Origin of the sequence: Alkalimonas collagenimarina (genome assembly GCF_030717845.1) — a bacterium.
Lineage (GTDB): Bacteria > Pseudomonadota > Gammaproteobacteria > Enterobacterales > Alteromonadaceae > Alkalimonas > Alkalimonas collagenimarina.
In genome coordinates, this window is record NZ_JAUZVZ010000028.1 from 1 (window position 1) to 49723 (window position 49723).

The 49723-nt window shown below is 48.1% G+C and carries 48 protein-coding genes and 1 pseudogene; 38 read left to right on the forward strand and 11 right to left on the reverse strand.

Features of this window, described 5'->3' with window-relative positions; genetic code table 11:
* The first annotated feature begins 109 nt into the window (after window positions 1-109).
* Window positions 110-613 (forward strand): hypothetical protein, encoded by a 504-nt coding sequence (locus Q3O60_RS15510; protein ID WP_305894844.1) that lies wholly within the window; start codon window positions 110-112, stop codon window positions 611-613.
* Between the two features lie 122 nt (window positions 614-735).
* On the opposite strand, the gene Q3O60_RS15515 is transcribed toward Q3O60_RS15510, so the two are convergent.
* Both Q3O60_RS15515 and Q3O60_RS15520 read right to left on the reverse strand, forming a co-directional pair.
* On the reverse strand, window positions 736-1035 hold the full coding sequence (locus Q3O60_RS15515; RefSeq protein ID WP_305894845.1) for a type II toxin-antitoxin system RelE/ParE family toxin: 300 nt from the start codon (window positions 1033-1035) through the stop codon (window positions 736-738).
* Entirely contained in the window at window positions 1032-1274 is a 243-nt protein-coding gene (locus Q3O60_RS15520; protein WP_305894846.1) for a type II toxin-antitoxin system ParD family antitoxin, read from the reverse strand. The genes Q3O60_RS15515 and Q3O60_RS15520 overlap by 4 nt, the downstream gene beginning before the upstream one ends.
* 174 nt (window positions 1275-1448) lie before the next feature.
* Here Q3O60_RS15520 and Q3O60_RS15525 point away from each other — a divergent pair, with 174 nt between their 5' ends.
* A complete protein-coding gene (locus Q3O60_RS15525) occupies window positions 1449-1745 on the forward strand; it encodes a hypothetical protein (RefSeq protein ID WP_305894847.1) in 297 nt (98 codons plus the stop codon).
* Window positions 1746-2212: 467 nt separating this feature from the next.
* Here Q3O60_RS15525 and Q3O60_RS15530 read toward each other — a convergent pair whose 3' ends face one another.
* Window positions 2213-3256 carry an IS110 family RNA-guided transposase gene (locus tag Q3O60_RS15530; RefSeq protein ID WP_305894848.1) on the reverse strand — a complete coding sequence of 348 codons (1044 nt, stop codon included), beginning with the start codon at window positions 3254-3256 and terminating at the stop codon, window positions 2213-2215.
* 187 nt (window positions 3257-3443) lie between these two features.
* Between Q3O60_RS15530 and Q3O60_RS15535 the strand changes: the two genes are divergently transcribed.
* The 6 genes and pseudogenes from Q3O60_RS15535 (at window position 3444) to Q3O60_RS15560 (ending at window position 10213) form a co-directional block, all read left to right on the forward strand.
* Window positions 3444-3626: a hypothetical protein gene (locus Q3O60_RS15535; RefSeq protein WP_305894849.1), complete on the forward strand. Its 183-nt coding sequence runs from the start codon at window positions 3444-3446 to the stop codon at window positions 3624-3626.
* A 149-nt stretch (window positions 3627-3775) separates the two neighbouring features.
* Entirely contained in the window at window positions 3776-4183 is a 408-nt protein-coding gene (locus Q3O60_RS15540) for a GFA family protein (RefSeq protein ID WP_305894850.1), read from the forward strand.
* Between the two features lie 51 nt (window positions 4184-4234).
* Window positions 4235-4978, forward strand: a complete 744-nt coding sequence (locus Q3O60_RS15545; RefSeq protein ID WP_305894851.1) for a hypothetical protein — start codon at window positions 4235-4237, stop codon at window positions 4976-4978.
* 18 nt (window positions 4979-4996) lie between these two features.
* Window positions 4997-5296, forward strand: a complete 300-nt coding sequence (locus Q3O60_RS15550) for a hypothetical protein (protein ID WP_305894852.1) — start codon at window positions 4997-4999, stop codon at window positions 5294-5296.
* Window positions 5297-5465: 169 nt separating this feature from the next.
* Window positions 5466-8754: pseudogene (locus tag Q3O60_RS15555) on the forward strand (S41 family peptidase).
* Window positions 8755-8878: 124 nt separating this feature from the next.
* On the forward strand, window positions 8879-10213 hold the full coding sequence (locus tag Q3O60_RS15560) for an MFS transporter (RefSeq protein ID WP_305894853.1): 1335 nt from the start codon (window positions 8879-8881) through the stop codon (window positions 10211-10213).
* Between the two features lie 27 nt (window positions 10214-10240).
* Here the strand turns inward: Q3O60_RS15560 and Q3O60_RS15565 are convergent, their stop codons facing one another.
* Both Q3O60_RS15565 and Q3O60_RS15570 read right to left on the reverse strand, forming a co-directional pair.
* Window positions 10241-11821 (reverse strand): leucyl aminopeptidase family protein, encoded by a 1581-nt coding sequence (locus Q3O60_RS15565; protein WP_305894854.1) that lies wholly within the window; start codon window positions 11819-11821, stop codon window positions 10241-10243.
* A gap of 49 nt (window positions 11822-11870) precedes the next feature.
* On the reverse strand, window positions 11871-12677 hold the full coding sequence (locus Q3O60_RS15570) for a glycerophosphodiester phosphodiesterase (protein WP_305894855.1): 807 nt from the start codon (window positions 12675-12677) through the stop codon (window positions 11871-11873).
* A 103-nt stretch (window positions 12678-12780) separates the two neighbouring features.
* On the opposite strand from Q3O60_RS15570, the gene Q3O60_RS15575 reads away from it, so the two are divergent.
* From Q3O60_RS15575 to rmf, 8 genes are all read left to right on the forward strand, one after another.
* Entirely contained in the window at window positions 12781-14403 is a 1623-nt protein-coding gene (locus tag Q3O60_RS15575; RefSeq protein WP_305894856.1) for a PQQ-dependent sugar dehydrogenase, read from the forward strand.
* 83 nt (window positions 14404-14486) lie between these two features.
* Window positions 14487-14966, forward strand: coding sequence for an ATP-dependent zinc protease family protein (locus tag Q3O60_RS15580; protein ID WP_305894857.1), 480 nt, complete (start codon window positions 14487-14489; stop codon window positions 14964-14966).
* A complete protein-coding gene (gene rimK, locus Q3O60_RS15585) occupies window positions 14963-15868 on the forward strand; it encodes a 30S ribosomal protein S6--L-glutamate ligase (RefSeq protein WP_305894858.1) in 906 nt (301 codons plus the stop codon). Before Q3O60_RS15580 ends, rimK begins: the two co-directional genes overlap by 4 nt.
* Complete coding sequence (locus Q3O60_RS15590; RefSeq protein ID WP_305894859.1) at window positions 15869-16948, forward strand: succinylglutamate desuccinylase/aspartoacylase family protein; 1080 nt, start codon at window positions 15869-15871, stop codon at window positions 16946-16948. It abuts the gene before it with no gap.
* A gap of 85 nt (window positions 16949-17033) precedes the next feature.
* Window positions 17034-17612 carry an NnrU family protein gene (locus Q3O60_RS15595; protein WP_369812680.1) on the forward strand — a complete coding sequence of 193 codons (579 nt, stop codon included), beginning with the start codon at window positions 17034-17036 and terminating at the stop codon, window positions 17610-17612.
* A 57-nt stretch (window positions 17613-17669) separates the two neighbouring features.
* Complete coding sequence (msrB, locus tag Q3O60_RS15600; RefSeq protein WP_305894861.1) at window positions 17670-18053, forward strand: peptide-methionine (R)-S-oxide reductase MsrB; 384 nt, start codon at window positions 17670-17672, stop codon at window positions 18051-18053.
* Between the two features lie 152 nt (window positions 18054-18205).
* Entirely contained in the window at window positions 18206-19657 is a 1452-nt protein-coding gene (locus Q3O60_RS15605) for a glyceraldehyde-3-phosphate dehydrogenase (RefSeq protein ID WP_305894862.1), read from the forward strand.
* Window positions 19658-20010: 353 nt separating this feature from the next.
* Window positions 20011-20193 (forward strand): ribosome modulation factor, encoded by a 183-nt coding sequence (gene rmf, locus Q3O60_RS15610; RefSeq protein WP_305894863.1) that lies wholly within the window; start codon window positions 20011-20013, stop codon window positions 20191-20193.
* A 106-nt stretch (window positions 20194-20299) separates the two neighbouring features.
* Here the strand turns inward: rmf and fabA are convergent, their stop codons facing one another.
* Window positions 20300-20812, reverse strand: a complete 513-nt coding sequence (gene fabA, locus Q3O60_RS15615; protein ID WP_305894864.1) for a bifunctional 3-hydroxydecanoyl-ACP dehydratase/trans-2-decenoyl-ACP isomerase — start codon at window positions 20810-20812, stop codon at window positions 20300-20302.
* Between the two features lie 145 nt (window positions 20813-20957).
* Here fabA and Q3O60_RS15620 point away from each other — a divergent pair, with 145 nt between their 5' ends.
* From Q3O60_RS15620 to Q3O60_RS15630, 3 genes are all read left to right on the forward strand, one after another.
* Window positions 20958-21215, forward strand: coding sequence for a hypothetical protein (locus tag Q3O60_RS15620; protein ID WP_305894865.1), 258 nt, complete (start codon window positions 20958-20960; stop codon window positions 21213-21215).
* 86 nt (window positions 21216-21301) lie between these two features.
* Window positions 21302-22159 carry a 6-carboxytetrahydropterin synthase gene (locus Q3O60_RS15625; RefSeq protein WP_305894866.1) on the forward strand — a complete coding sequence of 286 codons (858 nt, stop codon included), beginning with the start codon at window positions 21302-21304 and terminating at the stop codon, window positions 22157-22159.
* Entirely contained in the window at window positions 22122-22988 is an 867-nt protein-coding gene (locus tag Q3O60_RS15630) for a M23 family metallopeptidase (RefSeq protein WP_369812681.1), read from the forward strand. The genes Q3O60_RS15625 and Q3O60_RS15630 overlap by 38 nt, the downstream gene beginning before the upstream one ends.
* A 1-nt stretch (window position 22989) precedes the next feature.
* Here Q3O60_RS15630 and Q3O60_RS15635 read toward each other — a convergent pair whose 3' ends face one another.
* Window positions 22990-24798 carry a M61 family metallopeptidase gene (locus Q3O60_RS15635; RefSeq protein WP_305894867.1) on the reverse strand — a complete coding sequence of 603 codons (1809 nt, stop codon included), beginning with the start codon at window positions 24796-24798 and terminating at the stop codon, window positions 22990-22992.
* A gap of 59 nt (window positions 24799-24857) precedes the next feature.
* Here Q3O60_RS15635 and hinT point away from each other — a divergent pair, with 59 nt between their 5' ends.
* The 5 genes from hinT (at window position 24858) to Q3O60_RS15660 (ending at window position 28354) form a co-directional block, all read left to right on the forward strand.
* A complete protein-coding gene (hinT, locus tag Q3O60_RS15640) occupies window positions 24858-25205 on the forward strand; it encodes a purine nucleoside phosphoramidase (protein WP_305894868.1) in 348 nt (115 codons plus the stop codon).
* Between the two features lie 148 nt (window positions 25206-25353).
* The gene (locus Q3O60_RS15645) at window positions 25354-25764 is read left to right on the forward strand and encodes an acyl-CoA thioesterase (protein WP_305894869.1); all 411 of its coding nucleotides are present in this window, start codon (window positions 25354-25356) and stop codon (window positions 25762-25764) included.
* A 120-nt stretch (window positions 25765-25884) separates the two neighbouring features.
* Entirely contained in the window at window positions 25885-26367 is a 483-nt protein-coding gene (locus Q3O60_RS15650) for an Mpo1 family 2-hydroxy fatty acid dioxygenase (RefSeq protein ID WP_305894870.1), read from the forward strand.
* Window positions 26368-26452: 85 nt separating this feature from the next.
* The gene (locus Q3O60_RS15655; protein WP_305894871.1) at window positions 26453-27532 is read left to right on the forward strand and encodes a sensor histidine kinase; all 1080 of its coding nucleotides are present in this window, start codon (window positions 26453-26455) and stop codon (window positions 27530-27532) included.
* A 3-nt stretch (window positions 27533-27535) separates the two neighbouring features.
* Window positions 27536-28354: a LytR/AlgR family response regulator transcription factor gene (locus tag Q3O60_RS15660; RefSeq protein WP_305894872.1), complete on the forward strand. Its 819-nt coding sequence runs from the start codon at window positions 27536-27538 to the stop codon at window positions 28352-28354.
* On the opposite strand, the gene Q3O60_RS15665 is transcribed toward Q3O60_RS15660, so the two are convergent.
* Entirely contained in the window at window positions 28344-29339 is a 996-nt protein-coding gene (locus Q3O60_RS15665) for an ATP-dependent 6-phosphofructokinase (RefSeq protein WP_305894873.1), read from the reverse strand. The two genes, Q3O60_RS15660 and Q3O60_RS15665, sit on opposite strands and share 11 nt — an antisense overlap.
* 241 nt (window positions 29340-29580) lie before the next feature.
* Between Q3O60_RS15665 and Q3O60_RS15670 the strand changes: the two genes are divergently transcribed.
* Window positions 29581-30546 (forward strand): DMT family transporter, encoded by a 966-nt coding sequence (locus Q3O60_RS15670; protein WP_305894874.1) that lies wholly within the window; start codon window positions 29581-29583, stop codon window positions 30544-30546.
* Between the two features lie 14 nt (window positions 30547-30560).
* Here Q3O60_RS15670 and pyk read toward each other — a convergent pair whose 3' ends face one another.
* Window positions 30561-31997, reverse strand: a complete 1437-nt coding sequence (gene pyk / locus Q3O60_RS15675) for a pyruvate kinase (RefSeq protein ID WP_305894875.1) — start codon at window positions 31995-31997, stop codon at window positions 30561-30563.
* Window positions 31998-32112: 115 nt separating this feature from the next.
* Window positions 32113-32970, reverse strand: coding sequence for a MurR/RpiR family transcriptional regulator (locus Q3O60_RS15680; RefSeq protein WP_305894876.1), 858 nt, complete (start codon window positions 32968-32970; stop codon window positions 32113-32115).
* A 304-nt stretch (window positions 32971-33274) separates the two neighbouring features.
* On the opposite strand from Q3O60_RS15680, the gene zwf reads away from it, so the two are divergent.
* From zwf to Q3O60_RS15725, 9 genes are all read left to right on the forward strand, one after another.
* On the forward strand, window positions 33275-34741 hold the full coding sequence (gene zwf / locus Q3O60_RS15685; protein ID WP_305894877.1) for a glucose-6-phosphate dehydrogenase: 1467 nt from the start codon (window positions 33275-33277) through the stop codon (window positions 34739-34741).
* A gap of 11 nt (window positions 34742-34752) precedes the next feature.
* Entirely contained in the window at window positions 34753-35439 is a 687-nt protein-coding gene (gene pgl / locus Q3O60_RS15690) for a 6-phosphogluconolactonase (RefSeq protein ID WP_305894878.1), read from the forward strand.
* Window positions 35440-35447: 8 nt separating this feature from the next.
* Entirely contained in the window at window positions 35448-37295 is a 1848-nt protein-coding gene (edd, locus tag Q3O60_RS15695; RefSeq protein WP_305894879.1) for a phosphogluconate dehydratase, read from the forward strand.
* Complete coding sequence (locus Q3O60_RS15700; RefSeq protein WP_305894880.1) at window positions 37288-38280, forward strand: glucokinase; 993 nt, start codon at window positions 37288-37290, stop codon at window positions 38278-38280. Before edd ends, Q3O60_RS15700 begins: the two co-directional genes overlap by 8 nt.
* Before the next feature lie 5 nt (window positions 38281-38285).
* Window positions 38286-38945 carry a bifunctional 4-hydroxy-2-oxoglutarate aldolase/2-dehydro-3-deoxy-phosphogluconate aldolase gene (locus Q3O60_RS15705; RefSeq protein WP_305894881.1) on the forward strand — a complete coding sequence of 220 codons (660 nt, stop codon included), beginning with the start codon at window positions 38286-38288 and terminating at the stop codon, window positions 38943-38945.
* 253 nt (window positions 38946-39198) lie between these two features.
* Complete coding sequence (gene nhaD / locus Q3O60_RS15710) at window positions 39199-40647, forward strand: sodium:proton antiporter NhaD (protein WP_305894882.1); 1449 nt, start codon at window positions 39199-39201, stop codon at window positions 40645-40647.
* Window positions 40648-40795: 148 nt separating this feature from the next.
* Entirely contained in the window at window positions 40796-41641 is an 846-nt protein-coding gene (locus tag Q3O60_RS15715) for an HDOD domain-containing protein (RefSeq protein WP_305894883.1), read from the forward strand.
* Window positions 41642-41704: 63 nt separating this feature from the next.
* Window positions 41705-43567, forward strand: coding sequence for a DUF885 domain-containing protein (locus Q3O60_RS15720; protein WP_305894884.1), 1863 nt, complete (start codon window positions 41705-41707; stop codon window positions 43565-43567).
* A gap of 141 nt (window positions 43568-43708) precedes the next feature.
* Window positions 43709-44647 carry a glutaminase gene (locus Q3O60_RS15725; protein ID WP_305894885.1) on the forward strand — a complete coding sequence of 313 codons (939 nt, stop codon included), beginning with the start codon at window positions 43709-43711 and terminating at the stop codon, window positions 44645-44647.
* Between the two features lie 6 nt (window positions 44648-44653).
* Here the strand turns inward: Q3O60_RS15725 and Q3O60_RS15730 are convergent, their stop codons facing one another.
* Window positions 44654-45259 carry a hypothetical protein gene (locus tag Q3O60_RS15730; protein ID WP_305894886.1) on the reverse strand — a complete coding sequence of 202 codons (606 nt, stop codon included), beginning with the start codon at window positions 45257-45259 and terminating at the stop codon, window positions 44654-44656.
* A 102-nt stretch (window positions 45260-45361) separates the two neighbouring features.
* Between Q3O60_RS15730 and Q3O60_RS15735 the strand changes: the two genes are divergently transcribed.
* The 4 genes from Q3O60_RS15735 (at window position 45362) to Q3O60_RS15750 (ending at window position 49659) form a co-directional block, all read left to right on the forward strand.
* Entirely contained in the window at window positions 45362-46387 is a 1026-nt protein-coding gene (locus Q3O60_RS15735; RefSeq protein WP_305894887.1) for an endonuclease/exonuclease/phosphatase family protein, read from the forward strand.
* Window positions 46388-46484: 97 nt separating this feature from the next.
* Window positions 46485-48362, forward strand: coding sequence for a propionyl-CoA synthetase (locus Q3O60_RS15740; protein ID WP_305894888.1), 1878 nt, complete (start codon window positions 46485-46487; stop codon window positions 48360-48362).
* An 82-nt stretch (window positions 48363-48444) separates the two neighbouring features.
* Entirely contained in the window at window positions 48445-48978 is a 534-nt protein-coding gene (locus Q3O60_RS15745; protein ID WP_305894889.1) for a DUF1543 domain-containing protein, read from the forward strand.
* Between the two features lie 141 nt (window positions 48979-49119).
* Complete coding sequence (locus Q3O60_RS15750; RefSeq protein ID WP_305894890.1) at window positions 49120-49659, forward strand: OmpA family protein; 540 nt, start codon at window positions 49120-49122, stop codon at window positions 49657-49659.
* The last annotated feature ends 64 nt before the right edge of the window (window positions 49660-49723 follow it).

The following is a 49723-nucleotide window of genomic DNA, read 5'->3' on the forward strand; positions in this document are numbered from 1 at the left end:
GGTGGTTTTCTGGTTACGTCATGCACCAAAAATGTTAGTGAGCTTCCACTGAAAAAATTCTGAGGGTGAAATGGGAAAAGTATATCAACGAACCACTCGCTACAAATGCATGAAAGAAATCTACTGTCAAGGAAAGGCGTTTGGGGAAGCAGGTAAGGTTTTGATTGAATCTGAAGATAATAATTTTTTTGTTCCAGGCATGATAAATATTTGTCTATCAGCAGAGATATTTCTTAAGTCAATAAATGCCTCTATGACTAACCTGGAAGATGAGATAGAAGTAAACGGAACTACAGTTTATCAAGGCAGGGATGAAACATTAAAAATTTTACCGAGCGGCAAAGGCCATGCCCTCAGTAAATTATTTGATGGCTTGCCAGAGGATATTCGAAATGAAATAACCCAGTATGCAAGGCAGGAAAAGTATGAAGGATCTGTCTCCGAGGGGCTAAAAAAATATGATGATGTATTTGTTGAGTGGCGTTATATATATGAGAAAAATGACCCAAAAAGCCTAGGAACACACCCTCTATTTAAGATTGTGAATGCAGTCATTAGATACTGCGAGGATAACCTTAATAAAGTTATTGATTGTTCTGCAAATGAAGTTTGATGCTAAGGCGTTCCAGCACCTAACAATCGCAATCAGGCGGAAATATTTTCCGTTCCTTGTTTTGCGGTTTACGCTACGCTACCGTAAAACAATCCACTCCAATATTCCGCTGTTGCGGGGCGTTACGCGCCAAGTATCGGATTAACATCCATACTCTTATGAAGAATTCGGATGATTTTAATTTGTTGACTGCCGATCTGTTGATAAAAGATGACATGGCTACCGTGAGGAAATTTTCGATATTCTTCTCTGATTTCATCGCATGTTTTACCGATGTCGGGGTTTTCAGCTAAAAGCCAAAATGAATCATCAAATTGTTTTAAATAAATATTTCGTTGCTCTTTTCCCCAGCGACGCTGGGTAAATAATGCGATATCTTGTAAATCGGCTTTAGCAGCAACGGTGAGATTAAATGGCTTCATCGAGAGTTTTGATTATCAAGTTCATTGATAAAGCTATCTAGGTCATAATCCGAGTCACCGCTTTGTTCACCTTCGACAAGTAGTTGACGAAGTGTATGTAGTTTAGTTTCTTGGTTTTCGAGTAAGCGTAGTGCTGAGCGAATAACTTCACTCGTTGAGCCGTAACGCCCACTTTGGATCTGGCTTGTAATGAAGCCCTCAAAGTGTTCTCCAAGGGTGATGCTAGTGTTCTTGGCCATGTGCAGTTCTCCGAGTACCAAAATATACCTAATTATGGTATCAAGTAAATTTAAGAGCAAGGCGCACAACAAACAAATTTTATCGCCAGTAAAAAGCGCTGGCTGCGACGTTAACCCGCTGCGCGGCTTTTCGGCCGCTGCTGGCAGCGTTATACATCACTAGAGGAACATCTTATGAACAAGGATGAGGTTGAAGCTCATTTAGTTTTTAATAAAATACAAAAGAAGCAGGCGCTTTCAGAAGAGTTTGAAAGGCTGCGTCCAAATTGGAAAGGTAGCGTAATCAGATTTGCTAGCATGTTTTTAGGCATGGCTTTTTTGATATGGATGTATCCAGAAATCATGCAGCAACCAATATTGTATGTTTTTTTAATTCTTATATTTGGTCTGAGTTCAGAATTGCATGCTGAAAGCAAAAGAATTAACAAGCGCATAGATGTGCTTCATAAGTTGCTAAAAGATGATGCATAACACATATGAGCCCACTCGGAGTCAATAGGTAAAACCGCTCTTCTGGCCGCGCTAGCGGCCAGGTATTTGTCCATCAGCAAGATAGACTGCTTCATCTGTCATCATGGTTGCCAGGCGATAGCCTGCAACAAACACATATCGGGGCTCTCTTACCTCATGCTCAATGAGCGCCTGCTGATTTCAGCATCCTTGCTGACAGCAGGGGCACCAGACATTCATCGGTTAACCTGTTGCTGGCGCTATTCAAGGCGTCGGGCTTAAAGCCAGTTAGTTTCAGGCTCAGCACAGGTGCAAACCATCTTGCTGATGGTAATGCGCGGCGGCAAGGTGTCTAATCAAGGCCATTTGGCTACGGCAGTGTGCCAGAAAGCGGGGGATTCAGCTTTATTGCTAAGGGTTACCCAACCATCATTTGAGCATCAGCCATGGTGTTCCAGTTAGACGTTCAGCTCACCTTGTCCCGCGACTTAACCGGCTAGGAAGCATTTTTCATCGAACACCTTCTGATTTTTCAGCATGTAGTACACGCAGCGGCCTACTTTATGGGCCAGAGCGGACAGAGCTTTCGCTTTGCTCATACGCTTTTGTAATTTGAGTAAGTGGGCTTTGGCTTTGTCGTTACCGCGCAGATAAAGCACGGCAATCTCACCGAAGGCCCACTTCAGATGGGCATTGCCGATTTTATTGCCTTGGGTGCCATAACTTTTACCAGCCGATTCGGCTTTGCATTTAATCAGCCGGCTGTATGAAGCAAAGTCCTGTACCGTGTTAAAGCGGGCGATATCACCAATCTCATACAGAATGGTGAGTGCCAGAATGCGACCAATACCGGGGAAACTGGTGAGAATGTGATAGTCACTACCACTATGATGTTTCGCATGCTTTTCAATGAAACATTCAACGGAGCTGAGTTCGTGTTTGTAAAACGCGATAATATTAAGGTCGAGGTCGATATTGCGTTGTACACAATCATCGTCAAAGCGGTTTCGCATGGCTTTACGTGCAAAGTCATACCGCAAGTTCAGATCCATTGGCGGCAAATTGTATTGGCTGGTCGTGTTTTTGACGTGCGCTTTTAAATCTGCACCGTGACGGACGATACGGGTTCGACGGCGCAATAAGTCACGGGCAGCGCGCATTTCTGGTGGATAAACATAGGCCAGGGGAAAGTTACCGCCACGGATAAGGTGAGCGATTTTATAGGAATCAATGCGATCGTTTTTGGCTTTGCCGCCATGGATGGCCTTCATGTATAAGGCATGGCCAAGAATGAAATCGATACCATGTTCAGCACAAAAGTCGCTCACCCAATACCAGCAGTGCATGCATTCAACACCAACAACAATATTGCCGATGTAAGGTGCTAATAAATCGAGCAAAGGTTCTGGAAATGCTTTGATTTCACGGTGTATGATGGTGTCACCATCAGCATTCAGAATGCAGACGTACAAAGAGCGGGCATGCAAATCAATTCCACAATAGTACGGATGTTGTGTAGTATAAAATTTCATTGGGTCTTCTCCTTTTTGGTTTGGTCGCCTTCCAGCTTAGCCAATCTGGCTGGGCTGGGGGAGAAGGCTCAATGATTATCAAGGCGCTATTGTCGCCAATCTCGCGGCTGGTTCGACTTACGCTGGGCTTCAGCCTCTCCAAAGCTTTGCGTTATAAGCCCATAGTCTTAAGGTTAGGCTCATCTCTATGAAAAATATTATATTCTGTGGTGTTTTTACTGGACTAGGTTCAGCCATTTACCAAATCGTAGCCCACGGATTTAGTGGAATGGATTTGTATCGAGCTATTTTTACTGGCTTATTTGTTATGCTCGTTTATGGTCTTTATGCTGGTTTTAAGTGGATCATGTCAGAAGATAATGAAGCGTGAGCATGCTTTATCTGATACTTGAAACACGGGCAATGAAATCATGAAAGTACCTGGAACCACTATTTGGGTTAATCCATCTAATGATGGTTGTATATATGCTGGCATGAAGTTACATATTCTGAGTGTTTACTTTTTTGCGGGAACCAAGTATGGCCTTACATTTAAAAGAAGTTGACGGCATTGCCATAGAAGCTAAACATAAGGCTTCTTGCCATTGTGGTTCTGTTGAATTTGAGCTTGACCTGCCTGATGGTTTAATTGATTTGCGTCGCTGTGACTGCTCACTTTGCCGAAGAAGAGGTGCAATTGCAGCGTCAATTCCGCTTTCTGGTATCAAAATTTTAAAAGGTGAAAGCCTGCTGAAGCTCTATCAATTTAATACAAAAACAGCCAAGCATTACTTTTGTAGCCACTGTGGTATCTATACGCATCATCAACGCAGGTCAAACCCGACCCAGTATGGTTTTAATGTCGCATGTCTTGAGGGCATTAATCCTTTAAAAATACCTAATGTGCCTACTTATGATGGTGTCAACCATCCTGCAGATCGCAAATGACGCTACATAACAAACCACGGCATTTGGGGCGCTAGCTCTTATGGAGGATCTGTGCGCAAAGCTTTCATCGTAGTATTTATTTTTGCTGTATCGTTGGTGCTTATCGGGGGCATATTTCAGAGACACGCACTTGCCTGCGATTTACTTCCGCTCATGAATTACCAGCGGCTCACTAGCGAGGTATTTCTTGCGGCTGACTTTGCTGAACCGCAAGCTCAAATCATAAGCGAACTTATTGAATCGGCTTCTGAGCGAATGAGTGATGTTTATGGTAAACCGATATCGAAACCGCGATTTGTGATTACTGCTGACACTCAAAATGCTGCCCATTGGGGGGCAAATGAGACGGCTTCGATGCACCGAATGCCTTGGCGAGCTTGTGTCATCATTGGCCCTAAAGGCCTGAACGTTGATGTGATTGCCCATGAGTGGCTCCATGCCGAAATCCAACATCGGGTTGGTTTCTTTCGTTTTCTAAAGGAAGTTCCTGTATGGTTTGATGAAGGGGCTGCACTTACACTCGATTACAGAGAGCCGTTTTTACCTGAAAATATAGACCTCTCCGATGACGTTGTTACTGCGGTAAAAGAGCTGAAAAGCGGCAAAAGCTTTTTTTCAAATAACATTAGGCAAAACTATCAAGCATCACGACTAGCTGTAGAGCCTTTGATACGTTCAGATCAGTTTTTCAATGACCTTGAGAAAATTGCGTCTGGGGAGTCATTTGAAAATGTGTTTTTAAACGCTAACGCGTCGGCTGTACTGAAGCGTAATGTATTAGAGGAAAGGAAATGAGTGCTGTACCAGGCCGCTATGAGTCAGCTTAACACATCAACGATAGCCATTCTTTCGGGGGCGGCGTCTGTCGTGGTCGGTTTAGTCGCTTTTGCGTTAAGCTGGAACTTGTGGGCGTTGTGGGGTGGCCCTATGCCGGGCGCTCAGGTGTTACTTTTTCCCGGCAATTTGTCGTTGGTTTATGTGTGGCATCCACTTTTTACTGAAGAAGTGAACTTCTGGCCTAAGCTTGCGCTACAAATGTTTGGGCAGTTTACTCTGGTCGCATCTGTTGTTGCTGTAGCCACCAAGGCTATTAGACGATGGCGCAGCGCATAAGCCAGACAGGTTCAAGGCTCAATAGCCGCGTGATTGTTGCCAGCCTGACTATGGGTGCTTTACTTAACACTTTAACCCAGCAATTCACAGATTTACCGCATTGAAACTGGTCCTGTACGGTTGGTTCTGGTAGCTTAGTTTTACTCTGTGCTAACAACAAGACCAAGCCATGTTGAAGAAAGCTACCATAAAAAAAACCGCGATAACCAAAACCATACTGGCATTTGCCATCGGCTCTGTATTGAGTGCTCAGGCGCTGGCTTCTGCGCCCTTATCCGATAGTTATTTTCGTTCTCCTTCTTTGCAGCAAAACCAGTTGCTGTTTACCTCGGAAGGCAATATCTGGCAGGCTGATCTAGAACAGCTGCGTGGTCAGCGTTTGACGACACACCCGACCGAAGAGATTCAGGCCCGTTTATCACCCGATGGTGAGTGGTTGGCCTTTGTGGCCAGTTATGAACAAACCCCAGAGTTATACGTAAAGCCAGCCAGCGGTGGTGTGGCTAAACGCGTCACCTTTGAAAACAGCCGGGTGCGTTTACAGGGGTGGACGCAGGATGGCAAGCTGTTGTACGCCACCGACCATGTGGCCGGGCCCGCGAACTTCTGGTTGTTGAAAACGGTCGACCCGCTCAATCTGACCACCAGCACCTTGCCGGTGGCCGATGCCATTGAAGGCACCCTGGATAGCCGTGGCGAATGGTTGTACTTTGTTCAGCATGGTTTGCAGGCGACTGGCGATAATGCTCGTACTTACCGCGGAGGCGCTTTAGGTGAGCTATGGCGGTATCAGGTTGGTAGCGAGAAAGAAGCGGAGCTGTTGAGCGCTGAGCATCAGGGCTCTATTCGTCACCCGATGTACTGGCAGGGCCGGGTGTATTTTGTCAGTGATGACAGTGGCAACCCAAATATCTGGTCGATGCAAAGCGATGGCAGTGATGTCCAGCAACATACCGCCCATCAAGACTGGCAGGTGCGCCAGGCGTATTTGAACCAGGGTCGCATTGTCTATCAGTTAGGCGCAGATATCCATTTGCTGGATCTCAGCAGTGGTGAGGATCGCTTGCTGGAGATTAGCCTGCAATCGGATCGGCCGCACCAACGTGAACGCTGGCTCGATCAACCACTTAATTACCTGAACAGCGCACATTATGCCGGTTTTGGCGATCAGGTGGTGTTGACTGCGCGTGGCCAGGTGGCTATCGCCAGCAAATCTCCCGCCCGTTTGGTCGAAGTGGCAACGCCTGCTCACAGCCGGGTGCGCGAAGCCATTTTAAGTCACGATGGTAAGTGGGTGTATGCCATCAGCGACCAAAGCGGCGAGCTGGAAATTTGGCGCTACGCCGCTGATGGCCGCGATGAAGCCAGGCAGCTGACCAAAGATGGCAGTGACTTTCGCTGGCAATTGGCTGGCTCATGACGATAAAGCAGGTAATCTGTGGCTGTTGAATTTGAACACCCTGGAAAACCGCAAAGCGATTACTGGTGGCGTGGGGTTATTTCCTTTTGCTGATATTCGCTGGTCGCACGATAGTGAATTGCTTGCTGTAACGACCATAGCGGCCCGCCAACAGCGCAGCCAAGTGTTGCTGTATTCGGTCAGTGAACAAAAGCAGCAACTGGTCACCAGCAGTAAATACGAGTCGTATTCGCCTTCGTTTAGCCCGGATGGCAATTGGCTGTATTTTTTATCCAACCGTCACTTTCGTGCTACACCAGGCAGCCCATGGGGTGACCGCAATCTTGGGCCGATGTTTGACCGACGCAGCCAAATTTTTGCCGTTAGTCTGAAAGAGCAGGCTGTCTTTCCGTTTCAGGCGCCGAACGAACTTCCTGCACCGGTTGTAGAGGAAGAGCCTGCTCGTCGCGGCCGAAGAGCTGCCACACCGGCCAGAGTGGCATGGCAGGGGTTGAATGATCGTCTGTGGCAGGTGCCAGTGCCTGCCGGTAATTACAGTCAGCTGACTGTAACCGAGCAACGTTTATTTGTGCGTGAGTCCAGTTATGAAGCCAATAGTGCGCCTGCACTGAAGGTGATTAAAATTGATGACCGGGATGCAAAAATAGAGCAGTACGCTGCGGCGATTGCCGATTACCGAGTGTCGAACGATGGCAAACAGCTTTATTTCCGTAAGCATCAGCAGCGAGGTACCGGGCCGATGTATGTGGTGGAAGTAGGGGATCGTGAGCCAACTGAACTCAGCTCAGCTTTACTTAACAGTCGCCAGTGGCAATTGGCATTGGATCCTAAGCAAGAATGGCAGCAAATGTTTCGCGATGCCTGGTTGATGCAGCGGGAGTTTTTGTTTGATAAAACCATGCGTGGTTTGGACTGGGATGATGCTAAATCGCGTTATCAGCCACTGGTTGCACGTGTCTCAGATCGATACGAGTTAGACGATGTGCTGGCTCAGATGATGGGAGAGCTTGATGCCTTGCATTCTCAGGTCCGGGGCGGTGATTATCCGACGCAAGGGCCGACTCCAAGTGCAGCAAGCCTCGGTGCCAGCCTTGAAACCACCAGCGATGGTGTTCGAATTGCGCATATTTATCGGACTGATCCTGAATTACCTTCACAAGCGGCGCCTTTGGCTCAGCCTGGCGTTAATGCAGAGATCGGCGATATTATTACCGCGGTGAATGGCCGTACGGTTAGTAATCAAGCCGAGGTGCAATTGCAACTACGCAATCAGGTGGGCCAGCAGGTGTTGCTGGATCTGAAACGGGGCAATCGTTCGCTGCAAACGGTGGTGGTGCCTGTGAATGCGGGCCGTGATCATCAGCTTCGTTACCAAGACTGGGTACTGAATAACGCCAGTAAGGTACAAAGCGCTTCGGACGATAAATTTGGCTATTTACACCTCTATGCCATGGGGCCAAACGATATTGCTAATTTTGCGCGTGAATTTTATGCCAATGTCGATAAAGAGGGCTTGATCATTGATGTCAGGCGCAATCGCGGTGGCAATATCGATAGCTGGATCATCGAGAAGCTGCTGCGTCGTGCCTGGGCGTTCTGGCAGCCAACACAAGGTGCGCCTTACACCAATATGCAGCATGCTTTTCGCGGCCACCTGGTGGTGCTGACCGATCAACTGACCTACTCCGATGGGGAAACCTTCGCCGCTGGGGTAAAAGCGCTGCAGCTAGGGCCTTTGGTTGGTATGCGAACCGCCGGTGCCGGCGTATGGCTCACCGGGCGCAATGCGTTAACGGATCGGGGAATGGCTCGGGTGGCTGAAACGGCACAATTTGCCATGGATGGGCGTTACGTGATTGAAGGTTATGGTGTTGAGCCAGATTACGAAGTGCGTAATATGCCGGTGGCAACCTATAAAGGCGAGGATGCTCAGCTAAATTTTGCCATTGATTATTTAACCGGCAAGTTGCAACGTGAGCCGATCCCTGAGTTAAAAGCCGAGCCAATTCCATCTGGCCCAGCTGCGGATATTCGCTAATTATCCAGCAGGGCAGCTCTGCTGTCCTGCTGGGATGATCGCAAATTATGCCATTGGATTTTATAATCAAAAAACCTGAAATAACTGCTAAAGTGATGGTATCCAGATTGCAGATGAGTCGCTGATGAGCACCACAAAACTGGCACCAAAACGGGAGATTTTTGGTTGGTCGATGTTTGATTTCGCCAATCAAGGCTATACCTTGCTGATCATTACCGTGATCTTTGGCGATCTATTTACCAGAGTGATCGTTGGTGATGCCCCGGATTACCGGCTTGGCAATTTGCTGTGGAGCATTTCGCTGGCCATCAGTTATTTGATGGTGGTGGTGGCAAACCCTATTTGTGGGGCGGTGATGGATTACTCCGCCAGTCGAAAACGCTTCCTGTTTATCAGTTATCTTTTGACGGTCGTTGCCACTGCCATGCTGTACTGGGTGGAACCAGGTTGGTGGTGGCCTGCGATGCTGCTGATTATCATCTCAAACTTCGCCTACGCCATAGGCGAAGGCTTTATAGCCAGCTTTTTAACGGATCTTGGACCACGTAAGGCCTTAGGCTGGATTTCTGGCTTGGGCTGGAGCCTCGGCTATATCGGCGGTTTAATAGCTACCGCCTTTGCCTTGTTTTTTCTTGGTGATGTCTCACTGGACAATTACCCAACCATTCGCTGGGTCGGGCCTTTCGCTGCTGGTTTCTTTTTAGTGGCGGCGATCCCCACCTTTATCTGGTTGCGCGAGCGAGGTACCAAACGCACGCTAGCACCGGGACAAAGCCTGCTCGGTATGGCTTTTCAACGTTTGCATACCACCTGGTCGGCCATGCATCAGTTTCGAGACTTGCGTGTTTTACTGGTATCGATTTTTTTCGCCATGGCAGGCATTTATATCATCATCGCTTTCTCATTTATCTACGGTGCTCAGGTCATTGGTTGGGATGAGCAGGTACGGGTCTTGATGTTTGTGACGGTGCAAATAACGGCAGCTCTGGGTGCCATTGGTTTTGGTGTTTTGCAAAGCTGGATTGGTGCTAAAGTCACTTATATGATGACGCTAAGCTTGTGGTTGCTGGCGATTTTGGCCATCTGGCAAACGCCCTTACTGACCGAATGGTTTCGGCTATGGTTCGATGTTGATTGGCAAGCGCAGTATGTATTTCTGATAGCTGGTGTATTGGCTGGTGCTAGTTTGGGCGCTTCGCAATCTGCAGCCCGAGCCTTGGTTGGTGTGTTCACCCCTTTGGCAAAGTCGGCTGAATTCTTTGGTTTTTGGGGCATGGCGACCAAATTGGCGGCCGTTTTTGGCATGCTGGGATTGGGCCTGATGCAATGGGCCTTTGGTTTGGCCGATGCCATCTTGTTTTGTTTGCTGTTATTTGTCGTTGCAATTATTGCGGTGTTGCCGGTGCAAGAAGCCCGGGGCAGTGAGGTGGCAGAGCAGTGGCGGGATTTAGACAAATAAGGCGGGTGTTGCCACCCGCCGGACGAATTACTCTTGATCTTGTTGCTGATACAACTTAACCCACTCAGTGAGCAGCCGGACACCGAAGCCGTTGCTGCCCTCAGGGTGAATGCCGGAAGCACTGGCGGAAAAGGCATTACCTGCCATATCAATGTGTACCCAAGGCGTATCGCCAGCAAAGTGTTGCAAGAAAATAGCACCAGCCTGAGCACCTGGCGAGCCGGTATTGATGCGATCGGCAATACGGCTTTTCACAATGTTATCGTAGTTATCCAGCGGTAGTGGCCAGACTCGCTCCTGCACCAGCTCGCCCGCTTCACGCAGGGTATGCTCGATATCCGTGTGCTGGGTGAACATAGCTGCATAGGCGGTACCCAGTGCACCCACTTTAGCACCGGTTAAGGTCGCTATATCGGCTATCACCCGGGCATTTAAATGCTCACGGGCATACCAGATCCCATCGGCCAGAATAAGCCGTCCTTCCGCATCGGTGCTGCCAATTTCAATGGTGCTGCCATCACCTGCGGTGACCACATCACCTGGCAGTTGCGCATCGCCAGAAATCATATTGATGGACAGTGGCACCACACCCACAACATGCGCTGGAGCTTTCTGGCCAGCTAGCGCCTTGAGAGCACCCACTACGGCGGCACCACCTGCTTTATCGGTGTGCATGCGAATAATCGAGGCGGACTGAGTTTTTAAATTGTAGCCACCAGTATCAAAGGTGTTGCCTTTGCCGACTAATGCAATAGGGGCTTCATCATCAGCACCACGCCAACGCGCGACCAGCAGATGAGCCTTCATATCGCTGCCCTGGCTGACACCGTACAAGGATCCCATGCCCAGTGCTTTCACTTCATCAGGGCCCAGCACAGTCACTTCAACACCTAAAGGCTCCAGCACGGCTTGGGCGTAGCGAACAAAGGCTGCAGGGTAACCAGAGCTACCTGGCAGATTGGTCAGCTCACGAGCGGTAAAAACGCCCTGAGCCAGGGCTTGTTTTTGCTCAAACTCAGCGCGTGCATCGGCGGCAAGAGCGACCTGCCAGCTATACTGTTGTGAAGGGCGGGCATCGGGTGCGCTTTTAAAGCGATCGAAACGGTAATTACGTAGCTCAACACCATGTGCCATGGCTGAGGTAATGCGATGATTATCGCCCGCATTGCCAATCAGCTGGCTGTGAACATGCACTGTCTCGGCCTTGCTGCCATTGACCCAGCTGCTTAAGCTTGCGCCCATTTCTTCGGCTTTCGCCCGCTTCAGCTCGGTTGGGTTCCCGACACCAATCAGCAATAATCGGTTATAACTCAAGCCCACCGGAGCAACGATCTCAAGTTGACTGCCGGCCTTACCGGTAAAATCTGCTACGCTGACAGCACGATTGATGTGATTGCGGCTGTCACGGCTCCAACCGGATAAGCGGAGCTCACCATGCTCCTCAGGAACCAAAATCACCAGCACATCAGCTGGCTGCATGGATTCGGTGACATTAAATGTCGTATGGATATAGGGAGCAGGCGTCGCGGCAGAAGCAGGTAATGGATTCAGCAATAAGCTGCTGGTTGCCAGCACGGTTCCAATGCTAAGCGCAATAAGGGTTTTCATAGCAGACCTCAATGGTAGATAGTTGTATGTTATTGTTTTCGACTATCTATTATCGGGACTTTTGTTGGCATTGCAAGCGTAACGGCTGATCGGAAAAAATCCAGTCGACGCCACGAGCCGCTTCACGATTCATAATATCCGGGTGATTGATTTGACCGGTACCGATGGCTTTACCTGCCTGTTGCAGTTGCTTGACCAGTGGTGTAGTGAGTAGTGCAAAAGACCCGGCTACGGCACCATGGCCAAGTGCAATGTTTTGCCTGATGATGTCTTTGGTGTTGGTTAAAGCGACATCCACCAAAGCGGATGTGGGCAGAAAACGATAGCCTTCCAGATGATCCGGTTCCAGGCTCAACAAATGATAATCCACCTCCGGCTCCAGCGGGGCCAATACTTTTTGCAGTTGAAGCGGTTGTTTGTTGCGCTCACGCCAGGACTCTTTTAATTCCAGCATTAAATGCAATCGCTGACCATAGCGCTCGATCACTTCGTACAAGTGTGGAATTTGAGGCAGTTCGCGCCGCAGTGTATCAAAGGTAGTTTCGGCGATAACAAGATCGGGCCGCTGAAATACCCGGCCACAAGCAGGATCGTGGTGGACCACGGGCTCGTTATCCCGGGTCAATCGAACATCCAGTTCAATGCCCCATAGTCCATGCGTTACACAGCGATCAAAAGCAGCCAGGGTATTTTCAAGCAGAGGATCCTTAGCGACTTTTTCATGCGTTCCCGGCTGATGGGCACCACGATGAGCAATCAGTTTCAGATGGGCAGGGTCGGTAACCTCACGGCACCGGGGGCTCAGGCGCCAAAGCTGGTTGGCTACGTTGTTTAAGTGATCCGTCCAATCGGTCACGGCTTATACTCTGTTGGTTATATCTTATTGGCACGATTAAGAAATCATAGCAGTAGCGGCAGGTCTGCACTACTATTAGACAAGGAAAATAAAGGAGTTAGTTATGGTTGCTACCCCAGGTTGGTTCACTACGTTGCTTCATTTTTGCTGGATCTTACTGCTGGCGGTGCTGCTAAGTACCTTGGCGCAGACACAGATAAACTTACTGGCGCTGCAGCAGTTGGGTGTTGCTATTAGCCTTGGTGATCGTTTGACAACCAGTTGGCATGATGTCCTGCACTTTTCACCGATTTATTTACTTATTTTTGGTCTGAGCTTTTTGCTGTCACAAAGTATAGCCTGCTTGTTAGCACGATGGCTGTCATTACCTCGTCTTGTCCTTTGTTCGGTAGGGGCTCTGGCAGGCCTTTGGACCACCTTGTTATTGGTCAATATGCTGGCACCTATGCCGACCTTAATTGCGGCGAGCCGAAGCGTAAGTGGGTTGGCGGTATTGTTATTGATTGCGGCGGCGGCGGGTACTTTGTTTGCATACATGACAACGCCCAAACAAGTGCAGAATCAATCTGGTGAGTCGATGAAATCGAAGGCTGCTGCCTCAGCTATGGCCCTCTGGCTGGCACTGCCGGCTCTGTGGTTATCGACAGACACCGCCTCTGCAGCATCAGCCGGGTCAGCTGATGCGTCTCGTTCGTATCAGGTTGAAACAGTAACCGCAGGGCTTGAGCATCCATGGTCGCTGGCTTTTTTACCGGATGGTCAGTATCTGGTGACCGAACGGCCAGGGCGATTACGACTGATTACAGCTGATGGTGAGTTGCATCCTGAGCCCTTAGCAGGGCTTCCGGCTGTTTTTTCCTCCGGTCAGGCGGGTCTGTTTGATGTGTTGTTATCGCCTGATTTTGCCAATGATCAATGGGTGTATTTCAGTTATGCCTGTGGTCAGGCCCGGGCCAACCATACGTGCTTGGCGCGCGGCCGTTTAAATCATCAGCAACATAGTCTGGAGGCGGTAGAAGAGTTGTTCCGAACTCAGGCCGCCAAAACAGGCAATGCACACTATGGTGGCCGTTTGGTTTGGTTGCATGATGGTAGCCTGCTGCTTTCTCTTGGTGATGGCTTTGATTACCGTGAACAGGCGCAGCAGCGTAGCAATCACCTGGGCTCTATAGTGCGATTGCATGCTGATGGCTCGGTACCACATGACAACCCCTTTGTCGATGATCCGGACAGCCGTTCTGAGATTTACAGTTATGGGCATCGCAATGTTCAGGGCATGGTGTTCGATGCAGAGCATCAAGTGGTGTATAGCCACGAGCACGGCCCTAAAGGTGGCGATGAATTAAATCGTATCGAGGCAGGCACCAACTATGGCTGGCCGATTGTCAGCCATGGTATTGATTATACCGGTGCTCGCATCACACCATTTACCGAACGGGCAGGGATGGAACCGCCATTGCTGCAATGGACTCCTTCGATCGCGCCATCAGGCATGACTTTGTATCGTGGCGGGCTATTCCCTGAGTGGCAGAACAGCTTGCTGATTGGTGCTTTAGCTTCCCGATATGTGGTACGGGTAGCTCTTGACGGTGACCAGGTTGCGCAGCAAGAGATCCTTTTTGCTGAACTAAATGAGCGTATCCGGGATGTTCGAACCGGCCCTGATGGCGCGGTGTATCTACTGACCGATCAGCCGGATGGGCGCTTATTGAAAATAACGCCGTAATCTTGTCGATAGGGTGTATTTGTCGCTTGCTATTCAGTAGTTTAGCTACCTATACTTGCGAAAATTTACCGTATGAGGTGTGAATGAATACAACTACGGAACCATTAATGCTCGGATGGCGTGAGTGGGTGGCATTACCTGGCTTAAAGGTGCCCGCCTTAAAATGCAAAGTGGATACCGGAGCTCGAAGCTCTGCTTTGCATGCCTTCTCTGTCGTGCCCTTTGAGCGTGGCGGTGAAACCTGGGTCCGTTTTGGCTTGCACCCGAACCAACAGGAAACAGAAACCGAGCTTTGGTGTGAGGCCAAAGTATTGGATAAACGCAATGTCACGGACTCAGGTGGCAATGTCACGGAGCGGTACTTTATACAAACCGAGGTGATGATTGGTAGTCAGTGCTTTAGCATTGAATTATCCTTGACCAGCCGTGATACCATGATGTTTCGAATGCTGCTCGGTCGCGAAGCGATGCGTAAACGTTTCGTGGTTGACCCCGGCGCTTCCTATCTTCAGCCCTTAGCAGGGCTTACTTCAGCAGATGAACCCAAGGCGACTTCTTTATGAAAATTGCAATTTTATCCCGTAACGCCAAACTGTATTCAACTCGTCGGCTGGTCGAGGCGGCTGAAGAGAGGGGCCATGAAGTCCGGGTGATCGATGCGTTGCGTTGTTATATGAACATTACCTCGCACAACCCGGAAATTCATTACAAAGGCGAAGTACTTACTGGCTTTGATGCGGTGATCCCACGAATTGGTGCTTCTATTACGTTTTACGGTACCGCTGTATTGCGTCAGTTTGAGATGATGAGCGTGTACCCATTGAATGAGTCGGTGGCGATTTCCCGCTCCCGTGACAAACTACGTAGCTTACAATTGTTGTCACGACGTGGCATTGGCTTACCCGTTACCAGCTTTGCGCACTCACCGGATGATGTGGAAGATTTGCTTAGTATCGTGGGCGGCGCACCGGCCGTGATTAAATTGCTGGAAGGCACTCAAGGGATCGGTGTGGTGCTGGCTGAAACCAATCAGGCGGCTGAGAGTGTGATTCAAGCCTTTATGGGCTTAAAGCAACATATCCTGGTGCAGGAATTTATTAAAGAAGCCAAAGGATCCGATATCCGGGTCTTTGTGGTCGGCGGCAAGGTGGTGGCGGCGATGAAGCGTCAGGCGAAAGAAGGTGAGTTTCGTTCTAACTTGCACCGTGGCGGTACGGCTGCCTTGTGTCGTATCACACCAGAAGAGCGTGCGACGGCGATACGAGCAGCCAAGGTAATGGGGCTGAATGTCTGTGGAGTAGACCTCCTGCGATCCAGCCATGGCTCTGTGGTGATGGAGGTGAACTCATCGCCAGGTCTTGAAGGCATCGAAAAAGCTTCAGGCAAAGATATTGCCAGCTTGATCATTCAATTCATTGAAAATAATTCCAAACCAAGCCGGACTAAAACCAAGGGTCAAGGCTAAATGGCAGCAGAGTCAGACACCACCCGAGCTGGTGGCCGAAATAACAGCATCACCATCGGTGGTATTGAAATAAAACCGGGTGAGCGCCGCACCATTGATGTTAAAGGCAGTAAATTATACACCCATACACCAATTTCAATGCCGGTTCAGGTGTTGTGTGGCCGTCAGCATGGCCCGGTATTGTTTGTCAGTGCCGCTATTCATGGCGATGAAATCAATGGTGTAGAAATTATTCGTCGCCTGTTAAAAGTACCTGCATTAAAGAGGTTAAAAGGCACGTTGTTAGCTGTGCCTGTGGTTAACTTGCATGGCTTTATTAACCAAAGCCGGTATTTACCAGATAGACGCGATTTAAATCGTAGCTTTCCGGGTTCGCAAAAAGGCTCATTGGCCGGTCGTTTGGCTCGCTTGTTTATGACGGAAATTGTTAACCAATCGACGCATGGCATCGATTTGCATACCGGTGCCATTCACCGCTTTAATTTGCCACAAATACGAGCCAACCTGGATGATGACGAAACCATGCGGATGGCCAAAGCCTTTGGTACACCGGTGATTCTCAACTCGGAGCTCCGCGATGGTTCGCTACGTGAGGCCGCCAGTCAGAAACAGGTACCGATTTTGTTGTATGAGGCTGGAGAAGCGCTGCGCTTTGATGAGTTTTCTATTCGTGGCGGTGTCAATGGCATCATTCGTGTCATGCGTGAGCTAGGCATGCTGCCAACCTCGCGTAAAGCGGCACCGCCTGAGCCTGTGATGGCCCGCTCCAGTGCCTGGGTGCGAGCTCTGCAAAGTGGTATTTTCCGTGCTTTTGTCAGTGAAGGTGAGCGCGTGAGTAAAGATCAGACTCTGCTCGGCGTAGTGTCAGACCCTTTTGGTGAATCAGAGAAAGAGATATGGGCGCCGAGCAGTGGCATCGTGATAGGCTTACTGAAGTTACCGCTGGTGAATGAAGGCGACGCTGTCTATCACATTGCTCACTTTTACCGCACCGATATTGCTGCTGATCGGGTCGAAACCTATCAGGAAAGTCTGGATGCTGATGATTATCCGTATGCAGATCAAGGATTGGCCATTTAACGGCGTTCGCTGCTATTTTAAACCCTTATGAGCGATCTGCATCTGCTGTCGCTGTGTTTTATTTTTATGAAGGAATGGAGTGATTATGACGTTATTGATCGTAGGTTTAATCTTATTTCTGGGCATGCACTCAGTGTACATGCTGGCACCATCAGTTCGATTGCAACTGATCAGTAAGCTTGGACCTCAGGGGTGGAAGGGGTTATACGCGCTTATTGCTTTGGTTGGCTTTGTGTTGCTGGTGCTGGGTTATGCTGATGCCAGAGCAAGTACCACCCTAGTATGGCTGCCACCAAGCGGTATGGCGCATTTGACAGCATTGCTGACTCTGGTGGCGTTTATTTTTCTCATCGCTACCTACATTCCTGGTTCGAAGCTTAAAGCCAAAGTAGGGCACCCGATGTTACTCGCCACCAAAATCTGGGCCTTGGCGCATTTAGTCAGCAATGGCACTTTGGTTGCAATGATTTTATTTGCTAGCTTTTTAATCTGGGCGGTTGCTGGCTTTGCTGTATCCAGACGTAAAGACCGGGCTGAAGGTGTTCAGCGCGTAGGCTATTGGAGCCGGGATGCCATCACTGTGGTGATTGCCTTGGTTGGCTATTGGTTGTTTGCCTTTCATTTGCATGAGCTGTTGATCGGTGTGAAACCATTCGGCATGTAAATCGTTTCTGAGCTCAACGCATCCATGCTGAGAGTTGTATACGATGTGGAGACCGCTATGAAAAAGTCTGAACAAGAATGGCAGCAACAACTTAGTACTGAGCAATTTCGTGTGACTCGCTTAAAAGGCACTGAAGCGCCTTTTAGCGGGGACTTGCTGTACCATGAAGAGCAGGGCAGTTATCACTGCGTTTGCTGTGGTCAGCATTTATTTGATTCCGGCACCAAGTTTGATGCTGGTTGCGGCTGGCCATCGTTCTACCAGTCGATAGCCAGTCAGGTGCGCTATGTCACCGATAGCAGTCATGGTATGCAACGTACTGAAATACTCTGCGCTAATTGCGATGCTCACCTGGGGCATGTATTTGATGATGGCCCCGCACCAACAGGGCAGCGTTACTGTGTGAACTCGGTGTCGTTGCGTTTCAAAAAGGATGAATAAGACGCATTCTTCGGCATGATAGTGGAAATAAAAGCTGTAAGTGTTGTGGTAGGGTTTCAGTTTCTATTACAATAAGCCGCCGTCTGGAGGCAGGCGGCCTCTGTACCTGATCATTAACCACATTCAGCATACTGAAGTTAAAAGGCCGAACTATGACCCTATCTCACGAAGAACAGTACCAGAAGAGCTGGCAGGAACGCCAGGAATTCGCCGAAAACATGCAACCATTGATTGGTCGCTTGTACCGCAACAAAGGCATTGAAGTTGTGGTGTACGGCAAACCTCTGGTTAATGCCGATACCATTGAGCTGATCAAAGCGCACAAGATGGTCGAGCGTTTTGAAGGACAAAAGCTCCGTTTGCGGGAAAGTTACCCAATTTTAGAAGCCCTTAGTCAGATGAATCTGGCTCCTGGCCGTATCGATGTCGGTAAACTGGCCTATGCCTATCAGTACAAAAACTCCTCCAATGGAGCCAGCCTGCAAGACTATTTAAACCGTGAGTTAGCCGACCTGCTTGATCATGAAGATCAGGTGAAGCCTACCGATGTGGTGTTGTATGGTTTTGGCCGGATCGGTCGCTTATTAGCCCGCCTGATGTTAGAGCGCTCTGGCCCCAGCAGCAAGCTGCGCTTGCGTGCTATTGTGGTGCGTGGAGGCAAAGAGGGTGACTTAGAGAAACGTGCCAGTCTGCTGCGCCGTGACTCCATCCATGGGCTCTTTAATGGCAGCATCACTGTTGATCATGAGAATCAAGGCATCAAAGCCAATGGTACCTTTATCAAGGTGATTTATGCCAATTCGCCTGCCGATGTCGATTACACTCAGTATGGCATTCAAGATGCGTTGGTGGTGGACAACACCGGGGTATGGAAAGACGACAAAGCCTTAGCGATTCACTTCGAATCGAAAGGCACCGCAAAGGTATTGTTGACTGCACCTGCTAAAGGTGAGGTACCGAACGTGGTGTATGGTGTAAACCATAGCATGATCTTGCCTGAGCAGAAAATTGTCTCAGCAGCCAGCTGTACCACCAATGCCATTACACCGGTATTAAAGGCTTTGAATGATGAGTATGGCATTCGCAATGGCCACGTTGAAACGGTGCATTCTTATACCAACGATCAAAACCTGATTGATAACTTCCATAAAGCCGATCGTCGTGGCCGCGCTGCGCCATTAAATATGGTCATCACTGAAACTGGTGCTGCCAGTGCAGTGGCAAAAGCGTTGCCGGAGTTGGCAGGGAAATTAACAGGTAATGCCATCCGGGTTCCTACACCTAATGTCTCTTTGGCCATCCTGTCATTAAACCTGAATAAAGCAACGGACCGCGACGAGCTCAATGGTTACTTGCAGAAAACTGCGTTGTTTTCTGACTTGCAGGATCAGATTGATTACTCCAGCTCCACTGAGGTTGTCTCGTCTGATCTGGTGGGCTCGCGTTATGCTGGTGTGGTTGATTCACAAGCGACCATTGTCGATGGCGATCGCTGTGTCTTGTACGTCTGGTATGACAATGAGTTTGGCTACAGCGTGCAAGTGACACGCGTGATGAACGAAATGGCAGGTATCAAGTACCCAACCTTGCCGTTAAGCCGTTAAGTAAGACAAGGCTACAGCCAGCGAACCCCAGCTTAAAAAACTGGGGTTTTTTATTGTTTCGCTCAACCAGGATTGGTTAAGTGCAGGCGATATCAACCTTTAGTGCACAGGGTAGAGGATCCGATTGCTGTGCGTCTGCAACTTGCATTCCGTTTTCGGCCTCTATTTGATGCAAAAAATGAGTAGATTCTTTTTTCTGTAATTCTTCTGTCACATCAGCCTGTTAGTGGTGATAGGGGAAATAACCATTAAAATACAGTTGAACCTTTGCAGGATCTCCCCTATCTATTAATGGCGGACTGAATAAATTTATTCAGTGTTGTCATCAAAAAATGATTGAGGAAGACTGCCGTATGAAAAGACAAAAACGTGATCGTCTTGAGCGTGCTCATGCACAAGGTTATCGGGCTGGTGTCACTGGCCGTTCTAAAGAAATTTGTCCCTATCAAAATCTCGATATTCGCTCCCAGTGGTTAGGAGGCTGGCGTGAAGCCATGGAAGACCGTGGTGGTGGCCTCTTTAATAAGGCAATGTAAGTCAAACCAAATCGTTTCATAGAGAAACAAGCCCCGTAAACGGGGCTTGTTGCGTTAAAAACTGCGTTAAAAGCGGATTTCTTTCAGTAGCTGAAACTTCGAAGCACTAGAAGCTGCTGGTATCGGTAAATAAGCCTACTTTTAAATCTTTTGCAGTATAAATTTCCCGTCCATCGACACTGACCGAGCCATCACCAATGCCCATATAAAGTTTGCGCTTGATGACCCGTTTCATGTTGATGCGGTAGGTCACTTTTTTAGCGGTGGGTAAGATCTGGCCAGTAAACTTCACTTCACCTACACCCAAAGCCCGACCTTTACCAGGCCCGCCACAACAGCCTAAAAAGAAGCCTACCAGTTGCCACATCGCATCCAGACCTAAACAGCCAGGCATGACCGGGTCGCCTTGAAAATGGCAAGCAAAAAACCAAAGTTCTGGTGTGATATCAAGCTCAGCGATAATCTCGCCTTTACCGAACTCGCCACCTTCCTCAGAAATATGTAAAATGCGATCCATCATCAGCATCTGATCGATAGGGAGTTGGCTGTTGCCTGGTCCAAATAACTCACCACGGCCGCAGGCGATTAAATCTTCTTTTGTAAAGCTATTCTTCATCATGTATGTTGAATCCATTTATACGACTATCACTATTTTCTCTGGGGGAGCTTAGCGAACAGTTGTACGCCAAGCAAGTCCGATTAGTGAAAAACACGAGAATTTCAGCCATGTATTCTACCATTGCAGCAGGTTCAAGAGGTGCCGGATGAATGATCACGACAAACAAGCACTCAGCAATGCCGAAAAACAACGCCGCTATCGAGAGCGTCAAAAAGAAGCCGGCAAAAAGGAATTGCGGGGCTACTTAACGGCCGAAGCGATGGCTTGCTATCAGGACATTCAGGACAAAACCGATTGGAATGATAGCACCATTGTCAGCAATGCCATTCGACTGATGTATGCGGCGCATAAGTGTGGTCAGGTTGGTTTGCTAAACGCATGGTTACGCGAACACGACCGCTAAACAAATCAATTGACTCTTACAGTCGTATGTCTTGTCCTTTATAATGCTATTGAACCGAGCAATTTTACTGAGCAAAGCAGGCAGCTATGATTTTATTTGTACGCGATCTAACGGTCATCGATTTTTCTTATTTATGTGCTGAGCGTGGTTTGTTGGGTGAAAGCCTGATTGTCGATGTTGAGCTACACGGTGATCTGGATGAGACCTCGATGGTGTTTGATTTTGGTCTGGTGAAAAAAGTCATCAAGCAGGCCATCGATCAAAGCATTGATCACGCACTGGCTATTCCGGTGCAGTATGCTGGTTGCCAATTAGTTGAAGCAAGCGATCATTTAGCGGTGCACTTCAGCAGTGAGCGTGGGATGATCCAAGTGGCGGCGCCGCACAGTGCTTTTGCGCAATTGCAGGCTGAACAAATCAACATCGACTCTATTGATGCTTATTTACAACAGCAATTGCAAGGACGTCTGCCGGACAATGTACAAGCCATTCATTTTACCTTGCGTCCGGAGCAGAGTCAGGGCTTCTATTACCATTACAGTCATGGATTAAAGAAACACGATGGCAATTGCCAACGCATCGCGCATGGCCATCGCTCCACCATTCAGATCTACCAGGATGGCATGCTATCACCACGTTTAAATAAGTTATGGGCTGAACGTTGGCAAGATATTTATTTGGTCACTGCCGAAGATCGGTGCCAGCCTGATCAGCTGCAATGGTTAACTGCCACAGAGTCGTCACTGTGTTCACAGTATCAAGCACAGCAAGGGCATTTTGAGATCAGCTTGCCTGCTGAGCACTGCGAAACGATCCCTTGCGATACCACGGTGGAATGCCTGGCTGATTATATTGCGACTGAATTAAAACAATTAGATCCTGCACATCAATACAAGGTGGTTGCTTATGAAGGGGTGGGTAAAGGCGCTATTGCTAGCGCTTAGTGTTCTTGCAGCACCAAGCTATAGCGCAAGCGATAGCCCAAGTACGAGCGAGCAAGCCATTATGGATGCCGGCATCGAGCTGTTCGGGACGCTGACACAAGGTAGCTTGATCCGAGGTAGAGCAACTGCCGGTAGTCAGATTTGGTTTAATGATCAACCACTATCCGTTGCACCAGACGGCCAGTTTGTCTTTGGTATTGGTCGCGATGCCGATTTGGAGCATCAGCTTAAGGTAAAGAGCGCTGCCGGCAAAAAAACCGTGCCGCTGCAATTTACCGCCCGCAGCTATGATATTCAATACGTTGAAGGGGTAGCACAGCGTTATGTATCGCCTCCCGCTGAGGTGCTGGCACGTATTCGTCAAGACAGTGTCGACGTTCGTCAAGCTCGTAGCGTGCAATCAGAGTTAACTTACGCGTTTGCACAACCGGTCTGGCCTGCTTATGGTCGCATCAGCGGTGTCTACGGTAGCCAGCGCGTCTTTAACGGGGAGCCAAGAAATCCTCACTTTGGTCTGGATATCGCTGCACCAACCGGCTCTCCGGTATACGCGCCATTGCCCGGGGTGGTGACCTTGGTGAAAGACTTGTATTACTCTGGCTTGACCATCATTCTTGATCACGGCTACGGCGTCAGTTCGACCTTAATGCACCTGGATGCATTTCATGTCGAGCTTGGCGACAAGGTCGGGCAGGGCCAGCTGGTTGCCGATATGGGAGCAACGGGCCGGGTGACTGGCCCGCATCTGGATTGGCGCATCAACTGGTACCAGGAGCGGCTCGACCCGGCTTTACTGATGCCAGAAGACGCACCGCCAGCTCAACCCTGATTTAATGGGTACTGCGCTGCCGGCAAGGACGCCATTGCTCAAAGCGCTGTGTATCCGATACAGTTAACTGAGCGACCTGAGCCGGAGCTTGCACCAGAGTTATCGGGCGTTCCAGACAGCGGTCACGTCGAAAGCACAGTAGAGATAGTGTTTCTTGTTGCGGCAAGCGCTGCAACAACTCTGAGATGCTGTCGCTGCTGACCCGGTAACCCGCAATTGCCAACAACTCATCGCCCACCATCAAACCAGCTTGATGCGCCGGCCCACCGTGGTAAACCGCTGTGAGGGTCAGTCCGGCACTGCTGGCTTTGTATTGTGCACCTAACCAAGCGCCGTTATATGTTTCTTGCTTGCCATCGACATCATCCGGTTTGGTGACCGGACGGGTGCTAAGCTCCAAACCAAGTAACGGCACTAAATCAGCCAATGGGATATCAATGGCTTGCTCAGTCCAGGATGTGACTAGTGCGCTTAGGTCAAACAGTTGCCATTGTTGCAAAATGCTTTGCACCGCCTGATCGGGTGTACCTGTCTCTTTATACTGCTGCCACATTTTTTGCATCAATTGCACTAAAGAATACCCTTGCTGATGCAAGGCTGCATCTAAGGCGAGTGCGACCAAGGCCCCTTTAGCGTAGTAACTGCTGATCGCATTGACCGCGTTCTCATCTTGCTTATAGAACTTAGTCCAGGCATCAAAGCTACTATCTGTCAGGGCTTGCACGGTATTACTTGGGTTACGCGTGACTCTGGTGATGGTTGTTTCGAGTGTTTTTAAGTAAGCGTCCTCGTCGATTAAGCCACTGCTGAACAAAGCTTGATCATCAAAGTAGGACGTAAAGCCTTCATAGATCCACAATTGGCGACTGTACTGCTCGGCTGCCAGTTGATAGGGATGAAAATCTGCCGGTTTTAACCGCTTGACCCACCAGGTATGCAGATACTCATGGCTGCATAGGCTCAAAAAGGTTTGGTAGTCTTTCGAAATAGTGTTGGGGGTATCTGGCGCACTCAATTGCGGAGCTGGTAAGTCGTAACGACTGCACAGCAGTAAGGTAGAAGCGCAGTGCTCCAGGCCACCAAAACCGGAGTCGGTCACCCAGCATAAAAACCAGTATTCGGTTAGATCCGTTGGCAAGCCATCGAAGATTTGCCGTTGTTGCAAGCAAATACGCTCCAGATCTGCCGTTATTCTCGCTTGGTCGGTTAGGTTGTTGCCACTAATGACCAGATAATGTGCCCTCTTATCCACTTCAAACTCTGTCAGGGTGAATACACCGAGCAGGATAGGGCTATCAATAAGTTGTGAGTAATTCTCTGCCTGATAATCACCAAAACCAAGCGGTTTTGTCGAAGCAAGGCGAGGTAGAGCGGTGGCAACGCGCCATGCTTGAGCCTCGTTAGCGCTGGGTGCTACCAGCGTGAGTTGGTGCGGCTGTTGCTCATAACCAAGCACCGAGAAGCAGAGACAAGCAGGATTTAGGATCGCTACTTCATCATCGATATACGCGGCCCTGACTGAGCGATCGAAAGCGTAAACGGTATAAGTTAGCTGGACAGTTTTCCCACTATGCTGCAGTTGCCAACGTTGCTTATCTAGTTTATGCAGCGGCAAAGTACCAGCTGTATCGGAAGCGGCTATACTGACAATATTACGGGCAAAGTCACGGATCATATAACTGCCGGGGATCCATGCCGGTAAGCAAAATTGCAACGGTTCGGCTGATGTGGGCGTCACGGTTAATTTGATTTCAATAAGATGCGCGGCCAGATCGATGCACCGAAGCTGGTATTGGATTGCTGCCTTCATATATACTGAAGCCTCTTTCAATTAGTCTCTAACCTATTGTATCACGAGAAGGAAACATAATGGCTGAGGAAACAATTTTCAGTAAAATCGTGCGTCGTGAAATCCCTGCAGACATCCTGTATCAAGATGAACTGGTGACGGCATTTCGTGACATTAATCCACGTGCGCCTACGCATATTCTGATTATTCCAAATACACTTATCCCGACAGTCAATGATGTAACCGCAGAGCACGAAGCGGCATTGGGGCGGTTATTTACTGTTGCCCGCAAACTAGCTGCAGAGCAGGGGATTTCAGACAATGGTTATCGCTTGATTGTGAACTGCAATCAGCATGGGGGCCAGGAGGTTTACCATATCCATATGCACCTTGTCGGTGGCCATGCGCTTGGGCCTATGCTGAGTTAATTATGCTGGCGTAAAAGCCCACAAGGTCAGACATTGTATTCTGTGTTTCACTGCGATTGTGTTTCAACAGTGATGCAGTACAATGCGCGCCCGCTTTAGTTCGTTTTACTTGGGTAAACACAGCCTGAGGTTGATATTGGAAGACACCATGGATCAAGATGCATTAATCGCCAAACGCATGCAACATGCCATTACCCGAGTGACCCGGACTGTATTTCCCGGCCGAACCAATCACCACAATACCTTGTTTGGTGGTGAAGCCTTAGCATGGATGGATGAGGCGGCTTTTATTGCCGCGACGCGCTTTTGCCGTAAACCCTTGGTCACGGTATCGTCGGACCGTGTCGATTTTAAAGAGTCTATTCCGGCAGGAACTCTGGTTGAACTGGTTGCGAAAGTGGATCACGTTGGTCGAACCAGTATCAAGGTACAGGTGGATATCTTTTTAGAACATATGTACGAGGACGATCAACATAAAGCCATTTCAGGTAGTTTTACCTTTGTGGCCCTTGGCCCGGACCGCAAACCAGTGCCGGTATTGGCAGGTTTTACCGAATAAGGTGCAGCCAGGAGGGGCGCATAGCGTCCCTTACTGTTTGAAGAGTATTCAAGCTGTTCACTTGACTTTGTTAACAAAATAGCTAATCTGGTTCTACCAGTTATCGTTTATCGGTGTTTCATGAAGTCAGCTCAACAGTGGTTTGATGACTACGCGATCAGTCATCAGAACCCAGTGAATAAGCTCATTCATTGGATCGCGGTTCCTCTGATCTATGCCTGTGTATTTGGGCTGTTATGGTCTATCCCTATGCCCTTTGCTGGCCTGGCTGAGAATAGTATCAACTGGGCGATGCTGGTGTGTTTGCCTGTGCTGATTTTTTATTTCAGTTTATCTTTTTCCCTTGGTGCTGGCATGACCTTGGTGACCGCTCTGGTATTTACACTGCTACGTTGGCATGAACTTCATATAGAGTGGGGCCTGTGGCTTAGTAGCTTGGTGGTGTTTGTTCTTATGTGGGTGTTGCAGTTTATTGGTCATCATATTGAAGGTAAAAAACCTTCTTTTTTTCAGGATCTATGTTTTTTATTGATAGGACCAGCCTGGTTACTGAGCTTTATTTTGCAAGCGGTTGGTATCCGCTATCAGAAGCGATGCGACTAATGTCGGCTCTGACAAGTCCAAGCGGTATTCACTCTCGCTGTGCTCAGGTATAATTTAGCAATGATGTTGTAAATCGGCTTTTATTTTGTTCAAAAACATAGACGACCATAATCAGCAGTTTTGGATCCTACATACGTTAGGTTGGATCGGCTTTGCGGTGGTGCATTATTTGGGCTCATTAGTTCATGAAATGCGCGATGCGTATCTGATGGTGGTTGCGCTTGATGCTTATGTCGGCTGGTTGCTGACCATTCCATTACGCTACATTTACCAACGAACCTGGTCATGGCATCCGGTAAAAATGGTGCTGACCGTTCTGTTGCTTGCAACGCTGGTCGCCGTGCTTTGGACCATCGTGAAAAACTACAGTTATTGGGAAATCTATCGGCATGGTTTTCAGCCAAAAAACCTCAGTTGGTTGCAGCAATACCTGCGTCAAACACCGGTTTCTTTCTATGTGATTCTTAGCTGGAGCGGCATGTATTTTGGCATCAAATACTACCAAACCTTACAGCGGGAAAAACAAAAACTACTGACCGCGACCAATAGGGCGCATGAGGCTCAACTTAAGATGTTGCGCTATCAGCTCAATCCACATTTTTTATTCAATACACTCAATGCAATTTCAACTCTGGTGCTGACCAACGAGAACAATACCGCTGAAAAGATGGTGACACGGTTAAGTGACTTCTTACGCTACTCATTGTATAAAGATCCGATTAAAAAAGTACCTCTGCAGCAAGAAATCAGTGCTGCCCGGTTGTATCTTGAAATTGAAAAGGTCCGCTTTTCTGAGCGTCTTAAAGTTCACTTTGAAATTTCTGAAGATGCTAGTCAGGCCTTGGTGCCGAGTTTAATTTTGCAACCATTAATTGAAAATGCCATTAAGTATGCGGTTGCAACTCAGATTGATGGCGGGCATATTGCTATTTCGGCAAAAAAATTCGGTCATGACTTATTGCTGGAAGTAGCTGATAATGGCCCGGGTGTTCCTTTGGATGATGGTTTGCCTAAATCTGAGCACAGTGGTGTTGGGCTGGTCAATACCAGAGAGCGTTTAGCTGCTTTGTACGATAATAATTTTTCTTTGGTGCTTACGCACAACGACCCGCAGGGTTTGAAAGTCAATATACGCCTGCCCTATGAACTTGAAGCGACGGAATAAATAATGCTTAAGGTATTAGTAATTGATGACGAGCCGCTGGCCCGTAAAGGGATGCTTTTTCGGCTTGGTAGTTTTCCCGAACTAAACGTTGTGGCTGAGTGCGGCAATGGCAAAGAAGCTCTGGAGGCTATTCAGCAGCATCAACCAGACTTGATTTTCCTTGATGTGGAAATGCCAGGTATGGATGGATTTGCCGTGCTCGAGCAACTGAAACAACTTAACTTTACCTTGCCGTATGTTATTTTTGTTACCGCTTATGATCATTACGCGCTGGCCGCCTTTGATGTCAATGCAATTGACTATGTCTTAAAGCCAGTTGAGGCAGAACGCTTGGCCGCGGCAGTGAACAAGGCCATGCAAGCGATAGGCAGTAAAGATGATCAAAAACACAAAAGCCAATTGGCTGAAGTGGTGTCCCGCTTAACTGGCGATGCACCTGAAACCATACTTGAGCGGCTGGATAAATCGGAACCGGTGGTTGATTCTCGCTTTCCTGAAGCCATCAGTATTAAAGACAGTGGTGAAATTACACGGGTGCCGGTTATTGAAATTGATTGGGTGGATGCCGCTGGTGATTACATGTGCATTCATACCAAAGATGGGCAAACCCATATTTTACGTAAAACCATGAAAGAGCTTGAACAGGAGCTCGATCCCCGGTTGTTTGTTCGGGTGCATCGCTCAGCCATTGTCAATGTGCATACCATCGTTAAACTTCAAATGCTGCCCAATGGCGAGCATCAACTGGTACTTAGCAACCAACAAACGATCAAAGTGAGCCGTAGCTACAAAGATCGAGTCAAGCAGGTCTTTAATCATTAGCTACTTGCTGTTGCCAGTTTAGCAGATAAGGATCGATGTTTTTCTTACCCTCACCGGTTAGCTCCAGAGGAAATAAACCAGCCTGATGATTGACTTCACCGGCCATCATCAGGTGAGCTCCTTGCATCAGTTGCTCAACCGCATAGGCACCTAGCTTGGTGGCTAAAATTCTATCCGCACCTACAGGCGAGCCTCCTCGTTGAATATGGCCTAAAACACAAGCCCGGCATTCAATACCGATAGCTTCGCTCAAGTCTGCTGCTAAGGCGGTACTGCCACCGGGGTAACAATGCTCTGCCATCACAATGATGTAACTACTTTTGCCTTTAATGAGCTGTGCATGCTGTATAGGACGAATGACTGAATCGAGCTGGCCCTTTTTCAGCAAACCAAGTTCCGGGCAAATAATTTGTTCCGCACCACAGGCGATACCTGCTGATAAAGCGATAAAACCACTGTGTCGTCCCATCAATTCAACCAAAAAAATGCGCTCAAAGGCATCGGCGGTATCACGGATTTTATCAATGGCATCCAGGGCGGTATCAATAGCAGTGGCATAACCGATGGTTGCATCCGTTCCATCTACATCGTTATCGATAGTGCCGGGCAAGCCAATGAGTTGTCCTTTATAAAATGGTGCTATCGCCATGGCTCCGCGGAAGCTGCCATCACCACCAATCACCAGTAATGCATCAAGCTGCAATTGATGCAAGGTACCGGCCGCTGTTCGTGCGCCATCCTCCGTATGCAATGCCGGACAACGGGCGCTTTTTAAAATGGTACCGCCAAGTTGAATAATGTGCTGGACATGATATGGCAACAGCGTTCTGTGCTCTCCATCAATCAAGCCATTGAAGCCATGCGAAAAGCCGACCACTTCAATTTCTTTAGCAGCTGCTGTTAATACAACAGAGCGAATACAGGCATTCATACCAGGCGCATCACCACCTGAGGTTAGTACACCGATACGTTTAATGGTCGACATGCAAGACTCCGTTTTTTTATCGATTGTGTTTTGTACACCATAGTACCTGAGTGTAGCAAATAGCCACTATGATCAAATTGATCCTGCTCAAGTAGAGTTGAGTACAAAGGAACGAAAGCAGAAGACTTTGTCACCAAAATCGGTGAAAATACGCAGGCTTTCATCTTGGTACTGCGACGCTAAAGCGTCGGCTTGCTTTAACCATATTCTCTCACAGCACGAGCTATCGGAACGACTAACTATGCATCAAGCCTCCGGCCGTACTTTACTCGGCTTCTCTCTGGCATTAACCACCGCTGTGCTATGGGGCATACTGCCTCTTGCCTTGAAGATACTGCTTGAGTTAATGACGGCAAGTACGTTAACCGCTATACGGTTTTTAGTTGCGGCCGTCATGGTGGGAGGATGGTTGTGGTGGCGCAAACAATTGCCCAATTTGCGACTGTTAAGTCGGCAGGGCATGCTGCTGTTGCTGATTGCTATTATAGGCTTGTTGGCCAACTATCTGATGTACATGTCTGGTTTGGCCTACCTGACCGCAGAGACGGGGCAGTTGCTGATACAATTGGCCCCATTTTTAATGATGATTGGTGGTGTCTGGTTATTTAAAGAACGTTTACTGTTTTGGCAGAAAGTCGGTGCTTTCATTCTGGTGAGCGGTTTATTGTTGTTTTTTAATGATCGTTTAGTGAGTCTATTGCTTGAGGTATCTGACGAGAGCTTAGGAGTGCTACTGATCATTGGGGCTGGCATTACCTGGGCGGCCTATGCTTTGGCGCAAAAGCAGTTGTTGGTGCATTACAGTTCCAAGCAAATTATGTATGTGATCTACGTGGCTGGCATGATTGCATTTATCCCAGTTTCAGATTTCTCCCCGTTGTTTCACCTTTCAGGCTGGCACTGGTTGTTTTTACTGTTTTGCTGCTTAAATACGGTGATTGCTTACGGTGCCTTTGCTGAAGCTTTGCACCATTGGGAGGCATCGAAGGTTAGTGCTGTGCTGGCGATCACACCACTGGTAACCATTGTTTTGGCGAATTTACTCGCTTGGTTTAACCCTGACTGGTTGACACCAGAGCCGTTGAATCTTCTGGCTTGGCTTGGTGCTTTGATGGTGGTTGCTGGCTCTATGACCACAGCCTTATCGCCTCTTTGGGTCAGCTACACAGCAAAACGCCGCAGTGCAAAGCTGCGGCGTTTTGAATAATCAAAGAATGTAATTTATTTCACTTGAACTACTTTGCAGGTATTGGAGGCGCCAATGGTCTCCATTTGATCACCATGAGTCAGGATAACTAAATCACCGCTCTTCAACTCGGCTGCTTTTGCAATGCATTGAATGGCAGCATGTGACAGCTCAGTTGGTGCAATCGCCCTGGTATCAAAAAAGGCTGGGTAAACGCCACGGTACAGTGCCATTTTGTTCAATGTTTTTTGGTGACGTGATAACGCAAAAATAGGCAGTGTCGAAGTGATGCGTGACATCAGCTTGGCGGTATAGCCCGATTCGGTCAGGGCAATGATGGCTTTGACACCCGGTAAGTGGTTAGCGGCATACATGGCCGACATCGCAACCGCTTCACTTACTTCCGTAAAGGTTTCATCCATGCGGTGCTTGGACACTTTGACGCTCGGATGTTTTTCGGCACCGATACAAACGCGAGCCATGGCATCGACGGTTTCTGTTGGGTAATCTCCAGCGGCCGTTTCAGCTGAAAGCATTACGGCATCGGTGCCATCAAGCACAGCGTTGGCAACATCCATGACTTCAGCTCGTGTCGGCATTGGGCTTTCAATCATCGACTCCATCATCTGAGTGGCCGTGATCACGATGCGGTTTAACTGGCGGCTGCGGGCAATAATTCGCTTTTGCTGACCTACCAACTCAGCATCGCCAATCTCAACGCCGAGATCGCCACGAGCGACCATCACAGCATCAGAAGCAATGATGATATCATCGAGCGTGGCGTCATCAGCTACCGCTTCAGCTCGCTCAACCTTCGCCATAATACGGGCTTCTGAGCCTGCTGCCTTGGCGAGTTCTCGGGCCAGACGTAAATCATCACCACAACGAGGAAAAGAAACCGCCAGATAATCCACATCCAGCTCTGCTGCTAATTGAATATCCAGCTTATCTTTTTCCGTTAGGGCAGGGGCAGATAAACCACCGCCTTGGCGATTGATACCTTTATTGTTGCTAAGCTTGCCTGCAACCGTCACTTTGGTGTGAACCTGGCTGCCTTCGACTGAGGTAACTTGCAGCTGGATACGTCCGTCATCCAACAGCAAGACATCACCGGTTGAAACATCATCAGGCAGCTCTTTGTAGTCAATCCCAACCTGAGTTTCATTACCTGCACCTTTCGGCAGGGTCGCGTCCAGAGTAAAGGCTTGACCATGTTTTAAAATAACGGAGTTATTGATGAAGGTTGATACCCGGATTTTTGGACCTTGCAAATCACCAAGAATAGCTACATGTGTGTTGGTTGTGGCGGCGGCAGCTCGCACCATTTGAGCGCGTTGTCGGTGATCGTCGGCAGTACCATGAGAGAAGTTGAAGCGGAATACACTGGCACCTTTTCGAATCAATTGCTCAATGGCATCCTGAGTATTGGTTGCTGGGCCGAGTGTCGCGACAATTTTGGTTCTTCTTGACATGGAGTGCTCCTGAATACGACATAATAATAGTAGTTGTAGTGTAATGTAATTTTATTACAGAATACAGACAGTGGCAGAAAATAAATAACAACCAGCCTGAGCTGGTTGAGGGTCATTAAGCAGGGTTATCTTTTTTCTCAAAGCGGGAACCGCGTAAGCTGTCTTTAACTTTCTTCAGGTTCTCCCTGAATTTAGAGCCCCGGCGAAGTGTAAAGCCAGTGGCTAATATATCGATTAACACCAACTGCGCGACCCGAGACGCCATCGGCATGTACATATCGGTATCTTCAGGCACATCAAGCGATAATACTAGGGTGCATTCACGCGCCAGTGGGCTGTCATAGGCTGTTACACCAATCACCGTGGCATCATTTTCACGTGCTATTGAGGCAATATCACAAAGGTTTTTTGTCCGTCCGGTATGGCTAATACAGACCACGACATCGCCTTCGGCGCTATTAATGGCAGACATACGTTGCATAACGATATCATCAAAACAAACGACTGGAACATTAAAGCGGAAAAACTTATTCTGTGCATCATGAGCCACTGAAGCAGAAGCGCCAAGACCAAAAAAGGAGATTTTCTTTGCCTGAGTTAATACGTCAACCGCTCGATTAATGGTATTGATATCAACATTATGCCGCGCTGAATCCAGTGCTGCCATGGTGGACTCAAAGATTTTCGCCGTGTAGGCTTCAGGGCCATCTTCTTCTTCAACATGACGGTTGACATAAGGGGTACCATTGGCAAGGCTTTGTGCCAAATGTAGTTTAAAATCAGGGAATCCTTTGGTATCCAAACGGCGGCAAAAGCGGTTAACCGTTGGTTCGCTCACATCAGCCATTTTTGCCAGAGCAGCTATACTACTATGAATCGTGGTTTGTGGATTAGCCAAGATAACTTCAGCCACTTTTCGTTCTGATTTGCTAAAGTTAGTGACACTATTGACTATTTTCTCGAGTACATTCATCCCAAACTTCCTGATTGATTCGGCACGGCATCGTATTAAACTATAGAGAAGCTATACAAGTGCCATGTCAGCATGATCATTGTTGTAATAGATGTTGTTATACATCCAATTGCAGTTACAGAAAAGTATTTATTTTACCACAGAACGGCAGGCTTTCATGCATTCACAGCCTGAGTTCAGCAAATTCTGTGGTACACTTAAGCACATTTGTAATTTTATTACAATAAACTTGGTTTACAACACCGATTTGCTGCGCTAGTATGCTGTCGTTGTTGTAAAATTACATCTTTAGGACGGACATACTATGCCATCAGCAGCAAAAGCCTGTGATTTAATTTTATTTGGTACCAAAGGTGATCTGGCGCGTCGTAAGCTATTACCTGCACTTTATCAGCTGGAAAAGGCCGGTTTGCTGCAAGCCGATACCCGCATCGTAGGTGTAGCCAGAGATCAAATGGATCGAGCCGAGTATCAGGCGCTGGTGAAGAAAAACCTGGCAACTTTTGTCAAAAAAGAGCCCCTCGATGATGATGTAGTCGCTGCTTTTGAACAGCGTTTGCACTATGTACAAGTTGATCTATCGTCTCAGCAAGATTACCTCAAGCTCAAAGATGTCATAGATGCTGAGCAACGAATTCCTGTGAGTTACTTTGCCACACCACCGGCCTTATTTCCTGCTATTTGTAAGGGCTTGCATGCAGCTGGGCTTGCCGAAGAGCCAGCTCGTGTTGTTTTAGAAAAACCCATCGGTCACGATTTGGAATCCTCTCGCGAGATTAATGCTCTGGTTGCTCAATACTTCAATGAAAACCAAATCTATCGTATCGATCACTACTTAGGCAAAGAAACGGTATTAAACCTACTGGCATTACGATTTGCCAATGCTATTTTCGCTTCGAACTGGGATCACAACTCCATCGATCATGTGCAAATTACCGTGGCAGAAGAGGTGGGTGTAGAGGGTCGCTGGAGCTACTACGATGATGCTGGCCAGATGCGCGACATGGTGCAAAATCATCTATTACAAGTTTTGACCTTGATCGCAATGGAGCCACCAGCGCGGCTGGATGCTGATAGTATTCGAGATGAAAAATTAAAGGTGTTAAAGGCACTGCGGCCGATCAATGTCAGTAATGTCCATGAAAAAACAGTACGCGGTCAGTATGCCGGTGGTTTTGTTTCCGGCGGCTCAGTACCAGGTTATCTCGATGAAGAAGGTTCCCGGGCTAATAGCAGTACAGAAACCTTTGTGGCGTTAAAAATTGATATCGATAACTGGCGTTGGGCCGGTGTACCGTTTTATCTCAGAACCGGTAAGCGGATGCCAGAGAAACGTAGCGAAGTGGTGATTTGCTTTAAGCCGCAACCACACAATATTTTTCATGAAACCTACAAGCATTTACCAGCTAACAAATTAATCATTCGTTTGCAGCCTGACGAAGGCGTCGAAGTTCAGGTGATGAACAAAATCCCTGGTCTTGGCGAGCACATGCAATTAAAACAGTCGAAGCTGGATTTAAGCTTTGATGAAACCTTTAAATCCAAACGCATTGCCGATGCCTATGAGCGATTGTTGCTGGAGGCACTGCTGGGTAATCAATATCTGTTTGTTCGTCGTGATGAAGTCGAACACGCCTGGCGTTGGGTCGATGGCATCCTTGATGCCTGGAAGGCAACCAGTGAATCGCCTAAAAGTTATCAGGCAGGTAGTTGGGGACCAGTCGCGGCTATTTCATTGTTAGCTCGTGACGACAGAAACTGGGACGAATAGAGGACGTATTCATGCAATTGCATCAATTTGCCAGCAGCACAGAACTTAACACTGACTTCGCCAAGCGTTTAATCGCTATTGTGCATCAGGCGATTGAAGCACGTGATCATGCTTATTTGGTGGTATCTGGTGGCCGAACACCACAGGCTTTGTTTGAGCATTTATCTTCGACTGATCTTGATTGGAGTAAGGTCACCATTACGTTGGCTGATGACCGTTGGTTGTCTTCCTCCGAAAAGGACAGCAATGAGCGTTTAGTGAAATCAGTCTTGCTGCAAAATAAAGCAGCCGCTGCCCGGTTTATTAGCCTGGTCACAGCTGATGAAAAAGCCGAAGCGGGTGAGCTCGCTGTTTGCCAACGTTTTGCTGAAATCCCAACCTTTGATGCTGTAATTTTAGGGATGGGTGAAGATGGCCATACGGCATCTTTATTTCCGTGCAGCGCCGAACTGGCAAAAGGTTTAAGTACTGAACAAGCAGCATTGGCCGTAAACCCCACGACAGCACCTTATCAACGCATGTCATTGAGCCAGTCCCGTTTACTCAATAGTCGTCATGTCTTTTTGCACTTGGTCGGCGGCAATAAGTTGAATGTACTCAATCAGGCAATGGCCGCTGCAGATCCGCAGCAAATGCCAATCCGTGCTTTCTTACAACATCCTTGCGTTGATGTGCAGGTGATGTTCGCAACCGAATAGAGGTTTTTATGCATCCAGTAATTCAACAAGTCACCGATCGGATTGCCGCCCGTAGCCAAAAAAGCCGTGCTATCTATCTTAAACGCATTGAAAAAGCACGCTTGAAAGGACCGCATCGTGGTACCTTATCCTGTGGTAATTTAGCCCATGGTTTTGCGGCCTGCGGCCAGCAAGATAAAGGCGATTTACGCAGTTTAACCAAAGCAAATATTGGCATTATCTCCTCTTACAACGATATGCTATCTGCGCACCAACCTTACGAAAGCTATCCTGCAATCATTAAGCAAGCTGCCAATGAAGTGGGCAGTGTGGCTCAATTTGCAGGTGGTGTACCCGCTATGTGTGACGGGGTAACACAAGGTCAGCCAGGAATGGAGCTTAGTCTCATGAGCCGCGACATTATCGCCATGTCGGCTGCTGTGGGCTTATCCCATAATATGTTTGATGGCGGTTTGATGTTGGGGATCTGCGATAAGATTATCCCCGGTCTGTTGATGGCAGCGTTTAGCTTTGGTCACTTACCCTTTGTGTTTGTGCCTGCGGGCCCAATGCCTTCTGGTATACCGAATAAAGAAAAAGCCCGGGTACGGCAATTGTTTGCTGAGGGCAAAGTAGGCAAAGAAGAGTTGCTTGAAGCAGAATCTGCTTCCTATCATTCAGCAGGTACTTGTACCTTCTATGGTACTGCCAACTCCAATCAGTTGGTGGTAGAGATGATGGGGCTGCATTTGCCTGGCGCTTCTTTTGTTAATCCGGGTACGCCTTTGCGTGATGAGTTGACGAAAGCTGCAACCCGACAGGTCACTCGCTTAACGGATCTCGGCACCGATTATATGCCGATTGGTCAGATGATTGATGTGAAGTCTATCGTCAACGGTCTGGTCGGTTTATTGGCTACCGGTGGTTCAACCAACCACACCATGCATTTGATAGCCGTTGCCCGCTCAGCAGGATTCCTACTAAATTGGGATGATTTTGCTGACTTGTCCCGTGTGACGCCTTTGGTCACTCGTATCTACCCGAATGGGCAGGCCGATATCAATCATTTTCAGTATGCCGGTGGCATGGCTTACTTGATCCGCACTTTACTGGATGAAGGTTTGCTGCATGAAGATGTCAATACCGTCGCTGGTTTTGGCTTGCGTCGTTATACCCAGCAGCCAGTGTTGCAAGATGGTACGTTGGTGTGGGTTGATGGCCCAACAGAGTCACAAGATTTGGATGTGTTAGCCTCGGCCGCTAAACCTTTTAAAGATCATGGCGGTCTTGAGGTGTTATCCGGTAATTTAGGTCGGGCCGTCATGAAAACTTCTGCCCTGCGTGATGGAACCGAAGTTGTCACGGCTCCCGCTGTGGTGTTTTCTAGCCAACACGAACTGGATGCCGCCTTTCAAGCTGGCAAGCTCGATAAAGATTGTGTGGTCGTCGTTCGCTTTCAAGGTCCCAAAGCCATTGGTATGCCGGAATTACATAAACTGACGCCTCCGCTTGGTGTGTTGCAAGATCGTGGTTTCAAAGTCGCTTTGGTCACTGATGGTCGTATGTCTGGAGCATCAGGTAAGGTTCCTGCTGCCATTCATGTCACACCCGAAGCGGTTGAGGGTGGCTTAATTGCAAAAGTGCTGGATGGTGACATGGTTCGGGTTGATGCCGAGAAGGGGGTGCTTGAGCTGCTGGTTTCAGCCGATGAGCTGGCAAAACGTGCCATCCCGGAAATTGATTTAGCCGATAGCTATGCCGGTATGGGACGTGAGCTGTTTGGTGGCTTAAGAGCTCAGTTAACCGGTGCAGAGCAGGGTGCCTGTGCTTTATTTTACACTGAAGATCACCTCGCCGAGGATGCTGCTCATGGCTAAAGGCGCAACTGATTTTGCTATCGTGGCAGATATTGGCGGAACCAATGCACGCTTTAGTCGTGTTCGCTTAACTGACCTAAGTTTAGATAAAGTTCAGGTTTATCCGTGTGCCCAATTTGCTTCATTGTCTGATGCATTACAACATTACCGCCAACAAGAGCAGCTTTTTGACTTGCTTGATGTGGCGATTGCAATTGCTTGCCCTGTGCAGGGCGATGTAGTGCAAATGACCAATTTTCACTGGACATTTTCAATCCAACAAATGCGAAGTGATCTCCAATTAAACACGTTATTGGTGATGAATGACTTTACTGCTGTGGCGATGTGCCTGCCTGCATTGAAAGAAACTGATCGTATTCAATGCGGTCAGGGTGATGTGCAATTAAATCATCCGATGGCAGTGTTAGGTGCAGGAACAGGCTTGGGAGTCGGTCACTTAGTGCCGCTTGGTTCGCAACAGTATCTTCCATTGCCAGGCGAAGGAGGGCATGTCGATTGGGCAGCCACTACAGAGCAGGAATGGTTTATTCAGCAGTTTTTAGCGGAACGCTATGGCCATGTCTCTCCTGAACGATTGTTATCAGGACCAGGGCTTGAAGATTTATACCAAGCCATAGCTGCTTATCAACATAAAACGGTGGAGCCTCTGTCTGCAGCCGATATTTCGAGGCATGCTCTGGCGGGTTCGAACGAACTTGCGGAACAAACGGTCGCTCAGTTTTTTGCCAGCCTTGGCAGCGTGGCAGGTAATTTAGCACTCACGCTTAGCACTCTGGGAGGGGTCTATATTGGTGGCGGCATTGTACCAAAGTTATTACCTCTACTTGGCAGCAGTGACTTTAGACAACGCTTTGAACAAAAAGGCCGCTTTGCTGGTTTTAATGAGCGTATTGCCACCTTTGTCATCACTGCCGACCAGCCTGGATTAACCGGCGCCGGTATGTATTTAAAACAAACTATTATTTCACAACCTCAGGGCGAGTAGACGTTATGGCATTCGAAAATTGGCAGCTGCAACCTGCGACTTTGTTCTCTCAGGGCCCTGTGGTGCCTGTAATTGTAATTAATGATTTAGCCGATGCGGTACCAATGGCGAAAGCTCTGGTTGCTGGTGGCTTGCGTGTGCTTGAAGTCACTTTACGCACCCCAGTTGCCATCGATGCGATCAGGCTGTTGAGTCAGGAAGTTCCTGAAGCCATTGTGGGTGCAGGTACCGTCACCAATGCAGAGCAATTGCAGCAATGTATTGATGCCGGTGCTCAGTTTGCTATCAGCCCGGGCATGACCCGAGAGCTTCTGCAGGCAGGTAAAGACTCCACAATCCCCTTGATCCCGGGAATTGCCAGTATTTCTGAACTGATGGAAGGGCTAGCGCTGGGTTACACGCACTTCAAATTTTTCCCAGCTGAGGCGGCAGGTGGCGTTAAAACGTTGAAATCCATTCATGGTCCTTTTTCTGAGGTGCGCTTTTGCCCAACAGGTGGCATTAATGAAAGCAATTTCCTTGATTATCTGGCATTGCCGAATGTTCACTGTGTTGGAGGCTCCTGGGTTTTGCCAGCGGATGCAATTAAGGCCGGGAATTGGCAAGAAATCACCCGTCTGTGTCAAGAGGCTATTCAGCAAGTCACTAACAAAGCTGCATGCTGAATTGAACGCCTGTATTTAGTTTCATTGAATGCAGGCGCTCTCATCACCACTTTTTTATGCATACTTATCCAACCTGAATACTCCATTTTAGATACTCATGTAATAATTCTGAGACTTTAGTCGTAATCATGCATTTTATCGCTATTTTCCTGCATTTTATCCTGATTTTGTCGTAATTGTTATGCTATGATCGCGCCGCCTTGAACAGGCAAACACCCTCTTTCTATGCTCATGTAAATATATAGGCTTAATCATGCAAACACTACGTTGCGCGTCGTGGTTTGTTGGTGCGCTGATGCTTTTGTTCAGTTCACCTGCACTTGCTGCAACCGCTCCACTTGATTTAACAACCTCATTGATTGGTTTCATTTGTATCGCTATTTTCGTTGTCGCTTATGTTTTGGTGATGGGTGAAGAGAAGCTTCACATGCGAAAATCTAAGCCTGTGTTGGTAGCGGCAGGCCTCATTTGGATTTTGATTGGCTCTGTGTATGTCAGTCGTGATATTCCAGATGTGACGGAAGCCGCTTTTCGTCATAATTTGCTTGAGTTTGCTGAGTTGATGCTGTTCTTGCTGGTAGCGATGACCTACATCAATGCGCTGGAGGAACGACGTTTATTTGATGCCTTACGTGCCTGGATGATCCGCAAGGGGTTCAGCTACCAAAATCTTTTTTGGATTACTGGCTTTCTCGCTTTCTTTATTTCACCGATTGCGGACAACCTGACTACAGCTCTGTTGATGTGTGCGGTCGTGATGAAAGTTGCGGAAGGGGACAAGCGCTTTATTAATTTAAGCTGTGTCAATATTGTCATCGCTGCCAACGCAGGTGGCGCCTTCAGCCCATTCGGAGATATTACCACCTTGATGGTGTGGCAGGCAGGCCTCGTTCGGATAGACGAATTTTTAGTATTGTTCTTTCCAGCCTTAGTAAATTATCTTATCCCTGCCGTTGTAATGAGCTTTTTTGTTGAAAAGAAGCAACCCAGTGCTGTGTACGAAGATGTAGAACTAAAACGTGGTGCCTTACGCATCACCACATTGTTTTTGCTAACGGTTCTGACTGCTGTGCTTTGCCATAGTTTACTTCATTTACCACCCGTACTTGGCATGATGATGGGGCTTGGTTATTTGCAATTCTTTGGGTATTACCTTCGTGTTACTTTGCCGGGTTCATTAGCCCGCAAAAGAGCTATGGCCGAGCGAGAAGGCGACATCGATAAGTTAAAACGCTTGGGGGGCGTGGTTCCTTTTGACGTATTCAGCCGGGTATCTCGTGCTGAGTGGGATACATTACTGTTCTTCTACGGCATCGTGATGTGTGTAGGTGGTTTGGGCTTCCTTGGGTACTTAGGCCTGATGTCTGATTTACTCTATGAGGGATGGGACGCTACCTCCGCAAATATTTTCCTTGGTATGATTTCTGCGGTTATTGATAACATTCCAGTGATGTTTGCTGTGCTAGCTATGCAACCAGAAATGTCGCATGGTCATTGGTTGTTGATCACGCTAACGGCTGGGGTAGGTGGCAGCTTAATGTCGATTGGCTCAGCGGCTGGTGTTGCGTTAATGGGGCAAGCCCGAGGGTACTATACCTTCTTTGGTCACCTGAAATGGGCACCGGTCATTATGCTTGGATATTTTGCAAGTATCGCAATGCATTTATGGCTTAATGCAGATCTATTTCATATCTACGATTAACGTCGTGCAAGGATAACAGCCATCAGGCTGTTATCCTTCACTGCATTACTTTATACTCATCTAATCTGTTATTCTGATTGCACTATTTCTTTTATCAACGCGCAGTCTATACTTATAACTGCTGAACGCAGGATCAGAGATTACATTCATGAATGCACTACAATACGCTGAAAATGTCACCGAAGTTTTTGTTTTCCCCGATGCCTATTTAAGGGTTAAACACTTACTGGAGTCAGAGCGCGCAGACATGGATGAAGTCGCTGAAGTCATTCAACTGGACCCGTCCCTGGCCAGTAAAATTCTGAAGCTAGCGAACAGTGCTATTTATAACCTGCCGAAAAAAATCGATACCATTAGTAAAGCGCTGGTCGTACTTGGGGCAGAAACCATTTATAATTTGGTGGTTAGCTCTGCCGTCATTAGCGTTTGCGAGCAAATCGAAAATCCGGCTATCGATATGGATCGCTTTTGGGAGCAAAGTGTTCATACTGCCTTAATTGCCAGAGCTTTAGGCAATAAAGTGACGCCGAGACAAAGTGAGCAGCTCTACGTATCCGGTTTACTGCATCAGATTGGTGAACTGGCTTTAAGCCAACAAGACCCTGAATTAGCCAAAGCCTGTGAACAATACAGCCGTGATGAAAAACCATGGCAGTGCCAACGTCGCGTTCTGGGTTTTACCTATGCTGAGCTAAGTGCTGCTTTACTGCGTTTATGGCAACTACCACCCTCTATAATCGAGCCTATTGCCTTGCAACACCAGCCCGACAAACATCTGCGCCAGCCTCCGGTTTTATTGCTGTATATTTCTTCACGACTGGCACTTAGTAATGTTCAACCAGATTTGTATCAACAAGCAAACCTTTTGGATCCCTTTGTGTTGGAAGTGTTAGGTATTATTCAACCAGACTTGCGGGCTGCACTGGATTTCTGTAATAGTGAAGCCTTGTATTTATTATCTGTACTTAACCCCAAAGCTGGAATGCTTTATTAATTCATGCTGTAGGCTGGGTCGGAAAAAGACAGATCCTTTTGATCAACCTATAGGATACAACCCGTGCGTTATACTCTGCTTACTCTATCGTTAAGTTTAGCATTGGTCGGCTGTCAGCCTGCCACAGAAACTCCTTCTCATAGTGGTTCGCCACCTGTGACTGCTGAACAGCTGCAACAGGAAAGTGAACGCCTTACTCGCTGGTTTGATGAACAATACGAACAACAATTGCAAACCAGTCCTTTGCGACTGACCTTTCTTGGTCGTAAAGATCGGCAGCATGAAGTGGATGACATGAGTATTGCAGCTCAAGACAAACAACTGGCATGGCTGCAAGCGTCTGTAGAGCAATTGCAGCAACGTTTTGATCGGACGCTTTTGACCGATGATGCCAAGCTGTCTTATGACTTGTGGATCCATCAATACGAATCGCAGCGAGATGCAGCTCGCTTTCGTCACCACAATTATATATTTAATCAGATGCAGGGCATACATAGTCTATTGCCACAAATTCTAATGAATTTTCATCAGGTCGATACGAAAGAAGATATGCAGGCTTACATTCAGCGCATTCAGGGAATTTCTGTGGCGATCCATCAATTGCTCGAGCAAGCTCAACAAAATACAGAAAGTGGTATTCGTCCACCACGATTTGCGTACGAAGGTGTGATTGAGCAGGTCGAAAATTTACTGCGTGGAGTGCCTTTTAGTGATGACAGCGAACAAGATGCGCCACTTTGGCAAAATGCTCAGCAAAAAATAACTGCACTACAGCAGCAAGAGATCATTACCGGGGAAGATGCTAGTCAGTTGCATAGCGAAGCAAAGCAACAATTGATTGAACATTTTGAACCTGCCTATCAAGCCTTACTGAATTGGTTGCAAGACGATATTGAGCATGCAGAATACAATCCTACTGGTGTCTCTTCGCACCCTGATGGTGATGCCTATTATCGCCATCAATTGCGAGTGTCAACGACTACCGATATGACAGCCGCTGAGATCCATCAATTAGGCTTACAAGAAGTAGAGCGACTGACTGCAGAAATGCTTGCCATCAAAAATGATGTTGGGTTTGATGGCGACTTGCATCAGTTTTTTGAATTTATTCGCACTGATGATCGATTCTTTTATCCAGATACGGATGAAGGCCGTCAAGGATATATTACTGACTCAGAAAAATTTCTAGCTTTTATTAACGAGCGTTTACCTGATTATTTTGGTGTGCTGCCTAAGGCGGATTTAGTGGTAAAGCGCGTTGAAGCCTTCCGCGAACAACCCGGCGCTGCGCAGCATTACTTCCCAGGGACACCAGATGGCTCAAGGCCAGGTGTGTATTACGCTCATTTATCTGATATGCGAGCGATGCCGAAAAATGAAATGGAAGCCATTGCCTATCATGAAGGCAATCCTGGTCACCACATGCAGATCTCTATTGCTCAAGAATTAGAGAATATTCCGATCTTTCGTACTCAAGCTAGTTTTACTGTGTTTGCCGAAGGTTGGGCGCTTTACTCTGAATTATTGGCGAAAGAAATGGGCGCTTATCAGGATCCCTATTCAGACTTTGGCCGCCTCGTTACTGAGATTTGGCGAGCGGTGCGTTTAGTTGTGGATACAGGTTTGCATGCCAAAGGCTGGACAGAGCAACAAGCTATTGATTACTTTAACGAACATACGCCTATCCCAGCCGAGGCAGTTCGCTCTGAGGTTCGCCGTTACCTGGTGATGCCAGGCCAGGCGACATCGTATAAGATTGGTATGATCCGCATTCAGCAGCTTCGCGCCAAAGCAGAGGAGCAGCTCGGAGATCGCTTTGATATCCGGGCTTTTCACGACACCGTTCTTGGTGGCGGTGCCTTACCACTTGATTTGCTAGAGCGACGAATCGATGAATGGATAGCATCGGTGCAAAGCGCGGCCTGATGGTTGCAACCATGATGTATAGAAAACCTGCGCGGTGAGACGTGCAGGTTTTTTTTATGTATTGAACACCAAGTACGCTAAGGCTTGGCAACTTGCCAGCAAGCTGACACAATCAGCCTTTATGTAGCCATTGAGAGCATTATGGAAGGTACGCCGAAGCAACCATCAAATTTATCTTTGTTACTACAAAGTATTCTGGAAGAAGCCCGGCAATTGCCCGAGGCAGGTAAGGTAGCTGACTATATCCCTGCACTGGCTGCTGTTGATGCGGATTACGCTGGCATTGCGGTAGCTACCATTGATGGTCAGGTTCATTGGGCTGGGGATGCTGAGCAATGCTTTTCGATTCAAAGTGTGTCAAAGATATTTGGTTTGGTTCAGGCGATGAACCGTCTTGGCGACAGCATGTGGGAACGGGTGCATATGGAGCCTTCAGGTCAGTCGTTTAATTCGATTGTGCAGTTGGAGTGGGAGCATGGCATTCCACGTAACCCATTTATCAATGCCGGTGCGATCGTCGTATCGGATATGCTGGTTAGTCATTACTCTGCCAGCAAAGCAGCTGCATTAAGCTTTATCCGCCGTTTAGCCATGACCGAGCAGATTTGGATTAATGAAGAAGTGTTTCAGTCTGAAAAGGAGCATGGTAACCGCAATGCTGCGTTGGCGTATCTGATGAAAGGCTTTGGCAATATCGTCGCGGAAGTGCCAGATGTACTGGATCATTACTTTTACCAGTGTTCAGTTGAAATGAGCTGCAAGCAATTGGCGCTCAGTCTGGTGTTTCTGGCCAATCGTGGCGTACACCCTCTGACAGAGGAAACCATCTGCAGCCGGCGGGATGCTCATAGAGTGAACGCTATCTTATCGACCAGTGGCATGTACGATCAATCCGGGGAATTTGCTTTTACCGTTGGCTTGCCTGCTAAAAGTGGTGTTGGTGGGGGTATCGCTGCTGTAGTACCTAATTATGGCGTTATTGCCGCGTGGAGTCCGAAACTGAACTCCTTTGGTAACTCCTGCCGGGGGATGCATATGATCACCCGGCTGGCGGCACAATTAGGGTTATCAGTGTATTAAAGGCGTTTATTCAGTGCCTTCGTAACCCCATGGTGTCGGAGGTAAATCTATGGGGTTGGTTAAGTCAAAATCCACCCGTAACTCACGACCTTCACGGGTTAACCGATAGGCAAAGTAGTCATCCGGGAAAATATACATATGCCAGGTGTTACCAATTGATTGCGGGTTGCGGCGACGAATAAAGTCTTCTTTGGAAAATGCATCAGCCGGAAAAGACTGTGCATTGGCCCAGCCTGAATCAGCTGTATGGCCACCATACATCGTCGCATCATCATAGCTACCATCTGGCATACGATGATCGTGTTTTAATGAGAGACCTGAGCCGGTCTTCTTCAGGATCCAGGTACGGGAGTGGTTATCACCGACGTGAAATGGGATCTGCAACTCGGTATCGGTGCATTTGCGCACATGCATCACCAGCCGATTTTCAGTGAAGGTTTCCACCCCGGTGAAGTTGGCTTCGGTGACACGGCCTTCAAAAGCCTGACCACAATAACGGGCGATGTTGTCAAAAAACTGGTCCTGGGTGGACTCTGAAACCTGTGGCGCCGGGCTGGCAATCACCGCCGACATAAAAAGCACGGAAGAAGTGGCTATTGTTTTTATTAGCATACAAAAGGTCCTTAAAAGTAACTAGATTGGAATATCCTACGCAGATGGTTCGCTGCTGTCGAGGGGGAGCAGGACCATTGGCCGCATGAAAAGGTTGAAACCATGAGTAAAACCGATGAAACCACATCCATTCGTATTGCCACGCTAAATTTATGCAATTACATACAGCCCCCATTAGCCTGTTACGAATACGACTCCATTTATAGCCAGGCGCAGTGGCAGCAAAAACAACAATGGTTGGCCACGCTTTTACAGCGCTACCAGCCTGATGTCATTGGTTTTCAGGAAGTGTTTAGTTGCGACGCCTTGCAGCAACAGCTACGACAGCTTGGCTATCCGCATTTTCATGTGGTGGAACAAGCTGAATTAATCGCAGATTACATTTACCAGAAACCTGTTGTGGCCGTGGCTTCGCGCTTTCCAATCAGTTCAGTCGCGGCGATCCAGCCCGATGAACAGCAGTTGCAGAGCCTTGGCTGGACTGCGTTTCAGTTTAGCCGGCATCCGCTCAGAGCCACCATCCGTTTACCAACCATTGGGCCGGTAGATTTTTACGTGGTGCACTTGAAGTCACAACGACCCATTTTGTCAGACAACCTGCCAGCAACCACGTCTGTACACCAACTGGAATTACAGACACGGACCGGCCGCTGGGCTGCCACCGTGCAGCGTGGCACAGAAGCACATATGCTGATGCATGCTGTTGCCAAACGACGACTGCAGCATAAGCATCCAGCCCTGATCCTAGGTGATTTTAATGAAGGGATAAGCGTGAGCCATGCGCTTTCCATCTTTGTTAGCAGTGGGGCGATGCAGCCGATGTGGACCGAAGCGCATCCGCAGCATAACCCGGTGCGGTTAGTGGATAGTTTCGAATTGTATAACGCCAAACAGGACCAGCCAGTGCCACGCTCACCCACGCATTACTTTGGCTCCAGCGGTTCGGTGCTGGATTATATTCTGGTATCAGATGAGTTTGACAGCCATCACCCGGGCTGCCTGGCCGATATTAGCCACTATCAATGCATTGATGAGCATTTGATCCGACCGGATTACACCACTGACAGCTACAGCAGCGATCATGCGGCCGTCATGGTGACATTGCAGCTGCGTCGCTATTCGCCATAAGTCTAAGTTTCAAATGCCCGGATCTGGAGTACAGTAGCGGAAAAGTCCTTACACTGAGTATGGTCTTAAGGGTAAGTGAACTGTAAGGAGCAGGGCAATGACAACCTATCGTGAGCATTATCAAAGCGCAATGACAGAGCCAGAGCAGTTTTGGCTGCACCAAGCTCATCGCTTACCCTGGTTTCAACCGCCAAAACAAGCATTGCAGCAAACCGGAGAAAACCGTTACAGCTGGTTTGCCGATGGACAGCTGAACTGTTGCTATATGGCACTGGATTACCACGTGGCGCAAGGCCGTGCTGAGCAAGCCGCACTGATTTATGATTCCCCGGTCACCAATACGCAGCAGCACTTTAGTTATCAACAACTGTTGCAGGAAGTCCGGCAATGCGCTGGCACCTTAAAATCACTTGGGGTAGGTAAGGGCGACCGGGTGGTCATTTACATGCCGATGATCCCGGAAGCTGTGATTGCCATGCTGGCCGTGGCTCGGTTAGGTGCTATTCATTCCGTGGTCTTCGGTGGCTTTGCCGCCCATGAACTCGCTATTCGTATTGATGATGCCACGCCTAAAGTCGTTATCAGCGCGTCCTGTGGCATTGAAGTCAATAAAGTGATTGCCTACAAGCCATTACTCGATAAAGCGCTGGCACTGGCAGAGCATCAGCCTGATTTCACATTGATAGTACAGCGCTCACAGTTGCCGGTAGAATTGGTCGAAGGGCGCGATATTGACTGGCACGACGCTCTGCAGCAGGCGTGCCCGGCTGAATGTGTAGCGGTTGCCAGTGACGATCCGCTGTATATTTTGTATACCTCAGGCACGACGGGCAAGCCGAAAGGCGTGGTGCGGGATCATGGGGGCTATGCCGTTGCACTGAATTACAGTATGGAAGCTATCTACGGCGTGAAAGCCGGTGATGTATTTTTTGCAGCCTCTGACGTGGGATGGGTGGTCGGGCATTCCTACATTGTGTATGGGCCCTTACTGGCTGGCTGCACCACCGTGCTGTACGAAGGCAAACCGATCATGACACCCGATGCCGGGGCGTTCTGGCGTATTTGTCAGCAGTATCAGGTAAAAGTACTCTTTGCTGCTCCAACAGCGTTTCGCGCTATTCGTAAAGATGATCCTGAAGCCAGCCTGCTGCAGCAGTATGATCTGACTGCGCTGCAAAGTATATTTATGGCCGGCGAGCGGCTGGATCCATCCACCTATGAGTGGACCACAGAAAAAACCGGCAAACCGGTGGTTGATCACTGGTGGCAAACAGAATCAGGCTGGCCAATCTGCGCTAACCTGATGGGGGTTGAGGCTTTGCCTGTGAAACCTGGCTCATCCTCAGTGCCGGTACCTGGTTATTGCATTCAAGTGTTGGATGACAGTGGTCAGCCACTCCCTGCCAACCAGCAAGGTAATATTGCGATTAAGTTGCCATTAGCACCCGGCTGCCTGCAAACCATCTGGGGCAATGAGGCGCGGTTTGAAGCGGGCTATCTGAGTACCTTCCCTGGCTACTACAGCAGCGGGGATGGTGGCTATATTGATGACGACGGCTATGTATTTATTATGGGCCGTACTGATGATGTGATTAACGTGGCAGGCCATCGATTATCTACCGGGGAGATGGAAGAAATTATCGCCCGCCACCCAGCCGTTGCCGAATGCTGCGTGATTGGCGTTTCTGACGAGCTGAAAGGTCAACTGCCACTCGGGCTGGTGGTGATGAAAAATGGCGTTCAGTTATCTGCAGAGCAGCTGGAGCAAGAGCTGGTCGCCATGGTGCGTGAAGACATCGGTGCCGTGGCCTGCTTTAAGCAGGCAAAAGTGGTAGAGAAATTGCCCAAAACGCGTTCAGGTAAAATCCTGCGTAAACTACTGCGCGATGTGGCGGATGATAAAGATCCGCAAATCCCATCAACCATCGAAGACCCCAGCTGCCTGGATGATATTTATACTCAGCTGAAAGCCTGATGGTTACTTACGCTACAGAATCATACATTTGTATTCAAAAAAACGTATGATAGAGCATGACTATTATGAGCTGGAATGATGAATGCATTTATTTATGGTGATGTTAGGCGGTGAGCATGCACAAGCGAATGTGGAACTGCATGATGTGGTTTTTGTAGCTGGCGAGCAGCTGGAACAGACATACCCTGAGTTACAGCGGTTGTGGTTTGCTGAGCCAGAAGGGTTGCACATGGATGCCTGGATGCGGATTTCAGTGGTTGATGGCTACCGTGTGCAATTGGTTAAGGAGCCAACGCCGCAGCAACAGAAACTGTTCTTCCTGAATTTAGGTGGCTATAACAACCATACGTTTGGCGAGGACCACAGGTATCTGGTGGTGGTAGCCAGCGATCGGGCAGAGGCTAAGAAAAGAGCCAAAACAAAACAACTGGCGAGTTGGGACTTGCCCCATACCGACAATGTGTTTGCTATCGATCAGTGTCTTGAGATAAGGACAGTGGGAGGCTTCCATGTACAGCTTGAAGCCACCAATCAAAGCGATGATCTGCACTTTGAAAATGTTTACATTGTATTACCAGCGGACGCCCTGCTTACTGATGTCTCCATGCATGAATAACAGCTAAACCATGCAGTAGCAGGTATTAGCACATGCTTAGGCAACAAAAAATAATTATTTATAATACTATGTATTGAAGTAAAAGATGAATTTGTTTATATTCCGCAAAGTTTTGTCATCTTTTATTTTACAGGAGTATTTATGAGTACATTTGGACGTATAACGTGTATAGCGGTTTGTCTTCTGGCTGTTTCTGGTTGTACGACGTCGCCTACTCAGAGTTTAACTTCGGCAGAGCCGAACGTTCATTCTGTGGATGTTCACAATCTGAGTTATTTGTTTCATGAACACTTTAATGGTAATGAGCATATAGCACTACAGCAATTGCAACCAGATCAGTTCAAAGTGACCTTCCCGGGTTTATCAAGTTTTGACTTTGCAGGCAGAGCTATTACGGCTGAACAAAAAGTTGCACTACAAGAGATCATCAAGGTATTACACGATATCGAGTTTCAGCAATTGCAGGTCGTAGGTCATACCGATAATCGAGGTAATTATGATTATAACCTCGCGTTATCAAGCGACAGAGCAAAAGTTGTTTCTGATTATCTGATAAGCCAGGGCATGCTATCAAATAAGATCAGCACAATAGGCAAAGGGCCTGATGAACCAATTGCCGATAATCGTCAACCATCAGGTCAGGCAGCCAATCGTCGGGTTGAACTCTTGATCCAGTTGTAATGATTTAAGTCATAAAAAACCAGCATCCGCTGGTTTTTTATGTTGCTTTTTTAACTACTAACAC

Bases quoted from the DNA above. Each gene is read 5' to 3' on its own strand.
- Q3O60_RS15510 (WP_305894844.1), top strand. From the start codon at position 110: ATGAAAGAAATCTACTGTCAAGGAAAGGCGTTTGGGGAAGCAGGTAAG.
- Q3O60_RS15515 (WP_305894845.1), bottom strand. From the start codon at position 1,035: ATGAAGCCATTTAATCTCACCGTTGCTGCTAAAGCCGATTTACAAGAT.
- Q3O60_RS15520 (WP_305894846.1), bottom strand. From the start codon at position 1,274: ATGGCCAAGAACACTAGCATCACCCTTGGAGAACACTTTGAGGGCTTC.
- Q3O60_RS15525 (WP_305894847.1), top strand. From the start codon at position 1,449: ATGAACAAGGATGAGGTTGAAGCTCATTTAGTTTTTAATAAAATACAA.
- Q3O60_RS15530 (WP_305894848.1), bottom strand. From the start codon at position 3,256: ATGAAATTTTATACTACACAACATCCGTACTATTGTGGAATTGATTTG.
- Q3O60_RS15535 (WP_305894849.1), top strand. From the start codon at position 3,444: ATGAAAAATATTATATTCTGTGGTGTTTTTACTGGACTAGGTTCAGCC.
- Q3O60_RS15540 (WP_305894850.1), top strand. From the start codon at position 3,776: ATGGCCTTACATTTAAAAGAAGTTGACGGCATTGCCATAGAAGCTAAA.
- Q3O60_RS15550 (WP_305894852.1), top strand. From the start codon at position 4,997: ATGAGTCAGCTTAACACATCAACGATAGCCATTCTTTCGGGGGCGGCG.
- Q3O60_RS15560 (WP_305894853.1), top strand. From the start codon at position 8,879: ATGAGCACCACAAAACTGGCACCAAAACGGGAGATTTTTGGTTGGTCG.
- Q3O60_RS15565 (WP_305894854.1), bottom strand. From the start codon at position 11,821: ATGAAAACCCTTATTGCGCTTAGCATTGGAACCGTGCTGGCAACCAGC.
- Q3O60_RS15575 (WP_305894856.1), top strand. From the start codon at position 12,781: ATGGTTGCTACCCCAGGTTGGTTCACTACGTTGCTTCATTTTTGCTGG.
- Q3O60_RS15580 (WP_305894857.1), top strand. From the start codon at position 14,487: ATGAATACAACTACGGAACCATTAATGCTCGGATGGCGTGAGTGGGTG.
- rimK (WP_305894858.1), top strand. From the start codon at position 14,963: ATGAAAATTGCAATTTTATCCCGTAACGCCAAACTGTATTCAACTCGT.
- Q3O60_RS15590 (WP_305894859.1), top strand. From the start codon at position 15,869: ATGGCAGCAGAGTCAGACACCACCCGAGCTGGTGGCCGAAATAACAGC.
- Q3O60_RS15595 (WP_369812680.1), top strand. From the start codon at position 17,034: ATGACGTTATTGATCGTAGGTTTAATCTTATTTCTGGGCATGCACTCA.
- msrB (WP_305894861.1), top strand. From the start codon at position 17,670: ATGAAAAAGTCTGAACAAGAATGGCAGCAACAACTTAGTACTGAGCAA.
- Q3O60_RS15605 (WP_305894862.1), top strand. From the start codon at position 18,206: ATGACCCTATCTCACGAAGAACAGTACCAGAAGAGCTGGCAGGAACGC.
- rmf (WP_305894863.1), top strand. From the start codon at position 20,011: ATGAAAAGACAAAAACGTGATCGTCTTGAGCGTGCTCATGCACAAGGT.
- fabA (WP_305894864.1), bottom strand. From the start codon at position 20,812: ATGATGAAGAATAGCTTTACAAAAGAAGATTTAATCGCCTGCGGCCGT.
- Q3O60_RS15620 (WP_305894865.1), top strand. From the start codon at position 20,958: ATGAATGATCACGACAAACAAGCACTCAGCAATGCCGAAAAACAACGC.
- Q3O60_RS15625 (WP_305894866.1), top strand. From the start codon at position 21,302: ATGATTTTATTTGTACGCGATCTAACGGTCATCGATTTTTCTTATTTA.
- Q3O60_RS15630 (WP_369812681.1), top strand. From the start codon at position 22,122: ATGAAGGGGTGGGTAAAGGCGCTATTGCTAGCGCTTAGTGTTCTTGCA.
- Q3O60_RS15635 (WP_305894867.1), bottom strand. From the start codon at position 24,798: ATGAAGGCAGCAATCCAATACCAGCTTCGGTGCATCGATCTGGCCGCG.
- hinT (WP_305894868.1), top strand. From the start codon at position 24,858: ATGGCTGAGGAAACAATTTTCAGTAAAATCGTGCGTCGTGAAATCCCT.
- Q3O60_RS15645 (WP_305894869.1), top strand. From the start codon at position 25,354: ATGGATCAAGATGCATTAATCGCCAAACGCATGCAACATGCCATTACC.
- Q3O60_RS15650 (WP_305894870.1), top strand. From the start codon at position 25,885: ATGAAGTCAGCTCAACAGTGGTTTGATGACTACGCGATCAGTCATCAG.
- Q3O60_RS15660 (WP_305894872.1), top strand. From the start codon at position 27,536: ATGCTTAAGGTATTAGTAATTGATGACGAGCCGCTGGCCCGTAAAGGG.
- Q3O60_RS15665 (WP_305894873.1), bottom strand. From the start codon at position 29,339: ATGTCGACCATTAAACGTATCGGTGTACTAACCTCAGGTGGTGATGCG.
- Q3O60_RS15670 (WP_305894874.1), top strand. From the start codon at position 29,581: ATGCATCAAGCCTCCGGCCGTACTTTACTCGGCTTCTCTCTGGCATTA.
- pyk (WP_305894875.1), bottom strand. From the start codon at position 31,997: ATGTCAAGAAGAACCAAAATTGTCGCGACACTCGGCCCAGCAACCAAT.
- Q3O60_RS15680 (WP_305894876.1), bottom strand. From the start codon at position 32,970: ATGAATGTACTCGAGAAAATAGTCAATAGTGTCACTAACTTTAGCAAA.
- zwf (WP_305894877.1), top strand. From the start codon at position 33,275: ATGCCATCAGCAGCAAAAGCCTGTGATTTAATTTTATTTGGTACCAAA.
- pgl (WP_305894878.1), top strand. From the start codon at position 34,753: ATGCAATTGCATCAATTTGCCAGCAGCACAGAACTTAACACTGACTTC.
- edd (WP_305894879.1), top strand. From the start codon at position 35,448: ATGCATCCAGTAATTCAACAAGTCACCGATCGGATTGCCGCCCGTAGC.
- Q3O60_RS15700 (WP_305894880.1), top strand. From the start codon at position 37,288: ATGGCTAAAGGCGCAACTGATTTTGCTATCGTGGCAGATATTGGCGGA.
- Q3O60_RS15705 (WP_305894881.1), top strand. From the start codon at position 38,286: ATGGCATTCGAAAATTGGCAGCTGCAACCTGCGACTTTGTTCTCTCAG.
- nhaD (WP_305894882.1), top strand. From the start codon at position 39,199: ATGCAAACACTACGTTGCGCGTCGTGGTTTGTTGGTGCGCTGATGCTT.
- Q3O60_RS15715 (WP_305894883.1), top strand. From the start codon at position 40,796: ATGAATGCACTACAATACGCTGAAAATGTCACCGAAGTTTTTGTTTTC.
- Q3O60_RS15725 (WP_305894885.1), top strand. From the start codon at position 43,709: ATGGAAGGTACGCCGAAGCAACCATCAAATTTATCTTTGTTACTACAA.
- Q3O60_RS15730 (WP_305894886.1), bottom strand. From the start codon at position 45,259: ATGCTAATAAAAACAATAGCCACTTCTTCCGTGCTTTTTATGTCGGCG.
- Q3O60_RS15735 (WP_305894887.1), top strand. From the start codon at position 45,362: ATGAGTAAAACCGATGAAACCACATCCATTCGTATTGCCACGCTAAAT.
- Q3O60_RS15740 (WP_305894888.1), top strand. From the start codon at position 46,485: ATGACAACCTATCGTGAGCATTATCAAAGCGCAATGACAGAGCCAGAG.
- Q3O60_RS15745 (WP_305894889.1), top strand. From the start codon at position 48,445: ATGCATTTATTTATGGTGATGTTAGGCGGTGAGCATGCACAAGCGAAT.
- Q3O60_RS15750 (WP_305894890.1), top strand. From the start codon at position 49,120: ATGAGTACATTTGGACGTATAACGTGTATAGCGGTTTGTCTTCTGGCT.